Origin of the sequence: Micromonospora sp. KC606 (assembly GCF_004348675.1) — a bacterium.
GTDB lineage: Bacteria > Actinomycetota > Actinomycetes > Mycobacteriales > Micromonosporaceae > Micromonospora.
Window position 1 is genome coordinate 1 of the sequence record NZ_SMKN01000007.1, and the last position, 56323, is coordinate 56323.

A 56323-nucleotide genomic window follows, 5' to 3' on the forward strand; every position below is an offset into this window, starting at 1 on the left:
CTCCATCACCCGCGGCTTCAATGCCTGTGGGTGGTACGTCGACTGCACCTCACGGTCGTTCAGCACCGGTGACCACTCCGCCGTCACCAGCCACTACCTGCGCATCCGCGCGGCCACCCCGGCCATCCAGGGCCGCAACCACAACCACGCCCGCACCGGGGCGAAGTCCGCGGACATGCACGACCAGGCCGGCAGCGCGGTCAATCAGGGCGTCGGGTACGTGACGATGCTGATCGGCGCCAACGACGCCTGCACCGGCTCCGAGTCCGCGATGACCCCGGTGAGCACGTTCCGGGCCAACATCGACCGGGCCCTCGACCGACTCCGGGCCGGCCTGCCCGGCGCGCGGGTGGCGGTGATCAGCATTCCGGACATCCACCGACTCTGGCAGGTGGGCAAGGGCAGCAGCAGCGCCCGCAACGCCTGGTCGCTGTTCGGCATCTGCCAGTCCATGCTGGCCAACCCGACTTCCACGCTCCAGGCCGACGTCGACCGGCGCAACCGGGTCCGGCAGCGGGTGGTCGACTACAACACCCAACTCGCCCAGGCCTGCGCCGCGTACGGCCCGAACTGCGACTTCGACGACAATGCGGTGTTCCGCTACCCGTTCGCCCTGAGCCAGGTCTCCACCTGGGACTACTTCCATCCGAACACCAGCGGACAGGCGGTGCTGGCCAGCGTCTCGTACGCCAACGGCTTCGGCTGGTGACCGACCGGTCCGGCGCGCGGGCGGTCACCGTCCGCGCGCCGGCGCGCGCTATCGGTCGGCCCGGCGGCGCGCCCCGGGGCCGGGTCGCGGCACCACGTCCCGGGGGCGGCCCACCTCGTGCCCCTCGGCGCAGCGCAGTTCGACGTGGACCTCAGCCCCGCAGGCCCGGTGCCCCACGGAGAGCGGCGAGCCCTCCGGGTCGGCCAGGTAGCGGTCACCCCAGCCGAGCACCGCCACCAGCACCGGCCACAGGTCGAGTCCCTTCTCGGTCAGCCGGTACTCGTGCCGCACCCGGCTGCCCGGTTCCCGGTACGGCTCGCGGCGCAGCAGACCCTGCTCGACCAGGGTGGCCAGCCGGTTGGTCAGCACCTGCCTTGGGACGCCGGTGCGCACCCGCATGTCGTCGAAGCGGCGGACACCGTTGAAGACCTCGCGGAGCACCACCAGGGTCCACCGCTCGCCCAGAATCGCCATCGCTCGGGCGATGGTGCAGTTCTCCACCGACCAGTCCAGCGCCGCGGGTCTCATACCGACCAGGCTAGGTCTGATTGACAGACTCAGCAATGCGCTGCCAGGCTGAGTCCATGACTCAGACGCAGGGCCCGGCGCGCAGCCGTACCTTCTCCTGGTCCGACCCGACGGCCGGTGCGGCACACGTCGGCCGGCGCGGCGGTCTGGAGCTGCTGCGCGCGATGATCGCCGGCGAGCTGGCCGCACCACCGATCATGCACCTGATCGACATGGCACGGATGGAGGCCGACGAGGGCCGGGTCGCCGTCGAGCTGGTCCCCCAGGAGTTCCACTACAACCCGCTCGGCACCGTCCACGGCGGGGTGATCTCCACCCTGCTGGACACCGCCGCCGCCTGCGCGGTGCACAGCACCCTGCCGGCCGGGGTCGGCTACACCTCGCTCGACCTGAACGTGAAGTTCCTCCGCCCGGTCACCGTCGCCAGCGGCATGCTGCGCTGCGAGGGGACAGTGCTGCAGCGCGGCCGCCGCACCGCCCTCGCGGAGGCCCGCCTCACCGACGCCCCGGGCCGCCTGATCGCGCACGCCACGTCGAGCTGTCTGCTCTTCCCCCTCGACCAGCCCACCTGATCCCACCCCCAGCGGGCCCAGCCGCCCAGGGGCCCGGTGGGCCCGGTGGGCCCGGTGTACCAAGTGGGCTTGGTGGACCCTGGACCCGGTGGACCCGGGGTGGCCGGGTCAGGCGCGGGCGGCGAGGCGGGAGGCGCGGGCGTCCCGCCTCTCCTCGAAGCGGGACGCCGCCCGCTCCAGGTCGTCCAGGTGCCGGGCGATCTGGTCGCGGGCGGCCTCGCCGTCGGCGTCCAGGCCGGTGACGTTGAAGACGTCCCACTGCCGCAGCACCGGCAGAACCACCTCGTCGCGGTGCTGCCGCAGGTCGTAGATGCCGGCCAGGGCGATCGCCACCGACTTGCGGGCGAAGCCCTCGATGCCGACGCCGGGCATCTGGAAGTCGGCCAGCACGTCGGAGACGGCCCGCATCGCCTGGCCCGGCGCCAACTCGAAGGCGGCGCCCAGCAGGTTGCGGTAGAAGACCATGTGCAGGTTCTCGTCGGCGGCCACCCTGGCCAGCAGCGCCTCGCAGGCCGGATCGGCCGTGGCCCGGCCGGTGTTGCGGTGCGAGATCCGGGTGGCCAACTCCTGGAACGACACGTACGCCAGCGAGTGCAGCACCTCGTCCCCGTGCACGTTGTGGTAGCCGGCCGACATGTGCGTCATCCGGGCCCGCTCCAACGCCACCGGGTCGACCGCCCGGGTCACCGTCAGGTAGTCGCGGATGGCGGTGCCGTGCCGCCCCTCCTCGGCGGTCCACCGGTGCACCCAGGTGCCCCAGGCGCCGTCCCGCCCGAAGAGAGTGGCGATCTCGTGGTGGTACGACGGCAGGTTGTCCTCGGTGAGCAGGTTGACGATCAGCGCGGTCCGGGCCACGTCGGGGATGGTGGAGTCCGTTTTCGCCCAGGCCTCGCCGCCCAGCGGCCCGTCGAACGTACGTCCCTCGCTCCACGGCACGTACTCGTGCGGGAACCACTCCTTGGCCATGGACAGGTGCCGGTCGAGGTTCTTCGCGACCACGGGTTCGAGTTCGAGAAGCAGAGCGGTCTGGCTCAGCGGAGCAGTCATGGCGCGTCTCCCTACGGTGGCGTAACTTACGCCACCGTAGGTCGCCGTCGGCGTACGCGCCAGTAGCAAAGGCCCTGTTCACACCTCTTCCGACACGCGGCCCGAACGACGCCGGCAGCTGGTGCTCGCTGGGGCGCCACACTGGACCGACCGCTCCGAGGATCGTCCGCTGGCCAGGCCCGACCGCCCGAGGTCAGCCGACCAGTGGCTTCAGATCCTCCCGGGGCGGGGTCCACTCCCCCGCCGCCGCGGCAGCCTGCTCGCCGGAGCGGATGTCCTTCACCTCGTCGCCCTCCGCGCCGGGGAACCACACGTACGGGATGCCGCGCCGCTCGGCGTACCGGATCTGCTTGCCGAACTTGGCCGCGCTCGGCGACACCTCGGTGGGAATACCCCGGGAGCGCAGCGCTTCGGCGACCGCGTTGCTCGCCGGTCGCTCCTCCTCGGCGGTCACCGCGACCAGCACGCAGGTCGGCACGCTGCGGGAGACCGACAGCGCGTTCGCCCCGAAGAGCAGGCCCAGCAGGCGGGTCACCCCGATGGAGATGCCCACGCCCGGGAAACGGACGGTGCCGGAGCTGGCCAGGTTGTCGTACCGGCCGCCGGAGCAGATCGAGCCGAACCGCTCGTAGCCGGCCAGCTGCGTCTCGTACACGGTGCCGGTGTAGTAGTCCAGCCCTCGGGCGATGCGCAGGTCGGCGACGCAGAGGCCCGGCGAGTGCGCGGCGGCGGTCTCCACCACGGCGACCAACTCGGCGACGCCCTCGTCCAGCAGCGGGTCGCTCACCCCGAGGGCGCGCACGGCGTCGGCGAAGGAGGCGTCCGGCGCGTTGATCTCGGCCAGCGCCAGACACGCCTTGGCCTGCGCCTCGCTCGCCCCGGCGGTCTCGGCCAGCAGCTCGGCCACCCGCACCGGGCCGATCTTGTCGAGCTTGTCGATCGCGCGCAGCGCCGCCTCCGAGTCGGTCAGCCCGACGCCCCGGTAGAAGCCCTCGCAGATCTTGCGGTTGTTGACCTGGATCCGCACGGCTGGAATCGGCAGCGAGCGCAGCGCGTCGCCGATCACCAACGGCATCTCCGCCTCGTGGTGTGCCGGCAGGGTGTCCCGGTCGACGATGTCGATGTCGGCCTGGAGGAACTCCCGGTAGCGCCCCTCCTGGGGGCGCTCGCCCCGCCACACCTTCTGGATCTGGTAGCGGCGGAACGGGAAGTGCAGCTTGCCGGCGTTCTCCAGCACGTACCGGGCGAACGGCACCGTCAGGTCGAAGTGCAGGCCGAGCGCGTCGTCGCCGGCCGCGCCGTCGGCGTCGGCCTGCAACCGGCGCAGCACGTAGACCTCCTTGGAGGTCTCCCCCTTGCGCAACAGCTGGTCGAGGGGCTCCACCGACCGGGTCTCCAACGGCGCGAAACCGTACAGCTCGAACGTGCGGCGGATGCGGTCGAGGACGAACTGCTCGATCATCCGCTGCCCGGTGGTCCACTCGGGGAAGCCGGAGATCGGCGTGGGCTTGCTCATGGCGTACTCCTTGGCAGCCGCGCGCTGCGCGGCAGAGTCTCCGTGGTTACCGCGCGGACCGCGCGGGGAGATCGTGTGCGCTGCCCGATCACAGGCCGCGGGTGGGTGCGGTCGGGCGCGCGTCGCCGCTGCCCGCCACCTCGACGAGGTACGGGTTGGTCGCGCGCTCGCGGCCGATGGTGGTCGCGGGGCCGTGGCCGGGCAGGACGACGGTGTCGTCCGCCAGCGGGAGGACCTTCTCCCGCAGGCTGGCCAGCATCCGGGGCATGCTGCCGCCCGGCAGGTCGGTGCGACCGATCGAGCCGGCGAAGAGCACGTCGCCGGAGAGGCAGATCTGCTCGGCCTCCCAGGGCGAACCGGCGCCGGGCATCCGGAACAGCACCGACCCGCCGGTATGGCCCGGGGCGTGGTCGACGGTGATCTCCAACCCGGCCAGGGCCAGGGTCGCGCCGTCGGTCAGCTCCGCCACGTCGTCCGGCTCGGCGTACGGCAGCCGGCCGCCGAACAGCGCGGTGAGGTCCATCGACAGCGCCTTGGACGGGTCGGCGAGCAACTCCCGGTCGTCCGGGTGGACGTAGGCGGGGATGCCGCGCGCGCCGCAGACCGGCGCCACGGAGAAGGTGTGGTCGAGGTGGCCGTGGGTGAGCAGCACGGCGGCCGGGTGCAGGCGGTGTTCGGCGAGCACGGCGTCGAGCCGGTCCAGCACCCCGATGCCGGGGTCCACCACCACGCACTGCTCCCCCGGCGCGGTCGCCACCACGTAGCAGTTGGTGCCGAAGGCGTCCGCGGGAAAGCCAGCCACGAGCACGTCCGCTCCCCTTCCGTCCAGTCGTCCCCACCGAGCAGCCTAGTCGCCGGGAACGGCCCGGCCCGCCCGGCACACCCGCCCCGAGGGCCACAGTGACGCACTTTGATAAACCGGGGCGGGGCCTCGTACACCACTTTCCCAGCAGGTACCCGTACACTCTGGCGGGCGTGTGGCGTGGCGCACCTGTTCCACGACGGCCGGACGGCCCGAGGCGCCGGTGACGACCAGGGTAGAGGAAGGGGAGCACGGGTGGCTTCCAGCAGGGACCGGCAGCGCAAACTGGCGCGGGCCAAGCTCGACCGGCAGTTGGCCCGACGGGCCGCCGCCACACGGCGGCGTCGACAGATCCAGGCCGGCGTGGGCGCCGCGGTCGTGCTGACGCTGGTCGTGCTCGGCTCGGCGTGGGGCCTGGGCGCCTTCGACCGGGAGCCGAAGCGGGACACCGCCCAGGAGACCTGCCTCTGGACACCCCAGGACGCCGCCGCCAACACCAATCTCAAGGACGTCGGCACCCCGGCCACCACCGGCCTGCCCACCTCCGGCACCCGGCCGATGACGATCACCACCAACCAGGGCGGCCCGGTCACCGCGGAGCTTGACCTCGCCGGCGCGCCCTGCGCCGCGGCCAGCATCGCCCACCTGGCCGGCCGGTCGTTCTTCGACAACACCACCTGCCATGAGATCACCAGCGAGGGCGCGCTGCGCTGCGGCGACCCGAGCGGCACCGGCCTGGGCGGCCCCACCTACTCCTTCTACAGCGAGAACGTCCCCGCGGAGCCGGAGGCGAGCCCGTCGGCCAGCCCGGCCCCCGGTCAGGCGCCGGCGTACCCGAAGGGCACGGTGGCCATGATCGGCAATCCGCCGGGCGCCAACGGCAGCCAGTTCCTGATTTTCTTCAAGGACTTCAACCCGCCCAAGCCGGCGTACCCGGTCATCGGGCGGATCACCGGCGGGCTCGACGTGATCGAGAAGATCGGCACCCTCCCGACCGTGGAGAATGGAGCCGGCGACAAGGTCAAGCCGAAGACCGACGTCGTGATCCAGAAGCTCACCGTCGGCGAGCCGAACCAGGCCGCCCCGGCGCCGACGGGCCCGGCCTCCGGCGCCCCGGCGGCCAGCTCAAGCGCCGGCTGAACCGGACAGACCACCGCACGCGGCACCGACCGCGCAGATACGTCCAGGAGGAGTGACCGTGACGTCCACGAGAGAGCGGCAGCGCGCGGCGGCGCGGGCCAAGCTCGAGCGGGAGATGGCCGAACGCGCGGCCCGGGCCCGCAAGCGCCGGCAGACGCAGGCGATCGTCGGGGCCGGTGCGGTCCTGCTGCTCGTGGTCGCCGGCACTGTCTGGCTGGTGACCACGCTCGGCGGTGACGACGACAAGACCGACACCGCCGCCGCGCCCGAGGGCTTCTCGCAGTGCGCGTACACCGAGGTGCCCACCGAGGGCAGGCCGAAGCAGATCAAGGACGTCGGGCTGCCCCCCAACCAGCAGGTCAACAAGGGCACCCAGACGATGACGATCGACACCAACCTGGGCCCGATCACCGCGAGGATCGACCGTGCCGCCGTCCCCTGCACCGCCGGGAGCTTCACCCACCTGGCCAGCAAGGGCTTCTTCGACAACACCAAGTGCCACCGTTTGGTGACCGAGGGCATCAAGGTGCTCCAGTGCGGCGACCCGAGCGCCACCGGCAAGGGCTGGCGGGAGTCCGACGGCAGCGGCGGCCCGAGCTACAACCTCGCCGAGGAGAACCTGCCCACCGACAAGCGCCCGCCGTACCCGGAGGGCGTGATCGCGATGGCCAACTCGGGCCAGCCGGGCAGCACGGGCAGCCAGTTCTTCATCGTCTACGGCGACTCGCCGCTCGACCCGAACTACACGGTCCTGGGCACGGTCACCGGCGGCATGGACCTGGTCAAGCAGGTCGCGGCGGCCGGTGACGACAAGGCCTTCGCGGCTCAGGCCGGCGGCGGCCACCCGAAGAAGGAGGTCGTCATCAACAAGCTGACCATGAGCGAGATCCAGAACTGATCTCGCCCGTACGACGAAGCGCCCGCCGGCTGGAGCCGGCGGGCGCTTTCTCGTCGATGCCCGGCAGGGCGACGCCTCAGGCCCCTGAGGTGACCCGGTAGGCGTCGAACACGCCGTCGACCTTCCGGACGGCGGCCAGCAGGTGGCCCAGGTGTTTCGGGTCGGCCATCTCGAAGCTGAACCGGCTCACCGCCACCCGGTCCCGGGTGGTGGTGACCGTGGCGGAGAGGATGTTCACCCGCTCGTCGGAGAGCACCCGGGTCACGTCGGCGAGCAGCTTGTGCCGGTCGAGCGCCTCGACCTGGATGGCCACCAGGAACGTCGAGGCGGAGGTGAGCTTCCAGCTGACCTCGACGACCCGCTCGCTCTGTGCCCGCAGGTCCTCGGCGTTGGCGCAGTCGTCCCGGTGCACGCTGACCCCGCCGGAGCGGGTGACGAAGCCGAAGACCGAGTCCGGCGGCACCGGGGTGCAGCAACGGGCCAGCTTGATCCACACGTCGCTGACGCCCCGCACGACCACACCCGGGTCGGCACTGCTCTGCCGGCTGCGGGGCGGCCGGGTGGCGACGGCGGTCTCGGCGATGTCCTCCGCCGCGCCCTCCTCGCCGCCGTAGGAGGCCATCAGCTTCTGCACCACCGACTGGGCGGAAACCTGACTGTCGCCGACCGCCGCGTACAGCGAGGCCACGTCGGCCAGGTGCAGGTCCCGGGCGATCGCCATCAGGTTGTCGGAGGTGAGCATCCGCTGCAACGGCATGCCCTGCTTGCGCATCGCCTTGACGATCGCGTCCTTGCCGGCCTCGATCGCCTCCTCGCGCCGCTCCTTGTTGAAGTACTGGCGGATCTTGGTGCGGGCGCGAGGGCTCTTGACGAAGCCGAGCCAGTCCTGGGTGGGGCCGGCGGTGTCGGACTTCGAGGTGAAGATCTCGATCACGTCGCCGTTGGACAGCGTCGACTCCAGCGGCACCAGCTTGCCGTTGACCCGCGCCCCGATGCACTTGTGCCCCACCTCGGTGTGCACCGCGTACGCGAAGTCCACCGGCGTCGACCCGGTCGGCAGCGGGATGACGTCACCCTTCGGGGTGAAGACGTACACCTCCTGGCTGGACAGGTCGAACCGCAGCGCGTCCAGGAACTCGCTCGGGTCCGCCGCCTCCCGCTGCCAGTCCAGCAGCTGGCGCAGCCAGGTCATCTCGTCGATGTGCGCCGGCGGGCCGACGATCTGGGTGCCCTTGTGCTCCTTGTACTTCCAGTGCGCGGCGATGCCGAACTCGGCGGTGCGGTGCATGGCGTACGTGCGGATCTGCATCTCCACCGGCTTGCCGGTGGGCCCGATGACCGTCGTGTGCAACGACTGGTACATGTTGAACTTGGGCATCGCGATGTAGTCCTTGAACCGGCCCGGCACCGGCTGCCAGTTGGCGTGGATGACGCCCAACGCCGCGTAGCAGTCCCGCACCGTGTCGACCAGGATTCGCACCCCGACCAGGTCGTAGATGTCGTTGAAGTCGCGGCCCCGCACGATCATCTTCTGGTAGATCGAGTAGAGGTGCTTCGGCCGCCCGGTGGTCTCCGCCTTGATCTTGGCGGCCTTTAGGTCGGCGCCGACCTTCTGCGTCACCTGGCGCAGCAGCGACTCCCGCTGCGGCTGGTGCTCCCCGATCAGCCGGTTGATCTCCTCGAACCGCTTCGGGAACAGGGTGCCGAAGGCCAGGTCCTCCAGCTCCCACTTGATGGTGTTCATACCGAGGCGGTGCGCCAGCGGAGCGAGGATCTCCAGCGTCTCCTTCGCCTTCTGCTCCTGCTTGGGGCGGGGCAGGAAGGTCAGGGTCCGCATGTTGTGCAGCCGGTCGGCCAGCTTGATCACCAGCACCCGCGGGTCCTTGGCCATGGCCACGACCATCTTGCGGATCGTCTCCGCCTTGGCCGCGTCGCCCAACTTGACCTTGTCGAGCTTGGTCACGCCGTCGACCAGGAGGGTCACCTCCGGGCCGAAGTCGGCCCGCATCTGGTCGAGGGTGTACTCGGTGTCCTCGATCGTGTCGTGCAGCAGCGCCGCCACCAAAGTCGTGGTGTCCATCCCCAGGTTGCCCAGGATGGTGGCCACCGCCAGGGGGTGCGTGATGTATGGATCGCCGGACTTGCGGTACTGGCCGGAGTGCCAGCGTGCCGCGGTGTCGAACGCCCGCTGCAACAGCCGGGCGTCCGCCTTGGGGTGGTTCTCGCGGTGGGTGGCGATCAGCGGCTCCAGCACCTCGCTGACCTGCGAGCTCTGCCAGGGTGCGTTGAACCGGGCCAGCCGGGCCCGCACCCGGCGGCCGGTGGGCGCGTTGGACAGCCCGAAACCGGCGCTCGGCAGTGGGTCGCCGTCGGCGCACGGCGTGACCGTCCCCGCGCCGGTAGGACCGGCCTCGGCAGCCGTGCCGTCGCCCGTCACCCGGCCCGGCGGGTTGCTCTTCCGCTCGGTCACCGAGCCATCAGCATCGCCTGTCGGGTGCACCGTGCCCTCCACCGGAGGGACGACATCGTGGGACACCGGCCTCCTCACCGCTCGCCGGGAACGCGCCGGCCGTCCGGCCGACGTCCTCTGCAACCGGCCCGTGGGCCGGTCTTGTTCCGCCCCGGCACCCCCGGCCGGTGCGGTCCTCGCGCCGCCCGGACGGTCGCCCGTCCGCTCAGCAAAGGGCCATGCTACCCGCACGGTGGGTGCGGTGCCCCTCCGCCGGACGGACGGTGCCCGCACCTGGCCCGGGACGCCGCTGTCAAACGGTCAGCAGGGCATGGACCGGGCGACCGGCCAGCCTCTCGCGGCCCTTCAGGAAGCCCAGTTCCAGCAGGACGGTGAAACCGGCGACCGTGCCGCCGGCGCGCTCCACGAGGTCGAGGGTGGCCTCGGCGGTGCCGCCGGTGGCCAGCACGTCGTCGACCACCAACACCCGGTGCCCGGCGGTGAAGGCGTCCTGGTGGACCTCCAGGGTGGCCTCCCCGTACTCCAGCGCGTACGAGGCCGCGTAGGCGGGCCGGGGCAGCTTGCCGGCCTTACGCACCGGAACCACCCCCATCCCGGTCGCGTACGCGATGGCCGCCGCGATCACGAAGCCCCGGGCCTCGATGCCCACCACGATGTCGAACGAGTCGCGCCCGTGGTGCGCGACGATCCCGTCGATCACCGCACGGAACGCGTCGCCGTCTGCGAAGAGCGGCATCAGGTCCTTGAACATCACACCCGGCTTGGGGAAGTCCGGCACGTCCAGGACCCGGCTGGCCACCAGCCGGGCGACCTCCGGACCGCTGTCTCCCCGTACCCCGGTGCTGTGGGTCTGCGTCACGGTGCTCCCTCTCGTACGACGACGGCGTCCTTCCTGCCGCTGGCACAGCATGAAGGACGCCGTCGGGTCGTCACCTACCGGGTCGGCTCGGTCAGCGGCGCCTGCCGCCACCCGGCCGGTTGCCCCCGCCGGCCCGCCCGCCACGGGCGGCGTTCTGCCGCTTGCCGGCCGGCCGGGCACCCACCTTGGGCGCGCTGCCGGCCAGCGCCGCCGCCTCCGGGTCGAGCGCGTCGGCGTCGCCCTCGGCCGGCCGTGGCGCACCCTTCGGGGTGACCTCGCCGCGGGCGAGCGCGCCGCGCCGGGCCAGCACCCGCTTGTTGTGCGCGGCGATCCGCGGCTCCTGGTCCTTCAGCATGACCAGGAGGGGGGTGGCCAGCAGGATCGAGGTCAGGAACGCCACCGCCATACCGACGAAGAGCACCAGACCCAGGTCCTTCAGGGTGCCCGCGCCCAGCAGGCCGGCGCCGATGAAGAGCAGGCCACCGACCGGGAGCAGCGCCACCACCGAGGTGTTCAGCGACCGCATCAGCGACTGGTTCAACGCCAGGTTGGCCGCCTCGCCGTACGTCTGGTGGTTGTTGGCGGTGATGCCCCGGGTGTTCTCCTGAACCTTGTCGAAGACCACCACCACGTCGTAGAGCGCGAAGCCCAGGATGGTGAGGAAACCGATGATCGTCGACGGGGTGACCTCGAAGCCGACCAGCGAGTAGATGCCGGCGGTGAGGATCAGGTTCATGAACAGCGAGACGATCGCGGCGACCGCCATCCGCCACTCGAAGCGGATGATCAGGTAGATCGCCACCACGAGCACGAAGATGACCAGGCCGAGCAGGGCCCGGGAGGTCACCTGCTCACCCCAGGCCTTGCTGACCTGGTTGCCGCTGATCTGGTCGGCGCTGATCCCGAACTCCCGGGCGATCTCGTCCTTGACCTCGATGGCCTGCTCCGGGCTGAGCTGTGAGGTGCGCAGCTCGTAGTACTCGCCGCTGGTGCTGCCGACCTGCTGCGCGGTGACCACCTCGGCGCCGCCGCCCTTGGCCGCCAGCGCCTCCTCGACCTTCGCCTCGGCCTGGTCCAGGGTGCCGACGCTCGCCGGCACCTGGAACGAGTTGCCGCCGGCGAACTCGATGCCGAGGCTGAACTTGAGCGTCGCGAAGCTGAGGATCGCGATCAGGACCAGCACGCCGGCCAGGGCGAACCAGAGCTTGCGGCGACCGACGACCTCGAGCCCGGCCTCACCGCGGTAGAGCCGGCTCGCGAGACCACCTTCACCAGCCATCTCAGGCCTCCTTGACACGCGGGGTGCGGGGGTTGGTCTGCTCGGTGCGGGCCGGCAGGGCCCGGCCGAGACCGCTGACCCGTGGGGAGAGGAACGCCCTGGTCCGGGCGAACATCGTCATGATCGGGTGCCGGAAGAGGAAGACCACGACCAGGTCGAGCACCGTGGCCAGACCGAGGGCGAAGGCGAAGCCCTTCACCGTGCCGACCGAGACGACGTAGAGCACCACCGCCGACATCAGGGTGATCGCGTTCGCCGAGATGATCGTCCGGCGGGCCCGGATCCAGGCGCGGGGCACCGCGCTGCGCGGGCTGCGCCCCTCCCGGATCTCGTCCTTGAGCCGTTCGAAGTAGATGACGAACGAGTCCGCCGCCACGCCGAGCGAGACGATCATGCCGGCGATGCCGGCGAGGGTGAGGGTGAAGCCGATCTGCCGGCCGAGGACCACCAGCGCGCCGAAGACCAGCAGCGCCGAGAGCACCAGGCTCAGGAAGATCACCGAGCCGAGCAGCCGGTAGTAGAAGAACGAGTAGAGGATGACCAGCAGCATGCCGATGCCGGCGGCCAGCAGACCCGCCCGCAGGTGGCTCTCGCCCAGGGTGGCGGTGACGTTCTGCTGCTCCTGTTGCTCGAAGGTCACCGGCAGCGCGCCGTAGCGCAGGTTGCCGGCCAGCGCGTTGGCGTCCTTCTGGTTGAAGTTGCCGGTGATCTGCGAGTCGCCGGTCAGCACGCCCTGGATCTCCGGCGAGGAGACGATCTTGTTGTCCAGCACGACCGCCACCCGGCACTTGCCGTCCTGCCCGAGGGCTGACGCGTCACAGGCGTTACCGGTGTTGTTGAACGCCTCCCGGGTCAGCTCGGTCCACTTGCTCTGGCCGCCACCGGTGAAGTTCAGGCTGACCACCCACTGGCTGGTCTGGTCGAGCGCGGCGTCGGCGTCGGAGACGTCGGTGCCGAGCACCTTCGCGACGTCGAGCAGGTTCTTGACCGCGCCCCCCTCGCAGGCGACCGCCCGCTGCTTCTCGTCCTTGACCGACCCGGCGGGACGGGCGTCCAGCTGGGCGCAGGTGATCGTCGGGACGTTGAACTGCATCTCCGGCGTCAGCACGGCCACCTCCTGCGGGGAGAGCGCGCCGAACGGCTTGAGCCGCTCCGCCAGGGAGGGGTCGGTGGCGAGGTCGGCCGGCGCCTGCAGGCCGCTCGCCGCGGCCCAGGCTGCGGCGCCGACCTTCTTCTCGACCGCCGCGCGCTGCTCCTGGATGCTCTGCGGCACCGGGGCGGCGTCGGCGCTCGGCGAGGCCGATGCGGACGGGCTGGCGCTGGGGGTCGGCGCGGGGGCGCCGCCACCCTGGCCACCGGCGCTCGGGGAGGCGGTCGCCTTCGCCGGGGCGCTGCCGGACGGCTGCGGCGACGGGCTGCCCGAGGGCTGGGGCGACCCGCTGGCCGACGGCGACGGGGCCGGGGTGGCGACCGCGCCGCCACCGTCGGTGATCTTCAGCACCTTACGGAAGCGCAACTCGGCGGCGGTGCCGACGCCGCTCATGTCGCGGTTCTCGCCGGGCAGGGAGATGACGATGTTCCGGTTGCCCTCGGTGACCACCTCGGCCTCGGCCACGCCGTAGGCGTTGACCCGGCTCTCGATGATCTGCCGGGCCTCTTCGAGGTTCTCCGGGGTCGGCGGCCTGCCGTCGAGGGTGTTGGTGGCCTCCAGGGTGAGCCGGGTGCCGCCGACCAGGTCCAGACCGAGCCGAGGCTCCAGCCGGTCCTTCCAGCCGCCGCTCGCCCCGCCCGAGAAGAACACCAGAAGATAGAGGACGACGAAGATGAGCCCGAGTACGGCGAGTTGCCGCCCGGGGCGCATCTGTCCCTGAGGTGGTGCCACGGCTGTCGTGTCTCCCTGTAACGGTCGCGCCGCCGGTGCGGTGGCGGCGATGTCGGACCGGGGGCCCGGCCGACGTGCTCCACGGAGCCGGCGCCGACGGTCGGCACGACCGCCCGCCGCCGACGCGGGAGCGTCGTATAGGCGGGCGCGCCGCTCCGGCGTCGGACGCCGGCTCACCTGTCCAGTTGTCCTGTCACCCCGCCCGGCCGTGGAGGGCGGGCGGGATGACCGTCACTCCTTGACGGCGTCCGCGTCCCCGGCGACCGGCTCGCTCGTCGACTCGGTGCTCTCGGCCCTGGCGACCACCCGGGCGATGGCCGGCCTGGCGTAGCGGGTCTGCACGCCGGGAGCCACCTCGAGCAGCACGGTGTCGTCATCCACGCCGGTGACCGTGCCGTAGAGCCCACCGATGGTGACGACCTCGTCCCCGGCGGCGAGCCCCTTCTGCATGGCCTCGGCCTCGCGGCGGCGCTTCTGCTGCGGCCGGATCATCATGAAGTACATGACCCCGAAGAGCAGGGCGATCATGATGATCGGCGTCAGACCACCGGCGCCTCCGCCGGACTGTGCTGCGTAAAGCACGGTGTGCGACCTTCCCATTGGCCCCCGTCCGGCACCGGAGCGCCGGAGCGGAGGCGGATTCTCACATCCTGTACAGACCGCGGCGAGTCTAATCCCTGCGCCTGAGAACGCCGAATGCGGTGCAGATCACGTTCGGATCACGGCTGGTCGGGCGCGCTGGAGAACAGATCGGGTGCGGCTGGGGCATCGATGCCAAATGTACCATTTGGCGGCGTACGGCCCAGGTGTCGCCAGGCCGCCTCGGTGGCCACCCGCCCCCGGGGCGTCCGGGCCAGCAAGCCGGCCCGCACCAGGAAGGGCTCGCAGACCTCCTCCACGGTGTCGGGCTGCTCCCCCACCGCCACGGCGAGCGTGGAGAGCCCGACCGGGCCACCCCGGAACGAGTCCACCAGCGCGGTCAGCACCGCCCGGTCCAGCCGGTCCAGGCCGAGCGCGTCGACGTCGTACACCGTGAGAGCGGCCCGGGCCGTCTCCAGGGTGACCACCCCGTCGGCCCGGACCTCGGCGAAGTCCCGGACCCGGCGCAGCAGCCGGTTGGCGATCCGGGGCGTGCCGCGCGACCGGCCGGCGATCTCGGTGGCCCCGTCGTGGGTGATCGGCACGCCGAGGATCCGCGCCGAGCGGTGCAGCAGCGTCTCCAGGTCGGCCGGGGAGTAGAAGTCCAGGTGCGCGACGAAGCCGAACCGGTCGCGCATCGGGCCGGTGAGCAGGCCCGACCGGGTGGTGGCGCCGACCAGGGTGAACGGCTCGACGTCCAGCGGGATGGCGGTGGCGCCCGGCCCCTTGCCCACCACCACGTCGACCCGGAAGTCCTCCATCGCGCTGTAGAGCAGCTCCTCCGCCGGCTTGGCGATCCGGTGGATCTCGTCGATGAAGAGCACGTCGCCCTCGGCGAGACTGGTCAGGATCGCCGCCAGGTCGCCGGAGCGTTCGATCGCCGGGCCGCTGGTCACCCGGATGGCCGAGCCCAGTTCCGCGGCGACGATGTTGGCCAGGGTCGTCTTCCCGAGGCCGGGCGGCCCGGACAGCAGGATGTGATCCGGCGGCGAGCCACGGCGCATCGCGCCCTGTAGCAGCAGGTCGAGCTGGTCGCGGACCCGGTGCTGGGCGATGAACTCGTCCAGCCGCTTCGGGCGGACGCTGGCCTCCGCGTCCAGCTCGGCGTCGTCGACGTACGCCGAGACGAGGCCGTCGTCGGTCATCGGGTCCGGCCCAACAGCCGGATGGCCTGCTTCAACAGGACCGGCACGGGCGGCGTCTCCCCGCCGACGGTCTCGGCGACCGCCGCGACCGCCTGGTCGGCCTGCGCGGCCGTCCAGCCGAGCCCGACGAGGGCCTGGCGGACCTGCTCGGGCCAGGCCCCGGCGGTGACGCCGGCCGCGCCGTCGACGCCCACCGGCACCGGGCCGATCCGGTCCCGCAGCTCCAGCACCAGGCGCTCGGCGCCCTTCTTGCCGATGCCGGGGACCCGGGTCAACGCCGCGGTGTCGGCGTTGGCGATGGCCTTACGGACCGCGTCCGGGGTGTGCACGGCGAGCACCGCCTGGGCCAGCCGGGGGCCGACCCCGCTGGCGGTCTGGAGCAACTCGAAGAGCTGCTTGGCGTCGTCGTCGGCGAAGCCGTAGAGGGTGAGCGAGTCCTCCCGGACGACCAGGCTGGTGGCGAGCCGGGCCGGCTGGCCGACCCGCAGCTCGGCGAGGGTGCCGGGGGCGCACTGCACCGCCAGGCCCACCCCGCCGACCTCCACCACCGCGTGGTCCGGACCGGTCGCGGTCACCGTGCCGCGCACGCTGGCGATCATCGTGCTCCTCCTCGTCGTACCCGGTCGGCGGCGGCGGCCAGCTTCGAGCGGGTGCCGCCGCGCCACACGTGGCAGATGGCCAGGGCCAGGGCGTCGGCCGCGTCGGCCGGCTTCGGCGGCTCGGGCAGCCGCAGCAGCCGGGTCACCATCGCGGTCATCTGCTTCTTGTCGGCCTGACCGGAACCGGTCACCGCCGCCTTGACCTCGCTGGGCGTGTACGTCTGCACCGGCAGTCCGGCGCGTGCGCCGGCGAGCACGGCCACCCCGCTGGCCTGGGCGGTGCCCATCACGGTGCGAACGTTGTGCTGGCTGAAGACCCGCTCCACGGCGACCGCGTCCGGCCGGTGCTCGGCGACCAGGTCGGTGAGCGAGCGGTCCAGGTGCAGCAGGCGCAGGGCCAGGTCGTCGTGGGGATCGGTGTAGATGACGTAGTAGGCGATCAACGTGCAGGGGCGGCCCGGCACGCCCTCGACCACGCCGACTCCGCACCGGGTCAGCCCCGGGTCGACGCCCAGCACGCGCACGCCGCCTCCTCCCCAGCCGCCAGCAGTACGTGTGTTCGACACCCTACTGGTGCCCGCCGACGACCGCCGGGCCGGACACGCCGCCCGGGCGGGGAGCCGGGCCGTCCGGAGGAACTCGTCGACGCCGGCACGCGCGACCGGCCGGGCGGTCAGCGGGGGCCGATTCCCTCCAGCACCCCGTCGACGACCCGCTCGGGAAGGATCCGCTCGTCGAGCTCCGGATGCCAGCGCAGCATCCGCTGCATCAGCATCGGACCGGTGAGCAGCGCCATCGCCACCTCGACGTCGAGGTCGGCCCGGAGCTCGCCGGTGCGGATCCCGCGCCGTAGCACCTCGCGCATCAGCTGCCGGCGCGGCTCGATGATGTTCTGGTAGAGCTGGTAGTGGTCCGGGCTGCGGTTTACCTCCGGCACCAGGCAGGGCATGATCCGCGCGGCGCGGGGGTCTATGTGCCGCCCGACGGCGCCGACGAGCAGCACCAGGTCGTCCCGGACGGAGTAGCCGGCCGGCTGTGGCACGACGCCCCTGAGTCGGCGCAGCGCGTCCAGCAGAAGCGCGTCCTTGCCCGGCCAGCGCCGGTAGATGGTGGCCTTGCCGACCCCGGCGCGGGCCGCGATCGCCTCGATGGAGAGCGTCTCGACGGTGCTGCCCTCGGCGAGCAGGTCGAGGGTGGCCTCGATGATGGCCTCGTCCGCGGTGGAAGTCATGTCGGACATTGTCCCGAACCTAGGCGGTTCCGGCCAATTCCCGTTCGCCCACCGGCGTGCCGGCCGGCCCGGTCGCCCGGCCGGGCATCCACCGCAGCACGACGAGGATGCCCAGGGCGGCCACCGCCGAGGCGACCCCCGCCGCCCAGTGCATGGCCGACACGTACGACGCGTTGGCCGCCGCGATCAGCGTCGGCGCGGCCGGCCCGAGCTGGGCCGCCGCCGCGTACGCGCCGGAGACGGACTCGGTGGCGGCGTCGCGGGCCGACGCGGGCAGCCGGTCGACGGCGCCGGCGATGTCCGCGCGGTAGACCGCGGAGAGCAGCGAGCCGAGCACGGCCACGCCCAGCGCGCCGGCGACCTGCCGGACGGTGTTGCTGACCGCGGAGCCCACGCCGGCCTTCTCCCGGGGCAGCGCCGACATGATGGACTCGGTGGCCGGCGGCATGATGTTGGCCATCCCGGTGCCCTGGAGGAAGAAGAGGACCAGCACCACCCAGATCGGCGTGGTCTCCCCGACGAAGGCGAGGCCGCCGAGCGCGACCGCGGTCAACGCCAGCCCCACGACTGCGACCGCCCGGCCGCCGTACCGGCGAACCATGGCCGCGCTGCGCGGGGCGAAGAGCAGCTGGGCGCCGGCGAAGGGCAGGAAGAGCAGGCCGGTCTCCAGCGGGCTGTAGCCACGGACCAGTTGCAGGTAGAACGAGCTGAAGAAGAAGAAGCCCATCGCGGCGAAGAAGACCAGCCCGATGATCACCACCGGTGCGGCGAAACGCGGCACCCGGAACAGCCGGACGTCCAGTGACGGATGGTCGCTGCGCCGTTCGTGCGCGATGAACAGGGCCAGCAGCGTCAGCCCGCCGACGACCGAGAGCCACACCAGCGGGCGGCCGAAGCCGTGCTCGCCGCCGTCGATGATGCCGTAGGTCAGGGCGACCAGACCCACCACCGAGAGCAGCACGCCGAGCAGGTCCACCCGGCCGGGGTGCGGGTCGCGCGACTCGGGCACCAGCAGCGCCACCAGGACCACGCCGACCGCCACCACCGGCACGTTGATCAGGAAGACCGAGCCCCACCAGTAGCGTTCCAGCAACGCGCCGCCGAGGATCGGACCGATCGCCACGGCGAGTCCCACGGCGCCGGCCCAGACGCCGATCGCCCGGCCCCGTTCCCGAGGGTCGAAGACGTTGGAGATGATCGACAGGGTCACCGGCATGATCGCCGCGCCGCCCACGCCCATCAGCGCACGCGCCGCGATCAGCTGGCCGGGGGTCTGCGCGTACGCCGACAGCAGCGACGCCAACCCGAAGAGCACCAGCCCGATCATCAGGAAGCGACGCCGCCCGGAACGGTCGCCGAGCACGCCGCAGGTGAAGAGCAGCCCGGCGAAGACCAGCGTGTAGGAGTTGATCGCCCACTCCAGCTCGCCCTGGCTGGCGCCGAGGCCGTGCACCGGGTCGGCCAGGGTGCGCAGCGCGACGTTGAGGATGGTGTTGTCGAGCACGACGACGAGCAGGCTGACCACCAGCACACCGAGGATCGCCCAGCGCCTGGGATGTCCGGTGTTCTCGTGCGGTTCCATGTGCGGTTCTCCCCCCGGACGCCCGGCCGCAAAATACGATACGGGCGCGACTCGTAATACGCCCCGAGCGTATGGTGCCGCCTTCCGATACGGAACGGTTTCGTATCGCTTGTGATGGGTGTCACCGACAGGCCGGCCGGTCGTCCCGCGCCGGCTTCGCGCCGGGCGGCCCGGGCACCCGGCGCCCTTCCGCTCAAGAACTTGAGTACGTAGCAGTTGGAACCACGGCGACGGCTGCGAGGGTTGACCTCAAGCCGACTCAAGGTTGCACGATTGCGGTCATGCCAATGGGCCTCAGGGTGGAGATCTTCTCGGCGGACCCGGATCGGTCCTCACGCTTCTACGAACGGGTCCTGGGATTCGCCATCGAGGACCGCCAGGTGACCGACGGACGCCGGTACGTGGCGATACGCCGCGACGACGTGCGGATCGGCATCGGCGAAGGCGGCGTGGATGTGCCCCGGGAGGTCCGAGCCGTTCCGGCAGGCACCGAAATCGTGCTGGAAGTGGACGACGTGCGCCGGGAGTTGGCGTCCGTGGCTACGGCTGGCTGGCCGCTGGAGTCTCAGCTGCGCCGGCAGCCCTGGGGGCTGGAAGACTTCCGGCTCTTCGACCCGGACGGCTACTTCCTGCGCATCACCGCCCGACACCCCTCTCCCAACGAGAGCTGAGCAGCCACGAAAACAGGCACAGAACGGCACCGGCGGCTCTGGGCGACACCGCCAAGCGTCCGGTTCGTCCCTGCGCGCGCGGGCCGTCCGGGTTGACCGGGTGGCCGCGGGCGGGGAATGGGGGCCCTCCGCCGGTCGTTACACCCCCTGGACGACCGCAGGAGCAGCCCCCGCTGCCTGGCCCGATGCGTTTGCCGCTGGCGGAATGATGTCGGGTCACCGGTCGTTACACATGGTCCCGGCGCCGCGAGCCGGGCGCGCTTCGCCCCTCGCGGGTGTGTACGACGCGACCCCGCGCTGCCTGTTGGCTCGTGAAGCCTGCCGGTTCCTCTTGATCTTTCTTAGCGCCTGTTCGAGGTGCCACGTGTGGCCCCACCCCATGGAGCCGCACGTGTCGACCCCCTTGTGAAGGAGCTTCCCCCATGAACACGATCATGCGTAAGACCGTTCTCGGCATCGCCGGTCTGGCGTTCGCCGGCGGCCTCGCCGCCGGCCCGATGAACCACGGCACCGCCGTCGAGACCGTCGACAGCAACCCCGTCGCCTTCGTGCAGGCCGACAAGCCCGACACCGCCAAGCTGATCCCGCACGGTGTGCAGGGCGCGCAGTCGCGGATCGACCTGTCGGACGAGCAGGTCGGCAACGTGAAGGCGATCATCGCGGCGACGAAGAAGGCCGGGATGGACGAGCGGGCCGCGGTGGTGTCGATCGCGACCGCGTTGCAGGAGTCGAAGCTGGAGAACCTGGGTCACCTGGGTGACCGCAACGACCACGACTCGCAGGGCCTGTTCCAGCAGCGTCCGTCCTCGGGTTGGGGCACGGTGGAGCAGATCACCGACCCCGAGTACTCGACCACGGCGTTCCTGAAGGGTCTCAAGCAGGTCGACGGCTGGCAGGACATGCCGCTGACCCGGGCCGCGCAGACCGTGCAGGTCTCGGCCTACCCGGACCACTACGCCCAGTGGGAGCAGCAGGCCGCCGACCTCGTCGCCGAGCACTGGAACAGCTGACCCACGCAGCACGCTGGCCGGCACCCCACCACGGGGTGCCGGCCAGCGGCGTCCAGGCACCTCGCTCAGCTCGTCAACGCGTCCAGCGCCAGATCAACGTCCGCCTCGGCGGTGTAGAGGTGGAACGAGGCGCGGACCCGGCCGGCACGCACCGCCGCGCGGAGCCCGGCGCGCGCCAGCTTCTCCTGCGCCCCCGGCACCTCCACCGTGACGATGGCACTGTCTCCCGGCGGCCGGCCCAGCCCGGCGAGGAAGCGGTTGGCCAGCGCCACGTCGTGGGCCCGGATCGCCGGCGGGCCGATCTCGGCGACCAGTTCCAGGGCGGGCGCGGTGCCGACCCAGCTGAACCAGGCCGGGGAGATGTCGAACCGGCGCGCGTCGTCGGCCAGCCGCAACGGCGGGCCGTAGTAGGAGGAGTGCGGGTCCGCGCCCGCGTACCAGCCGGCGGCGTCCGGGCGCATCCGCTCCCGCAGCGCCGGGGCCAGGTAGGCCAGCGCCGAGCCGCGCGGCGCCATCAGCCACTTGTACGCCCCGACCGCGACCGCGTCCACCAGGCTGCCGTCGAAGGGCAGCCAGCCGCAGGCCTGGGTGGCGTCGACCACCACCAGCGCGTCGTGCGCACGGGCGGCGGCGACGATCTTGTCGTACTCGGCGACCGTGCCGTCGGCGGACTGCACCAGGCTGAACGCGACCAGGTCGGTGCCGGCGTCGATCGCGTCGACCAGCCCCGCCAGCGGCACGGTACGCACCCGCACCCCGCGCGCCTCCTGCGCCAGCCACGGGAACAGGTTCGAGGTGAACTCGACCTCCGGCACCACCACGGTCGCCCCGGCCGGCAGGGCCGCGGCGACCGGCGCGAGCAGCTGCGACACGGTGCTGCCGACCGTGACGTCCGCCGCCGGCACACCGACCAGGCCGGCGAAGGCCGCCCGGGACCGTTCGGTCGCCTCCCCCCACACCTCCCAGGAGGTGCGCCCCACCCGCCAGTCGGCGAGGGCGTCCTGCACCGCCGTCCAGACCGGCTCGGGCGGCAGCCCGTAGCTGGCGGTGTTGAGCCAGCCGGGCTCCGGCTGCCAGAGCTTCCGTGCGTCGTCCAGTTCCATGTCGGCGACGCTATCCGGGGCGCGGGCCACCTCGAACGGCCAATCCGGGCCCCGTGGCCCACCGCTCCGCCCGGCGGCCGGGACGGGTCAGCTGACGTTGGCCGGGCCGAGGACGCTCTTGAGGTCACCCATCAGCGCGGTGGTCGGCGCCACCCGGAACGGGCCGAGCCGCAGGGTGGTGGTCTTGCCGCCGTTGAGCAGCTTGACGTGCACCTCGGTGTCGCCCGGGTGCAGCACCAGGGTTTCCTTGAGTTTCTCCACCAGCGGTGGTGTGCAGCGGTGCACGGGGATGGTGAGGGTCACCGGCTTGTTCGCCGGGTTGCTGCTGACGTCCGGCAGGGACATGTCCATCGCCATGATCCGGGGGGTGTCGTCGCGGCGGTCCACCCGCCCCTTCACCACCACGATGGCGTCCTCGGCGATGTACTGCCCGATCACCTCGTAGGTGTTCGGGAAGAACAGCGTCTCCACCCCACCGGCCAGATCCTCCAGCGTGGCCGAGGCCCAGGCGCGGCCCTGCTTGGTGACCCGGCGCTGCACGCCGGAGAGAATGCCGGCCAGGGTGACCACCGCGCCGTCCGGGACCGTGCCCTCTTCGGACAGGGCGGCGATGGTGCAGTCCGCCGCCGCGCCGAGCACGTGCTCCAGGCCGAAGAGCGGATGGTCGGAGACGTACAGGCCGAGCATCTCGCGCTCGAAGGCGAGCTTGTCCCGCTTGTCCCACTCGCTCTCGCCGATGGTGGGCATGACGGTGGTGCTGCCCCCGGTGTCGGCGTCACCGAAGCCGGCGCCGAAGAGGTCGTACTGGCCGACGGCCTCCTTGCGCTTGACGTCGGCGAAGGCGTCGATGGCGTCGGCGTGCACGGCGAGCAGGCCCTTGCGGGTGTGACCCAGGGAGTCGAACGCGCCCGCCTTGATCAGGGATTCGATGGTCTTCTTGTTGCAGACCACCGCGTCGACCTTGGACAGGAAGTCGTAGAAGTCGGCGTACTCGCCCTTCTCCTCCCGGCACCGCATGATCGCCGCCACCACGTTCGCGCCGACGTTGCGCACCGCCGCCAGACCGAACCGGATGTCCCGACCGACCGGGGTGAACGGGCCGGCCGAGGTGTTGACGTCCGGCGGCAGGACCTGGATGCGCATCCGCCGGCACTCCGACAGGTAGAGCGCCATCTTGTCCTTGTCGTCACCGACCGAGGTGAGCAGCCCCGCCATGTACTCGGCCGGGTAGTGCGCCTTCAGGTAGGCCGTCCAGTACGACACCAGGCCGTACGCGGCGGAGTGCGCCTTGTTGAAGGCGTACCCGGCGAACGGGACCAGGACGTCCCACACCGCCTGGATGGCCTCGTCGGAGTAGCCGCGCTCGCGGCAGCCGTCCCGGAACGGGATGAACTCCTTGTCGAGGATCTCCTTCTTCTTCTTGCCCATCGCCCGGCGCAGCAGGTCGGCCTGGCCGAGGCTGTAGCCGGCGAGGATCTGGGCGGCCCGCTGCACCTGCTCCTGGTAGACGATCAGGCCGTGGGTGGGGGCGAGGATCTCCCGCAGCGGCTCCTCCAGCTCCGGGTGGATCGGGGTGATCTCCTGGAGGCCGTTCTTGCGTAGCGCGTAGTTGGTGTGTGAGTCCACGCCCATCGGGCCGGGCCGGTACAGCGCCAGGACGGCGGAGATGTCCTCGAAGTTGTCCGGTTTCATCAGCCGCAGCAGCGAGCGCATGGGCCCGCCGTCGAGCTGGAACACGCCGAGGGTGTCGCCCCGGCCCAGCAGTTCGTACGCGGCCCTGTCGTCCAGTTGCAGGGCCAGCAGGTCCAGTTCCTTGCCGTGGTTCAGCTGGATGTTCTTGACCGCGTCGTCGATGATCGTCAGGTTGCGCAGGCCGAGGAAGTCCATCTTCAACAGCCCGAGCGACTCGCACGTCGGGTAGTCGAACTGGGTGATGATGACTCCGTCGGAGTCGCGGCGCATCAACGGGATGTGCTCGATGATCGGCTCGGCGGACATGATGACGCCGGCGGCGTGCACACCGGTCTGCCGGATCAGGCCCTCGATGCCCTTCGCGGTGTCGATCACCTTCTTGACGTCCGGGTCGGACTCGTACAGGCCACGGATCTCGCCGGCCTCGGCGTAGCGCGGGTGCTTCGGGTCGAAGATGCCCGACAACGGGATGTCCTTGCCCATCACCGCCGGCGGCATCGCCTTGGTGATCCGGTCGCCCACCGCGTACGGGAAACCGAGCACCCGGGCCGAGTCCTTGATCGCGGCCTTCGCCTTGATCGTGCCGAAGGTCGCGATCTGGGCGACCTTGTCCTCACCCCACTTGTCGGTGACATACTTGATCACCTCACCGCGCCGGCGCTCGTCGAAGTCGATGTCGACGTCGGGCATCGAGACCCGCTCGGGGTTGAGGAACCGCTCGAAGATCAGCCCGTGCGGGATCGGGTCCAGGTCGGTGATGCCCAGCGCGTACGCGACCAGCGAGCCGGCTGCCGAACCACGTCCCGGTCCGACCGCGATGCCCTGGCTCTTCGCCCACTGGATGAAGTCGGCGACCACGAGGAAGTAAGACGGAAAGCCCATCTGGGCGATGACGCCCAGCTCGTACTCGGCCTGGGCGACGTGCCCCTCCGGAATTCCGTTCGGGAAGCGGCGTTCCAGCCCTTTGAAGGTCTCCTTGCGGAACCAGGACTCCTCGGTCTCCCCGTCGGGGACGGGGAACCGGGGCATCAGGTTGTGGAACTCGAACATCCCGGCCGGGTCGACCTTCTCGGCCACCAGCAGGGTGTTGCGGCAGCCCTGCTGCCACAGCTCCGAGGAGTCGACCGCGCGCATCTGCTCGGCGCTCTTGACGAAGTAGCCGCCGCCCTCGAAACGGAACCGGTTCGGGTCGGCGATGTTGCTGCCGGTCTGCACGCAGAGCAGCACGTCGTGCGCCTCGGCCTGCGCCTCGTGCGTGTAGTGCGAGTCGTTGGTGACCACCGGCGGGATGTCGAGCTTGCGGGCGATCTCGGTGAGCCCGTCGCGGACCCGGCGCTCGATCTCCAGGCCGTGGTCCATGATCTCCAGGAAGTAGTTCTCCCTGCCGAAGATGTCCTGGTACGCGGCGGCGGCCTTGAGCGCCTCGTCGAACTGACCCAGCCGCAGCCGGGTCTGCACCGCGCCGGAGGGGCAGCCGGTGGTGGCCATGATGCCCTCGGCGTACTCGGCGATCAGCTCCATGTCCATCCGGGGCCACTTGACGTAGTGGCCCTCCATCGAGGCGCGCGAGTTGAGGGTGAACAGGTTGTGCAGACCGGTCTTGTTCGCCGCCCACATGGTCATGTGGGTGATGGCACCGTTGCCGGAGACGTCGTCGCTCTTCTGTTCCGGCCGGCCCCACTTCACCCGCTGCTTGTGGAACCGCGACTCCGGCGCCACGTACGCCTCGACGCCGAGGATGGGCTTGACTCCGGCGGACATCGCCTGCTTGTAGAAGTCGTTCGCGCCGTGCATGTTGCCGTGGTCGGTGATCGCCACCGCCGGCATGCCGAGCCGGTTGGCCTCGGCGAAGAGGTCCTTGAGCCGGGCCGCCCCGTCGAGCATCGAATACTCCGTGTGCACGTGCAGATGCGCGAACGAATCGCCCATGCGGAGCGCCCCCCGGGGTCGGATCGTGGGTGGTCGAGGTCGGTCGGCCTACCCTATCCCCGGCCCGACGGGCGTCTCCAGCAGCCGCGCGGGGCGACCCGCGGCCAGTGGTGTGGATCTCCCCCGCCATTGTGGATCCCCTCGGGTCGGCACCCCCGGGCGCCCCCGCGAGTCGGCTGCCGGACTCGATCCGCTCGCCCGGCCGGTGTCGTCGTAGCCTGGACGCCACCGCTTGCACCAGCGAACACGGGACGGCGCAATGGCCCTCGCGAACAGGATCGACGACCTGGCCGGGGCCGCGGCGCGCGGCGAGCCGGGGAGCCTGGACGCGCTGCTGGTGGCGGTCCGCCCGGAGGTGCTACGGCTGTGCGGCCGGGTGCTGCCCAACCGGGAGGACGCCGAGGAGGCCTGCCAGGACGCGCTGCTCGCGCTGGCCCGGGGCATCAGCCGGTTCGAGGGCCGGTCGTCGTTCCACACCTGGCTGTACCGACTGACGGCCAACCGGGCCCGGTCGACGTACCGGGTGCTGCGCCGGCGCTGGCAGGTGGAGGCCGGTGGGGTGCCGCTGCCGGATCCGGCGGACCCGCGGCGGACCAGCGTGGTCGCCGGCACCCGGCTGGACCTGCTCGACGCGCTCGACGGGGTCCGTCCCGAGCTGGCCGAGGCGGTGGTCCTGCGCGACATCCTCGGGCTGAGCTACCGCGAGATCGCCGACCTGCTCGGTGTGCCCGAGGGCACCGTGAAGTCACGGATCCACGAGGCCCGCCGGCAGGTTCGCCAGCGGTTGACCGGCGCCGGCGGCTGATCCGGGAGGCCGGCCCCGCCGGGGCCGACGACCGGCGGTGAGGAGTGCGCGTCGGCGCTGCGACTGACGGGCCCACGCGAAAACAGGTCGGCAACCCGACGAACCACCACGGCCCGCGCGGGGACCAACAGGACAGGGACACACCCCACTTTCGAAGGAGAGATTCCCGTGCACCGTCTTCCGTACGTCGTCGTCGCGGCCGTACTGGCCCTCGCCGGGTCCGCCCCGGCCGCCGCCCGGGTGGCATCGCCCGGCCACCACCTGCCCGACCACCCGCTCACGGCCACCGCCACGCACCCCGGCGGCACCGCCCCGACCGGCGCCGACCGCGCCGACCGCGCCGGCACCGCCGGCACCGTGGGTCACCCGCGGCCGGCCGCCGGCCAAGGAACCGACGAGGTCGACCTGATGAGCGTCTGGGGCGCCGGCCCGTTCCGGATGGGCGCGCGCCTGGACCGTCTGTCGGCCGCCGGCCTGATCGACTGGACGGCGCCCGCCTGCGCCGGCGTGGTCCGGGCCGGGGTCACCGGAACCTGGGCGGGGGTGGTCCTGCTGGCCTTCCGCAACGGACGGCTGGTGGAGATCGGCACGGCCACCGCCCCGCCCCGCTCGCCCGACGGCGCCGCCGTCGGGATGAGCTTCGCTCAGCTGGAGGAGATCTACGGTCCCCGGGGTGCGCTGATCCAGAACGACGCCGGGGACGCCAGCGCGTACCTGGTGCGGGTGGGTTCCCGGGTGGAACTGTTCACCGGCCACCCGATCCGCCCCGGAGTCGGCTACTTCCAGGTGGGTCCGGCGTCCTTCGTCGAGCGCGACTTCCGGCAGGGTCACGCCTGCTGAGACGCGGCACGGGCGTCCGGATCGATCCGGACGCCCGGTACGCCGCATCCGTCCGGATGCGGAGATGACTAAACACAACGATGTCTAGTGACGCATTAGTGTGTGGCACACACTATGGTGTGACGCATGGTCAGCGATGATGTGCTGCGGACACACCTCCAGGAGCTACGACGGGGCACCGTGGTGGTGGCGAGCCTGCTCGCCCTGCGCCGCCCCGACTACGGCTACGCGCTGCTGCAACGTCTGGCGGCGCACGGCTTCCCGGTCGACGCCAACACGCTCTACCCGCTGCTGCGCCGGCTGGAGGAGCAGGGGTTGCTGACCAGCGAGTGGAACACCGAGGAGAGCCGGCCCCGCAAGTTCTACCGCACCAGCGCCGACGGTGAAACGGTGCTGGGCCGCCTCCTCGACGACCTCGCCGCCGTGCAGACCTCCGTCACCCGACTGATCCAAGGAGTGGAGCAATGATCTCCCTGACCGACCGCTACCTCGCCGCGACCCTGCGGACGGTGCCCGCGCCGCGCCGCGCCGAGATCGCCGACGAGCTGCGCGCCTCCATCGCGGACATGATCGAGGGTCGGACCGCCGCCGGGCAGGACACCACCGCCGCCGAGAGGGAGGTGCTCACCGAACTGGGCCACCCGGACCGGCTCGCCGCCCGGTACGCCGACCGACCGCTCCAGCTCATCGGCCCGACCTACTACCTGGTCTGGTGGAGCCTGCTGCGCCGGCTGCTCACCATCATCCCGGCCCTGGTGGGGGTGGCGGTCGGCGTGCTGAAGGCCACCGTGGAAGCCCAGCCGCACGAGGCGATCGGCGCGGGCATCGCCACGGCCTTCGAGGTCGGCGTGCAGATCGTCTTCTGGGTGACGGTCAGTTTCGCGGTGCTGGAACGCACCCGGACGCCGCTGGATCTGCCGGAATGGAGCGTCGACCAACTCCCGGACGCCCCGGTCGAACGGGACGTGACGCTGACCGACACCTGCGCGTCCATCGCCTTCCTGCTGCTCACACTCGCCTTCCTGCCCTGGCAGCACTATCGGTCCTGGGTCTCCGACGCCGACGGTGACAACCTGCCGATCCTCGACCCGGCGTTGTGGACGTCCTGGCTGCCCGTGCTCGCCGCCGTGCTGGTCGCCAGCATCGGTCTCGAGATCGTGAAGCACCGCACCGGCCGGTGGACGTGGCCGCTGGTGGGCGTCAACGTCGTGCTCAACCTGGCCTTTGCGCTCCCGGTCGGCTACCTGCTGCTCACCGACCGGCTGCTCAACCCGGCCCTGGTGGAACGGTTCGCCTGGCTGCGCGAGGACGGGAACATGGACATGTCGACCAACGTCGCGGTCGTCGTCGTCGCCACCATCAGCATCTGGGACATCACCGAGAGCGTGGTCAAGGCCCGCCGGCACAACCGGTGACCGCCGTCCACGGGCCGGCCTGCAGGGTGGCATCCTCGACCCCGATGAGCACCACGACCGGCGACGAGTGGCGCCGCCCCGGCCCCACCCCCGAACAGCAGCGGCTGGACGTCTACAGCGGCCTGATCCTGACGGTGCTGGCCCTGTTCAGCCTCACCCTCGCCCGCAGCACCGGAGCGTTCCTGCTCGGCCCACCGCCGTCCGGGCCGGAGCAGGTCTTCTGGACCGTCGCGGTCACCCTGCCGCTGCTCTGGCGGCGCCGGTTCCCCACCGCGGTCATGCTCGTCGTCGCGGCCACCTTCATCGGCTCCCAGGCCCGGTCCGCTCCCGAGGTGCAGCTCTCCGGATGGGCGTTGTTCGCGGCCCTCTACACCCTCGGGGCCTGGGGCCAGAACCGGCGGACGGCGCGGCGGCTTCGGGTCGCGGTGATCGCCGTGATGTTCGTCTGGCTCGGCATCTACTACGCGGTCAGCTACAACAGCATCCCCGAGGACGCCTTCTCCGACGCGGTCGGGCCGGTGCCCCCGCTGCTGGCCCTGATCGTCACCTCGGTCCTGGCCAACGTGCTCTACTTCGGCTTCGCCTACTTCTTCGGCGAGACCTCCTGGTTGGCCGCCCGCCGCCAGCACGAACTCCAGGAGCAGGCCGAACAGCTGCGCCGCTCGCAGGCCGAGGCCCGGGAGCGGGCGGTGGTCGGCGAGCGGGTCCGCATCGCCCGGGAGCTGCACGACGTGGTCGCCCACCACGTGTCGGTGATGGGGGTGCAGGCGTCCGCCTGCCGGCGGGTGTTCGACAAGGACCCGGCCAAGGCGCTCACGGCGCTGACCTCGATCGAGGAGACCGCCCGCACCGCGGTCGACGAGCTGCGCCGCATGCTGGGCGTGCTACGCGCCTCCGACAGCGCCCCGGTCGGGCCGGAACAGGACCGGCCGGCCGCGCTGGAACAGATCGCCGGCGTGGTCGACCGGGCGCGTGAGGCCGGGTTGCGGGCCACGTTCGGGGTGTACGGGGAGCGTCCGCCGCTGCCTGAGTCCGTCTCGCAGGCCGCGTACCGGATCGTGCAGGAGGCGGTCACCAACACGGTCAAGCACGCCACCGGCGCCACGATGATCGATGTCCGCATCCGCTACTTGACGCAGGAACTGGAGGTCGACGTGACCGACGACGGACGGGCCACCCGGCCCGCCAACGCCGACGGGCTCGGCCTGATCGGCATGCGGGAACGGGTCGGCACCCACGGCGGTGTACTGGAGACCGGCCCGCGCGCCGGTGGCGGCTGGCGGGTACGAGCCCGGTTCCCGATCGCCGCGACGACGGAGCGTCCCGCGTGAGCACGCCGCACGCGGCGCCTCCGGCCGATCGGTCCGTACGGGTGCTGCTCGCCGACGACCAGCACCTCGTCCGCACCGGCTTCCGGGTCATCCTGGAGGTGGAGGACGACATCGAGGTGGTCGGTGAGGCCGCCGACGGCGAGCGGGCCGTCGCCATGACCCGGGCGCTACGTCCCGACGTGGTGCTGATGGACGTTCAGATGCCCAGCGTCGACGGCCTGGAGGCGACCCGGCGGATCACCACGGAGTTCCCCGCCGGCCCCGCGGTGCTGATCCTGACCACCTTCGACCGCGACGACTACCTCTTCGCCGCGCTGCGGGCCGGCGCGAGCGGGTTCCTGCTCAAGAACGGCACCCCGGAGGACCTGGTGGAGGCGATCCGGGTGCTGGCCCGCGGCGACGGCCTGCTCGCCCCGGAGCTGACCCGGCGGGTGATCGCCACCTTCGCCCGGCCCGGCGCCGCCGGTCCGACCGGGGCCGACGCCCAAAGGGCGCTGGCCGGCCTCACCCCCCGGGAACGGGAGGTGCTGGTGCTCGTCGCTGGCGGGGCCAGCAACGCCGAGATCGCCGCCGCGCTGCACCTGGGCGAGGCCACGGTGAAGACCCACGTCAGCCGGGTCCTGACCAAGCTGGGGCTGCGCGACCGGGTCCAGGCGGTGGTCTTCGCGTACGAACACGGGGTGGTCCGACCCGGCGGTTGAGTGGATCCGCCACGCGGCGGACGACGCAGATCCACCGCCGGACGGAGGGCGACCGGCGTCGGCCGATCTAGCGTGAACGCCGTGACCAACGTGCTCCGTCTCGACGGCGTCGACCGCAGCTTCGGCGACCGTCGGGTACTCAGGAACGTGTCGTTCGACGTGGCGGCGGGCCGGATGACCGGCTTCGTCGGCGGCAACGGCGCCGGCAAGACCACCTCCATGCGGATCATCCTCGGGTTGCTCTCCCCCGACGCCGGCCAGGTCAGCTGGCGGAACGCGCCGCTGACCCGGCAGGCCCGCCGGCGCTTCGGATACCTGCCCGAGGAGCGTGGCCTCTATCCGAAGATGAGCGCCCGGGAGCAGGTGATCTACCTGGGCCGGCTGCACGGGATGGACGCATCGGCGGCCCGGCGCGCCACCGACGCCCTGCTGGACCGGCTCGGCCTGGCCGAACGCGGCGACGACCTGCTGGAGACCCTGTCCCTGGGCAACCAGCAGCGCGCCCAGGTCGCCGCGGCGCTGGTGCACGACCCGGAGGTGCTCATCCTCGACGAGCCGTTCTCCGGGCTCGACCCGCTGGCCGTGGACACGGTCGTCGCGGTGCTGCGGGAGCGGGCCGCCGCCGGCGTGCCGGTGCTCTTCTCCAGTCACCAGCTCGACGTCGTCGAGCGGCTCTGCGACGACCTGGTGATCATCGCCGACGGCACGATCCGCGCGGCCGGCTCCCGGGAACAACTGCGGGCGACGTACACCGTGCCCCGGTACGAGCTGGTGGTGGCGACCGACGCCGGTTGGCTGCGGGACCAACCGGAGGTGACCCTGGTCGACCTCGACGGGGCGCGGGCCGTGTTCGACCTCGCCCCCGGCGCCGACGAACAGCCGGTGCTGCACGCGGCGCTGGCCCGCGGCCCGGTCCGCGCCTTCCGCCCGGTCACCCCCTCCCTCACCGAGATCTTCCGAGAGGTCACCCAGTGAGCACCACGCAGGCCACCGCCCTGGTCGCCGCCCGGGAGATCCGGGTCAAGCTGCGCGACCGCACCTTCCTGATCAGTACGCTCTTCTTCCTGCTCATCGCCGCCGCGGTGACGGTGCTGCCGCCGCTGCTCTCCGGCGGCCCGGCCAGCGTGGCGGCCACCGAGGCGAGCGCCGGGAAACTGCGGGCGGCCGGGCTCGACGTCCGGGTGGTGGCCGACGACCGGGCAGCCGAGCAGGCGGTCCGCGACGGCGACGTGGACGCCGCGGTCGTTGCCGGCCCCGTCGTGCTGGCCATGGACGAGGCCCCCGACGACGTGGTGTCGGCGTTGAGTACGGCACCGCCGGTGCGGCTGCTCGACCCCGACGCGCTGGACCCGTTGGTGGCCTTCCTGGTGCCGTTCGCCTTCGCCTTTCTCTTCTTCGTGACCTCGCAGACCTTCGGCGTGCAGATCGCGCAGAGCGTGATCGAGGAGAAGCAGACCCGGGTGGTGGAGATCCTGGTGGCGGCGGTGCCGGTCCGAGCGCTGCTGGCCGGCAAGCTGATCGCCGGCACCCTGCTGGCGTTGGGCCAGATCATCCTGGTCGCCCTCGCCGCGGTGGCGGGGATGCGGTTCACCGACACCGGCGGGCTGCTGGAACTGCTCGCCCCGGCGATCGGCTGGTTCCTGCCGTTCTTCCTGTTCGGGTTCGTGCTCGTCGCCGCCATGTGGGTGGCGGCCGGCGCCCTGGTCGCCCGGCTGGAGGACATCGGCGGCGTGTCGACCCCGGTGCAGTTGGCGGTGATGCTGCCGTTCTTCGCGGTGATCTTCTTCAACGACAACCCGGCGGCCATGACCGCGCTGTCGTACCTGCCGTTCTCCGCCCCGACGGCGATGCCGCTGCGCCTGTTCACCGGCGACGCGGCCGGCTGGGAACCGCTGGTGTCACTGGCCGTGCTGCTGGTGACGGCCGGGGCGGTGCTGGCCGCCGGGGCACGGGTCTACGAGGGTTCGCTGCTGCGGACCAACGGCCGCACCTCATTGCGGACCGCCTGGCGTTCCCGGGAGACCGTCGCCTGAGCCGAGCCGGCCGGGCCGCCAAAATCCACTCCATGTCACCGACCTGGCGGTGTCCCGATCACGCGGACACCGCCATGTCGGCGATCCGGAGGCGATCCACCCTGGCGGGATGTCAGGCGGGGACGGTGTCCCAGCCGGCGGGGAGCCTCGGCACCGGCCAGGCCGGGTCGGGCTTCCAGAAGGCCCAGTTCTCGTCCCACCAGCGCTCCCCCGCGTCCAGCAGGGCGGCGATCCGGTCGCCCTCCGCCCGGATGGCGTCGGCCATCCCCGGATAACGCCCCTCCGCCAGGCGCTGGGCGAACATCTCGACGTCCTTCCAGACATACCGGTCCGCGCCCGCGGGCCACCACAGGTCCAGCTCGTGGTCGAGGGTGTCCACCCCGATCGGGGTACGCCGCCACGGGTCCTGGAGGTTGAAGTACCAGCCGGCGAAGGCGCGGTCGGGACCGGTCCAGAACACGTCCACCGAGTGCGCCTCGCCGGGGCGCTGGAGCATCAGCTTGCCGTGACCGGACCACGCGGTGTGCCCGGCGACCTGCCAGGGATGCCGGCCGCAGGGAAAAGAGCCGTGCTCCGGGAAGCCGAACTCGGCCCCCGGCGGCAGGTAGAGGGCGAGCAGGTCGGCGGAGTCCTCGACGCAGATCGTCGGGCAGCCGAACCAGACCTCGCCGCGCAGCACCTCACGCCGGACGACCACGTCGCCGGGCGCGAACCGGTGCCCGGCGACCGCCTGACCAGCGCCGTTTCCCGCGCCACCGCTCAACTGCATCAGCCCAGCCTAATTAGGAGAGGCCCAGGGACCTAGCCGTATGCGGTGCCGGGCGGGAGCGCGTGGGCGCACGGTGGGTAAATCTGTGGTGAGTGCCGGCCGGAAGCAGCCACAGAAGGCTCGCGAGCACCCAGAGGACGAGTCCGGCGATCAACGCCCATGCCCCGTCCGGAAGCCAGATCCGCAAGGCGCGGAGGTCGTAGCCGAAGAAGCCGGGCAACAGCCAGAGCACGGCGCCGACAAGAAGGCACGCTGCGGTGGCCGCGAACCGACGCCTGCGTCCTGCCGGTCGCCACAGCGACAGCACAGCGAGCGCGAGGCCGCATGCCGCGACTGCGGTGAGGATCCACGACAGTGCGCTCAGCACGGCATCGCTGGCCGCTGGTTCTCGGTCTTCGCCTTCGAGGATGCGCCAGATGTCCCCAGCACCCGCGACGAGGGACGGTCCTCGCGCTTCGCTGTAGGCGTTGGTGAGGATGACGATGGCCCTGCCCTGGTCGGGGACGAGGTACACGTGGCTGAAGTAGCCCGGGTTCGCGCCGGTGTGGTGGACGATCGGCTTGCCGTGCAGCTCGGTCACCGACCAGCCGAGGCCGTAGTGGTGTTTGCTCGACTTGACCCATGATTGCTGGGTCTGCTCGCGAATGTCGGCTGGGATGGCGTCGCCGCGCAGTTGCGCGGTCGCGTACGTCCCGAGGTCGGTGAGGGTAGAGGTCACGCTTGCGTACGGCGTACCCGATTCGTCGAAGTCGGGGTCGTGGCGAACCGGCTGGCCCCACCAGAACCGATGTCCCGGGGGTAGGTCCTCGGCGGCTTGCTCGTCCGCCGCCGAGTCGTGCATGCCGAGCGGCTCCAGCAGGTCCGACTTGAGTACGTCGCCGTACGGTCGTCCGGTGATCGACTCGACGATCGCGCCGAGTACAAGGTAATCGGCGGAGGTGTAGGCGTACTCGTCCACGGTTCCGGAATGCTCGAGCGACTCCACGGCTCGCCGGATGGCTCCCGGCTCGTTGTCGTAGCGGTCGGCGGCGGCGATGCCGTCGGCGATGGTGAACCCAGCGGTGTGGGTGAGCAGCTGTCTGATCGTCGGGTCTCCGTCGGGCAGGAAGTCGATGTGGTCGCTGACGTGCTCGTCGAGTGCCAGCTTCCCCTGGCGTTCGAGCTGCATCACGATCGTCGCGGTCATCGACTTGGCGATCGATCCGATCAGGAACGAGGTGTCTTCCGTGATCGGATCGCCGTTTCCATCCACTCCCCGCAGGTGCTTGTGCTCGACACCGTCGGGTCCGATCACGGCTGCGGCGAGACCGGGTAGGTCGTTCTGCTCGGCGTACGCGTTCAGATACTCGTCGACCTGCGTGAACCGACCGGGCTCCGGTCCCGCAACCGCCGGGGCCGGTGCGCCCACCAGGCCGATCGACGCAGCCGTCACGCCGGCCACTAGCTTCAGCTTCACTCACGTCCCCTAAAACCATATGACCATACTGTTATCGAAAACAGTATGATCATACTTTTACTGGCGAGGCAAACGGATAGGCTCAAGGTCATGGCCAGGACTGCCGACCACGACGCTCGACGCGCTCAGATCGTCGCGGGCGTCAAGGCGCTCGCCCTCGAGGTAGGGCTCGGGCATGTGACGATCGCCGGAGTCGCTCGGTCGGCCGGCATCTCGGTCGGTCTCGTACAGCACTACTACTCCTCGAAGGAGGAACTGCTGCTCGACGCGTTCCGCTCCGTGCGTCAGGACATACTCGACCGGATCGACGCCTCGATCGTCCGCGCCGAACGGCGACACGAGCGCATCGAGCTGATGCTGCGTGACGCGCTCGAGCAGTTCCTTCCCCTGAGCCGGCAACGTACGGACGAGACGAACCTCATGCACGCGTTCGCCGGCCTCGCGTTGGAGAACCGTTCCCTGCACCCCGGACTCCGAGACGCGCACTCAGCGCACCAGACCCGGGTCGAGACCGCACTGGAGAACGGCAAGGTATGCGGCGAGGTCGAGGCGGTGACCGACTCCCGCGCAGAGGCCTACGCGTTGCTCGCCCTCACCGACGGCCTCGCCGTCCGACTCCTCACGGCCCCCGGCCGAGCGCAACGCACCTGGGCACGCCAAGCCCTCAGCCGCGAAATATCCCGCCTGTTCCCGGGTGAGTGCCGACACCACGTCGACAAAGCATGACCTCATCAGCTCGGTATGTTCATGTCGCTCGCAGCCAGGCCCGGTGTCGGGGGTGCGGAAAGCCCCGATGGGCACTGTGATTGGCCGGTTCCTGCCGTACGGCCCGCACGACCTGCCAGGCGTCGTCCGGCACGGGCACCCAGGGATACAGGTCGCGCAGCCCTTGCTCGACCCGGTCGTACGCCTTGACATCCGCGATGGCCAGGGTCTCGACGAGCACCGGGTCACAGATGGCGATCAGACCACGGGCGGCCAGGTCAGACCAGTGCGGGTCGACCTGACGACGAACCATGCGGACCAGGGCACTGGTGTCGATCAGGTACTGCACCGGTCAAGTTCGTCGAGCTGCTCGAAGTGGAACACGAACCGGCGTTCCAGCAACATCGTCCCGGCTGGCACGCCGAACATCTGAGCCAGTGCCTTGGTCGCGGGTGCCTCGCGGAACTCCTTGTCCAGGTGTTGTAGGCAGACCATGCCACCTGCTGATCGGCGGTGAACGAGGTGGTCAGCTCACCGGTGCGCACCTGCTCAAGCTCGGCACGGTAACGATCAGACCCGAGGCGACGCACAGGCATCACGGGGCGGGCATACGTGCCCCTGCCCTTCTCGGTGATCACCAGACCCTCCGCGCGCAGCAGAGCAAGCGCTTCCCGGGCGCACGCGCGACCGAGAACTCAGCCATGAGGGTCGACTCGCTGGGCAGTAGAGAGCCAGCAGGTATCGCGCCGGCCATGATGCGGCGGCGCAGTTCGTCGGCCACAATTCGGTACCGGCATGGCTCTCCGTGCGGGGTAGGCACGTCCGTCACCGTACTCCCGATCCGCACCCGCAACAGATCCCGCGCTGCCTGCAACCCCGCCGTCAACGCCCTACGCCCGACCGGATGGCCACGCCATCACCGAAGCCATCCGCCGGGCCAGCCGCACCATGACCCAGACCCTTCACCATCCTCGGACGTGGCACGAGAAAGGGAGAGCCCTCCAAGGGCTCTCCCTTTCGCTATCCGCAACGGCCCTCGATATAGGCTCCGTCGCTGGACAGTTCAGGTTCTCAGCTCAGGGCATCCGCCCGTACGCTCTCGATGAAGGTCTGCCAGGTCTGCGGAGCGAACACCAGGGCCGGCCCCTTAACGTCCTTGCTGTCACGGATGCCGACCACGCCAGGCAGATTGTCCGCCACCTCGACACAATTGCCCTGGCCTCCACTGCGGGTGCTCTTGCGCCAACGGGCGTTAGTCAGGTCATGCATAAGTTTTCTCCTTGATCTCCATTAGCAGTTCCCGAGACTCGTCCTCGGTAAGCGCGTTGCCGGCCAGAGCCGTCCACGCTTCTGCGTAGTTGCGCACCTCTTCGGTACGATCCAGATAGAGGGCTCCGGTCAGCCCTTCTTTGTAAACAGTGGTCGGCTCTGCCGACCTTGCTCCCTTGTTTGGGAATTCCAGAATGACGAAACTGCCGGCCACGGCAAAGTGAGCATGCGTCTTGCTGGACGGCACGACACGGATGCTTACGTTCGGTTCCTGAGTAGCCGCAATGAGCCGTTCCACCTGTCCCGGCATCTCCGGCATTCTCTTGTGAAGCAATCCCTCTTCAATGATGGCCTCCAAGCTTGGTGCCGCCGGAAGGTAGCGACTCAGTATGCGTTGGCGCTCCATCCGTAGGGCAACCTGTTTGCTTATTTCCGCGCTGGCGGTACCGGGCCGACTACGCGCAAGCGTGGCCGCATACTCCGGCGTTTGGAGCAGCCCAGGCACCAATGCGTGCTCGTAGGTGCGGATTCGGCTGGCTGCCGCCTCCAAACCCACGTACAACTCGAACCACCGGGGGATCACCTCACCATAAGCGTGATACCAGCCTTTGCTTTTGGACTCCCTGGCGAGACTGACAAGGACTTCCGTCATGTCAGGTGGAGCGCCATACAGCCGGCACATCTGCTCCACGTCCAGAGCACGGACGGGAGTCTGACCCGACTCGATGCGGTACATCTTGGCGCGCGACCACTCAAGATCAGACGCCGCCGCCTCCAACCCGATGCCGGCCTGCTCCCTGGCCTGCCTCAGCAGCCGGCCAAGTTCACGCCTCGGCACCGTCGATCCCGCCTCGCTCATCGGCACCATCCTCCCTGTCTCATCCTGATGCGGCATCCCGCTTGCCGTGAGACAGCTCTTGCATCATCACACGGAAAGCGCATCTCTCCGCGAACGTCTCGTGTGGAGTGTTGCACGGGGCACCGACTCTGCCGAATCGTGACAGGTAGAGAAGCTGACCGATGATCACGAAAGGGGTCTTATGTATCGGTGGAAGTGGTTTCAGCGTCGCAACGAGCCGGTCGACGTCGTGAGGCGTCCCCGATAGGGGCACCAGGGCAGGGCGTACGGACCGCACCCGGACCGGGCGGCGGGCCGGAACCAACCGACTGTGCTGACGCCGGTCGTGACCCCTGGCGACCTGCGAAGGAACTGCCGTGGGTGACTGCGGCACGGTTCCGGCTCCCCGGTGGCCCCTGATAGGAGTGGGGGACGTCCTGACGGTCCAGCCGTGGGACTACGTGTATGGCGACGTCGTGCTACGGCTCAAGGTCACTCACGTCCCGAGCAACGCGGACCTGCTCTCCCTGGAATGGGTACGCCTGTTCGGCATCGAGCTACGCCCGGACGGAAGCCCGTGGCGGGAGCGGGATGCCCTGATCCGGGTCGGGGCGATACGCGCCAACCCTCCGGCTCGAGACGGCGTGGAGAACGTGGGGCGTCTGCGGTGAAGTTCCACGCCGGGGAACTGTTCTACGTGACGCGTCAGGCGTCACCGCAGTTCGTGAAGCCGCTCTACTTCCGGCTCATCCGCGTTCTCGATCTGGTGGTGGATCTGGCTCGACGGCTACGAGCTGAACGCGGCGGGGGACGCCACCGAGCGACGGGAGATATACGTCCAGCGGGAAGGGCTCAGGAGGCTTCGCGTCATCCCTCGGCAGAACAGGCACCAGAAGGAATCATCGACATGAACGCGACAAAGGCCCTACCTCTGCCCGAGGTAGGGCCTTTTGCACAGGCAACGTCAGCCGACCGCGGCCATGACCTCGTCGGACACGTCGAAGTTCGCGTAGACGTTCTGCACGTCGTCGCTGTCCTCCAGGACGTCGATCAGCTTGAAGATCTTGCGCGCGCCCTCCTCGTCCAGCGGCACGGTGACGCTGGGGATGAGGGAGGACTCGGCGGACTCGTACTCGATGCCGGCGTCCTGCAACGCGGTACGGACGGCGATCAGGTCGCCCGGCTCGGAGACCACCTCGTACGCCTCGCCGAGATCGTTGACCTCCTCGGCGCCGGCGTCCAGGACCGCCATCATCACGTCGTCCTCGGTGGTGCCGGCCTTGGGGACGATCACCACGCCCTTGCGGGAGAACATGTACGACACCGAGCCGGCGTCGGCGAACGATCCGCCGTTGCGGGTCAGCGCGGTGCGCACCTCGGTCGCGGCGCGGTTGCGGTTGTCGGTCAGACACTCGATGAGCAGCGCGACGCCGTTCGGGCCGTACCCCTCGTACATGATGGTCTGGTAGTCGGCGCCGCCGGCCTCCAGGCCGGAGCCCCGCTTGACCGCGCGGTCGATGTTGTCGTTCGGGACCGAGTTCTTCTTGGCCTTCTGGATGGCGTCGAAGAGGGTCGGGTTACCGGCCGGGTCGCCGCCACCGGTCCGCGCCGCCACCTCGACGTTCTTGATCAGCTTGGCGAACATCTTGCCGCGCTTGGCGTCGATGACGGCCTTCTTGTGCTTGGTGGTCGCCCACTTTGAGTGGCCGGACATCTGTTACCTCCGTCGTTACCCGTCGTCCGCGTCGACCGCACCGCACGCGCCCCACTCCCGCCGGCGCACGCGGTGGGCCGGTCAGCTCTGGCGGAAGCCGTGGCGGGCAGAAGGCCTGCCGAATCTCGGCAATCCTACCGATGTCCCGCCGACGGCTGTCACGCACCGCACGTGGCCGCCGGGCCCCGGCTGACCGTACCGGGCAGACGGGACGAATGCCCGGCCGGCAGCCGTACGCCAGAGAGCCGCACGGCGGCGACGGCTTTTGCCGCGGCGCGGACCAGATGCTCAGGCCGCGGCGCGGACCAGGTCCACGAACCAGCGGTGCAGCCGCAGGTCGCCGGTGAGTTCCGGGTGGAACGAGGTGGCCACCAGGTTGCCCTGCCGGACCGCGACGATCCGGCCGGCGGCCGGGCCGTCGTCGACCCGGCCGAGCACCTCGACGCCGTCGCCGACCCGCTCCACCCACGGCGCCCGGATGAACACCGCGTGGAACGGCTCCCCCTCGACCCCCGCGACGCGCACCGGGGCCTCGAACGAGTCGACCTGCCGGCCGAATGCGTTGCGCCGCACCGTCATCTCGATGCCGGCGAAGCCGCGCTGGTCGGGCCGGCCGTCCAGAACCTGGGCAGCCAGCATGATCATGCCGGCGCAGGACCCGTAGACCGGCATGCCGCCGGCGATCCGCTTGTCGATCGGCTCGCGCATCTCGAAGATGTCGGCGAGCTTGCTGATGGTGGTGGACTCCCCGCCGGGAATCACCAGCCCGTCGACCGCGTCCAGCTCCGCCGGCCGACGCACCGGGCGGGCGTCCGCCCCGGCGCCGGCCAGGGCCGCGACGTGCTCGCGGACGTCACCCTGGAGGGCGAGCACCCCGATGACGGGCGTGTCGCTCATCGCGTCGTGACTCCTTCGTCGTGTCGTCGTCCCGCCACCTGAACCCGGCGGCGGGCGCGGGGCACGCCGGTGACGCGCCCCGCCGGACTCACCAGCCGCGCTCGGCCAGCCGGTGCGGCTGCGCGATCTCGTCGACGTTGATGCCGACCATCGCCTCACCCAGGCCCCGGGAGACCTTGGCCAGCACGTCCGGGTCGTCGTGGAAGGTGGTGGCCTTGACGATCGCGGCGGCGCGCTGGGCCGGGTTGCCGGACTTGAAGATGCCGGAGCCGACGAAGACGCCCTCGGCGCCGAGCTGCATCATCATCGCCGCGTCAGCCGGGGTGGCGATGCCGCCGGCGGTGAACAGCACCACCGGCAGCTTGCCGGTCTCGGCCACCTCCTTGACCAGCTCGTACGGCGCCTGAAGCTCCTTGGCCGCGACGAACAGCTCGTCGGTCGGCAGCGACTGCAGCCGGCGGATCTCCTGCCGGATGCTGCGCATGTGGGTGGTGGCGTTGGAGACGTCACCGGTGCCGGCCTCGCCCTTGGAACGGATCATGGCGGCCCCCTCGGTGATCCGGCGCAGCGCCTCGCCGAGGTTGGTCGCGCCGCAGACGAAGGGGACCGTGTACGCCCACTTGTCGATGTGGTTGGCGTAGTCGGCGGGGGTCAGCACCTCGGACTCGTCGATGTAGTCGACGCCGAGTGACTGGAGGATCTGCGCCTCGACGAAGTGGCCGATGCGCACCTTGGCCATGACCGGGATGGAGACGGCCTCGATGATGCCGTCGATCATGTCCGGGTCGCTCATCCGGGACACGCCGCCCTGCGCGCGGATGTCGGCGGGCACGCGCTCCAGCGCCATGACGGCGACCGCGCCGGCGTCCTCAGCGATCTTGGCCTGCTCGGGGGTGACCACGTCCATGATCACGCCGCCCTTGAGCATCTCGGCCATGCCGCGCTTGACGCGGGCGGTGCCGACGACCGGAGTGGCGCTGTTGTTCGGGGAGGTGGTTTCGGGCACGGGTCATCGCTCCTCGGACGTGCTCGGGGGTGGCTACGACTGATGCTACGTCGGGGTCAACGCCGGCCCGACAGCCAATCAGGCCCACGGTGGCCTGCACTGTGGCCGTCATCACCCGCGCCGCGCAGACCGACCGCGGCGGAACGGTCATCCGGGACGACCAGGCACACCGTGCCCCTCACCCCGTGGGCGCCTCGCCGGGAACGGTGAGGGTGGGGTCGTCGACGTCGAAGTAGCGCGGCCACTCGTGCCCCCGGCCCATCCGCAACAACCGCACCAGCGGCCTGCTGCGGGCAGCCCGGGCGTCCCGGACCAGATCGGTGTGCACCTGCCGGGCCAGCGCCAGCCGCCGGCTCGCGGCGATCACCGCCTCGCAGGCCGGGTCGGCGGGATCCAGCTCCACCGCGCGCAACTGCCGGGTGAGGTCGTTCTCGGCGGCCTCGCGCTCCTCCGGGGCGGCATCCAGGGCGATCCGCGCCGCCGCGTACAGCTCGACGCCGTAGCGCTGCTCCGCCAGCACCGCGGCGGCTGCCGCGCGGCGCAGCAGGTGGGCGTCGAGCGCCCGGGCCGCCGACTCGGCCCGCGCGTGCAGCCGCTGCACCCGGCCGGCCGTCCAGGCCAGGTACGCGGCGACCAGCGCGACCAGGACCGCGGCGCCCAGCACCCACCACGCCGTCGAGTTCACACCGCGCCGCCCAGTCCGGCCCACTCCTGGTCGATGACCCGGCCGTCGGTTGCCTCGATGGCGGCGGCGTACACCTCCACGACCCGCCGCGCGACCATCGGCCAGTCGTAGTGGGCGACCACCTGGTCGCCGCAGGCGGTCAACGCCGCCCGCTGGTCGGCGTCGTCGAGCAGCTCAACCAGGGCGTCCCGCAGCGCCGCCGGATCGCCCGTCGCGAAGAGCCGGCCGGCCCGCCCCCCGTCCAGCACGCGGCGGAACGCGTCGAGGTCACTGGCGACCACGGTGGTGCCCGCCGCCAGAGCCTCGGTGAGGATCATCCCGAAGGACTCCCCGCCCGTGTTCGGCGCGACGTACAGGTGCAGGCTGCGCAGCATCCGGGTCTTGTCGGCCTCGGAGACCATGCCGAGGAAGGTGACCCGATCGCGCAGCTCGGCCGGGAACCGGCCGAAAAGGTCGTCGGGCTCGCCCGGGCCCGCCACCAGCAGCCGCAGCCCCGGCCGGTACGGCGCCAGCGCCACGAACGCGTCCCGCAGGATCGGGAAACCCTTGCGGGGCTCGGTGAACCGGCCGAGAAAACCGATCGTGCCGCCGCTGCCCGGCACGCACTCCCCCGGCCAGCCCGGCAGCGGCGGCACCCCGGCGAACTTGGCCACGGCCACCCCGTTGGGGATCTCCACCGCACCGCCGTCCATGTGCTCGACCTGCACCTTGCGGGCCAGCGCGCTGACCGCGATGCGGGCGGTGATGCGCTCCAGCACGATCTGCAGGACGCCCTGCGCTGCGGCCAGCACCCGGGACCGGGTCATCGCGGTGTGGAAGGTCGCCACCACCGGGCCCCGGGCGGAGAGCACGGCGAGCATCGACAGGCTCAACGTCAGCGGCTCGTGCACGTGCAGCACGTCGAAGTCGCCCCGAGTGATCCACCGGCGTACCCGGGCGGTGGAGACCGGGCCGAAGGCGATCCGGGCAACCGAGCCGTTGTACGGCAGCGGCACCGCCCGTCCCGCCGACACCACGTACGGCGGCAGCGGGGAGTCCTCGTCGGCCGGCGCGAGCACACTCACCTCGTGGCCGAGCCCGATCAGCGCCTCGGCGAGATCCATGACATGGTTCTGCACCCCGCCGGGGACGTCGAAGGAGTACGGGCACACGATGCCGATCCGCACGCGTCAACGCCTCTCGTTCACGACTGCGGGGCTCCGCTGCGCTGCGCTCCTCGCGCTCACTGGGCCTTCCCGTCAGGTCTGTCCGGTGGCCGGGCGGGCGGCGACGTCTCGCCGCCCGTGCCCCGCTGGTCCAGCCACATCCGCTGCAACATGTGCCAGTCTTCCGGATGCCGGGCGATACCCGCCGCCAGACTGTCGGCAATTCGCTGGGTCAGCACGCGGACCCGCTCGTCCAGCGGCGCGGAACCCGGGTCGGGCAGCGGCAGCGGGCCCTCGATCGAGGCGCACGCGGTGTCCGGCTCGAACCACAGCGAGGCGACGTAGAGCGGAGCGCCGGTGCGGATGGCCAGCAGCGCCGGGCCCCCCGGCATCCTGGTCCGCCCACCGAAGAAGTCGACCTCGACGCCCCGGGCCGAGAGGTCCCGGTCGGCCAGCAACGGCACCACCGCGCCGGCGCGCAGCCGGTCCACCAGCACGTCGAAGGCGGGACGCGGGCCGCCGCTGGTCGGCAGGATCTCCATGCCCAGCCCCTGCCGGAAGGCGAGGAACCGCTCGTAGAGGCCCTCGGGCCGCAGCCGCTCGGCGACGGTGGTGATCGGCCAGCCGGTGGCGGCCACCCAGGCGCCGGCCGCGTCCCAGTTGCCCGCGTGCGGCAGCGCCACCACCGCGCCCCGACCGGCGGCCACGTCGTCGGCGAGCCGGTCGGTGCCCTCCGGGTCCAGCCGGAACCCGGCGAGGATCTCGTCGCGGGTCAGCGCGGGCAGCCGGAACGCTTCCATCCAGTACCGGGCGTACGAGCGCAGGCCACGCCGGACCAGGTCGTCCAGCTCGGCCTCGGGCAGCTCCGGGCCGACCACCCGGCGCAGGTTGGCGCGCAGTCGGGCCGTACCCCCGCCGCCGGCGCGGTAGGCGCGGTCGGCGCCCGCCCGGAACACCGCGGCCACGACGGACCGGGGCAACGCGCGGACCAGGCGCCAGCCGGCGACGTAGCCGAGCTCGGTGAGATTCACTCCTGGCCGACCCGCTGGGCCAGCCGGTACACGTGGACCATCCGCTGGCCGACCGTGAAGATCGAGACCGCGGCGAGCAGCCAGAGCGCGACCTCCAGGGCCCGGTCGACGCCGAGGCCGGTGAGCAAACCGCCCACCCCGACGATGAGCAGCCGTTCGGTGCGCTCGGCGATACCCACGTCGCACGTCATGCCGAGGCCCTCGGCGCGGGCCTTGACGTAGGAGACCAGGCCACCGGCTGCCAGGCAGAGCAGCGCGGCGGCCACCCCCGAGTGGTTGCCCTCGGTGGCCAGCCAGTACGCGACCGCGCCGAACACGGCGCTGTCGGCGATGCGGTCCATCGACGAGTCGAGGAACGCGCCGAACCGGGTGGAGCCACCGCTCATCCGGGCCATCGTCCCGTCGAGCAGGTCGGTGAGCGCGAAGACCGTGACGATCAGGGCACCGGCGACCAGCTCACCCCGGGCGCCGAAGCCGAGCGCGCCGACGAGCACACCGACGGTGCCGGTCACGGTGACCACGTTGGGGGACACGCCCACGCGGAGCAGGCCGCGCGCGACCGGCTCCACGACTCGGGTCATCCCCGCGCGGGCCGTCACTTGGAAGATCTTCGCCATGGCGATCCCACGATAACGGCCGGCAGCAGGCCGCGATACGGCCGGTCGTCCGACCCGCGTGGCACAGGCTTGTGTCGGGTCGGCAACGGGTGTGAGATCGGGTGTGGGGGTGAGCCACCTCACCGACCGCACCGGCTGAAGATTCGTCGTCGGGCAGAGCACCGGAGGATATCGCCGCGGCGCCCGCCACGGGCCCGTTTCCCGTCGTGCGCGGCGGTCGCCACCAACCACCGTGAGGGAGGTGCGCCGCGATGGCGCAGAAGAACCAGGAGAAGGGTGTCACCGGCGGCGCGCCGGTGGTGACCGAGCCCGGCAGGGTTCGCAACGTGGTGCTCGTGGGGCACTCCGGGGCGGGTAAGACGACCCTGGTCGAGGCGCTGCTGGCGGCCAGCGGCACGATCGGCCGCGCCGGCACGATCACCGACGGCACGACGGTCTGCGACCACGATCCGGCGGCGGTCCGCCAGCAGCGCTCGGTGAGCCTGGCCTGCGCCCCGCTGGTCCACTCCGGCGTGAAGGTCAACCTCCTGGACACCCCGGGATACGGCGACTTCGTCGGCGAGCTGCGCGCCGGCCTGCGCGCCGCCGACGCCGCGCTCTTCGTGGTCTCCGCCGTCGACGGCATGGACCTGTCCACCGCCGCCCTGTGGGAGGAGTGTGCGGCGGTCGACATGCCGCGCGCCGTGGCGGTCTCCCGGTTGGACCACCCGCGCGCGGACTTCGACGAGGCGGTGGCGCTGTGCCAGCGGGTCTTCGGCGACAACGTGCTGCCGCTCCACCTACCGATGCTGGGCGACGACGGCGAGTCGGTGGCCGGCCTGATGGGGCTGGTCACCCGGCGGGTCTTCGACTACTCCGGGGGCCTGCCCGCCACGGTGCGCGAACCGGACCCGGAGCACCTGCCGGCCATTGTGGAGGCCCGCAACGAGCTGATCGAGGGGATCATCGCCGAGAGCGAGGACGAGACCCTCATGGACCGCTACCTCGACGGCGAGGAGATCGACACCGAGGTGCTGATCACCGACCTGGAGAAGGCCGTCGCCCGGGGTCACTTCTACCCGGTGGTGCCGGTCTGCGCCCAGACCGGCGTCGGCCTCGACGTGCTGCTCGACGGCCTGGTCGCCGCCTTCCCGTCACCGCTGGAGCACCAGCTGCCGCCGGTCACCGGCGTCGACGGCTCCCCGCGCCCGCCACTGGCCTGCGACCCGGACGGCCCGCTGGTCGCCGAGGTCGTCAAGACCACCGTCGACCGGCACGTCGGCCGGGTCTCCCTGGTCCGGGTCTTCTCCGGCACGCTCCGCCCCGATCAGGTGGTGCACGTCTCGGGGCACGGCATGGCCGAACGGGGGCACCCCGACCACGACGCCGACGAGCGGGTCGGGCACGTCTACAGCCCGCTCGGGGCGACGCTGCGGGAGGTGCCGGCGGCCGTCGCGGGCGACATCTGCGCGATCACCAAGTCGGGCAGCGCGGAGACCGGCGACACCTTCTCCGCCAAGGACGATCCGCTGCTGGTCGCCCCGTGGGAGATGCCCGAACCGCTGCTGCCGGTGGCGGTCGTGGCCCGCAGCCGGGCCGACGAGGACGCCCTGGCCCGCAACCTGGGCCGGCTGGTGGCCGGCGACCCGACCCTGCGCCTGGAACGCAACCCGGAGACCCGCCAGCTGGTGCTCTGGTGCATGGGCGAGGCGCACGCCGACGTCGTGCTGGACCGGCTGCGTACCGGCGGGGTGGAGCTGGACACCGAGCCGGTACGGGTGGCGCTGCGCGAGACCCTCACGGTCGCCGCCACCGGGCACGGCCGGCACGTCAAGCAGTCCGGCGGCCACGGCCAGTACGCCGTCTGCGACATCGAGGTGACGCCGCTGTCGCGCGGCGCCGGCTTCGAGTTCGTCGACCGGGTGGTCGGCGGGGCCGTCCCGCACCAGTACATCCCGTCGGTGGAGAAGGGCGTGCGGGCGCAGATGGAACGCGGCCTGGTCGCCGGTTACCCGCTGGTAGACCTGCGGGTGACCCTCGTCGACGGCAAGGCGCACAGTGTCGACTCCTCCGACGCGGCCTTCCAGACCGCGGGCGCGCTGGCCCTGCGCGACGCCGCCGAGCGGGGGCAGCCGACGCTGCTGGAGCCGGTGGACGAGGTGGTCGTCCGGGTGCCCGACGGCTCGGTCGGCGCGGTGCTGGGCGACCTGTCCGGCCGGCGCGGCCGGGTGCTCGGCACCGAACCGGACCCGGACACCGAGGGGCGCACCCTGATCCGCGCCGAGGTGCCCGCCACCGAACTGCTCCGCTACGCCATCGAACTGCGCTCGATCACCTCCGGGACCGGCACCTTCCGCCGCGCCTTCGTCCGGTACGACCCGATGCCCACCCACCTGGCCGAGCAGATCCGCAAGGAGCACACCACCCGCGCCTGACCCGCCGCGGCCGGTCGACGCCGGGCGTGGGCGACACGACTCACGGGCGGACGGCGGGAACCGGCGGCATCGGCCAGTACGGACGGTCGGCGTCGCGCAGGGCCGCCGCGCGCAACCCCGCGAGTTGCCGCTCCACCTCGACGAAGTGGTCCGGGGCGAGCGGGCCGAGCCGCAACGCGGCGGCGTTCTCCTCGACCTGCGCGACGGTCCGGCAGCCGGGGATCGGGACAGTCCGGCCGCTGCGCGCCCAGAGCCAGCCCAGCGCCCCCTGGGCCAGGGTCCGACCGTCGGCGGTGAGCGCGCCGCGCACCGCCCTGACCCGGCGCAGCCACTCCGGCGCCGGCCGGCCGCCCCGGAACCACTCCAGCCAGGTCGGGGCAAGGCCGCGCACGTCGTCGCGGGGCAACGTCGACTCGGTGGTGTACTTGCCGGTGAGCAGCCCCATGCCGAGCGGCCCTCGGTTGACGCTCGCCAGGTCGTGCTTGTCGCAGACCGCCAGCATGGTCGGAGTGTCCCGGAGCACCGACAGGTCGTGCTGCACGGCGGTGGCGCGCGGCGCCGCCTCGGCGAACGCCCCGGCCCAGTCTGCCCGGTCGGTGCTCCAGCCGTACGACCGGATCAGCCCCTCGGTCACCAGGTCCTCACACGTGCCGACCAACGCCTCCACCCGAACCAGCGGCAGATCACCCAGGTGCAGCTGGTACAGGTCGATCCGGTCGGTGTCCAGCCGGCGCAGCGAGTCGACCACCGCCCGGCGCAGGTACGCCGGTGAGGCGTCCTCACCGGTGGCCTGCCGGCTCCGCTCGTCGAAGGTGTACCCCCACTTCGTGGCGATCACCGCCTCGTCGCGCCGGCCCGCCAACGCCCAGCCGAGAACTCGCTCGCCGTGCCCGGCCCCGTACGCGTCGGCGGTGTCGAAAAGCGTCACCCCGAGGTCGAGGGCGCGGCGGACCGCCCGCACCGACTCCTCGTCGTCGACCCGACCCCAGCCCAACGGGCGGGTGCCCTCCGCCCAGGGGCCGCCGATCGCCCAGCACCCCATGCCGAGCGCGCTGACCTCGATGCCGCTGCGGCCCAACGTCCGCGTCGCAACTGCCACCGTCGAATCCTGCCATCCTCCGGACCCACAGGGGCAAGAACGTCACCGAGCGTGCAAACGGCCATATGCCACGGTGAGCGGAGAACCCGGGTGATCCAGGCCGCACCCTGACCGGAGGGCCGGGCGGCGGGGCGACGCCGCCCCACCGCACCCCGGCACCCCCGCCGGGCCGACATGCGCGTCCGTCAGGACCGCGCCGACGGTTCGGCCGCCGGCGACACAGCTCAGCGAGGAACGGCGTACGCCAGTGGCACCGGTGTCGGCTGCCCCGGCCAGGTCCCGGCCAGGGTGGCGGCGCCTGGCCGCACGGCGCCAGCACCGAGCCGGCGAACGACGGCCAGCTCGACGGTATCGGTGACGATCAGCGTCGGGTCGCTGTCCGTCACCCGCAGCGGCCCGGCCACGGTGGGCGGGTCTGTCCGGTCGGCGGCGCTGCTGGTGATCTCCATGTTCGGTGCGCGGTACTCTCGCACGCCGTCGACCTCGAAGAACTCCTGTGCCTGCGCGGCGCCGCCGAGGATCGCGGCGGTCAGGACCACCGGGTAGACCGGGTCGCCGCAGGCGTCGTACACCCAGCGCGGGCCGAGCACGGAGTGGTGGACGGTGCCGACCAGTCGGTCGTCGGCGCCATCCAGCGGCGCACCGCGGTAGGTGAGCGGGACCTGGTGCACCGAGCCGTCGCCGACCCGGACCAGCAGCGTCTCGACGCCGACCGCGCCAGCCGGGTCGTCGAACCGGTACGCCGCCACTCGGGTCACCTCGGCCGGTGGTCCGCTGTCGAACCAGCCCTGCCCGGGTAACCAGGCCGCCAGGAGTTCGAGTTTGCTGGGACGCAGTTCCGCGCGATGCAACAGGGCCATGCCCAAGATCGTAGAGGTGTCCTTGCGGCGCAGACCCGGAGGTCGGGCCAGGCCCAGCCGCTTCGGCCCACGCGACCGACCGTCCCGCCACGAAGTGGCCACCCCGGCGCAGGCCGGCGGCGGCGGTGGTCTCGCTGGCCTGTGCCGGGGCGACCACCAGGCAGCCGTGGTCCGTCACCGCCCCGGTCAGGCTGGCCAGGACCCGGCGAGGAGGTGGCGGGTGTCGGTGAGCAGTTGCGGCAGGACCTTCGTCCGGCCGATCACCGGCATGAAGTTGGCGTCGCCGCCCCACCGCGGCACCACGTGCTGGTGCAGGTGCGCGGCGATGCCGGCGCCGGCCACGCCGCCCTGGTTCATGCCCAGGTTGAACCCGTGCGCGTTGCTCACCTTCCGGATCACCCGCATCGCCGTCTGGGTGAACACCGCCAGTTCGCCGGTCTCCTCGGCGTCCAGGTCGGTGTAGTCGGCGACGTGTCGGTACGGACAGACCAACAGATGACCCGGGTTGTACGGGTAGAGATTGAGCACCGCGAAGACGTGCGCGCCCCGCGCGACGACCAGGCTGCGCTCGACGGGCAGGCCGGGGGCGAGGCAGAACGGGCAGCCGGCAGCCTTCTCGTAGCCACCTGCGGGGCGGTCCTCGCCCGAGACGTAGGTCATCCGGTGCGGCGTCCAGAGTCGCTCCAACCCGTCCGCCAGGCCGACGTCTCCGGTGGTGCTCCCGCCGTCGTCAGAGTGCCGCGCCGCCCCAGTCACACGCCGATCCTACGGTCACCGCACCGGGTTCCAGCCAGCCGCACCGGCCAGGCGCCGGAGGTGAGCCGGGCGGCATCCCGCGCGGTCAGCTGCGGGCGGTCCGAGGCCGGTTCCCGGGTCGAGACTCCGCCCCTGAGGCGACATGTGGTGCCGCAGGTCGAAACGAACCAGGTAGCGGACCGCCGGCGGGGCCGGCGGTCCGGGGTGGGTCAGTTCGCCACGGCGGACGGACCGGAGTTGGTCCGCGAGCGGACCACGTCCAGCACGTGCGTGACCGCCTCGGCGATCGGCACACCGTTGCGTTGCGAACCGTCGCGGTAGCGGAAGGAGACGGTGCCGGCGGCCACGTCGTCGTCACCGGCGATCACCATGAAGGGGATCTTCTGCTGCTGCGCGCTGCGGATCTTCTTCTGCATCCGGTCGTCTCCGGCGTCCACCTGGGCCCGGATGCCCTCGGCGCGCAGCGCCGCGACGAAGCCGTGCAGGTATTCGGTGTGGTCCTCACGGATCGGGATGCCGATCACCTGCACCGGGGCCAGCCACGCCGGGAACGCCCCCGCGTAGTGCTCGGTGAGCACACCGACGAAACGCTCGATCGACCCGAACTTGGCACAGTGGATCATGACCGGCTGCTGCCGGGTGCCGTCGGCCGCCTGGTACTCCAGCCCGAAGCCCTTGGGCTGGTTGAAGTCGTACTGGATGGTGGACATCTGCCAGGTGCGGCCGATCGCGTCCTTGGCCTGCACCGAGATCTTCGGCCCGTAGAAGGCCGCGCCGCCCGGGTCGGGCACCAGGTCCAGCCCGGTCTCGCGCGCACACTGCTCCAGCACCGCCGTCGCCGTCGCCCAGTCCTCCTCGGTGCCGACGAACTTCTCCGGCTTGGACTCGTCGCGGGTCGACAACTCCAGGTAGAAGTCGTCGATGCCGAAGTCCTTCAGCAGGCCGAGCACGAAGTTCAGCAGGTGCTTGACCTCGGCCGGTGCCTGCTCCCTGGTGCAGTACGAGTGCGAGTCATCCTGCGTGAAGCCACGCACCCGGGTGAGTCCGTGGATGACGCCGGACTTCTCGTACCGGTACACCGAGCCGAACTCGAACAGCCGCATCGGCAGCTCACGGTAGGACCGCCCGCGCGAGCGGTAGATCAGGTTGTGCATCGGGCAGTTCATCGCCTTGAGGTAATAGTCCGCGCCCTCGAACTCGATGGGCGGGAACATCCCGTCGGCGTAGTACGGCAGGTGGCCCGAGGTGTGGAAGAGCCATTCCTTCGAGATGTGCGGAGTCCCGACGTACTGGAAGCCCTCTTCGATGTGGCGGGCGCGGACGTAGTCCTCCATCTCACGCTTGATCACGCCACCCTTGGGGTGGAAGACCGGCAGGCCCGAGCCGATCTCGTCGGGGAAGCTGAACAGGTCCAGGTCCGCGCCCAGCTTGCGGTGGTCGCGCCGGGCGGCCTCCTCCAGCAGTTTCAGGTACGCCTTGAGTTCGTCGCGGGTCGGCCAGGCGGTGCCGTACACCCGCTGCAACTGGGGGTTACGCTCCGAGCCGCGCCAGTAGGCGGCGGCCGATCGCATCAGCTTGAACGCGCCGATCAGCCGGGTGTTCGGCAGATGCGGGCCCCGGCAGAGATCCGACCAGCAGACCTTGTCCTCGTTCGCGGCGAGGTTGTCGTAGATGGTCAGCTCGCCGCCGCCCACCTCCATCACCTCGGAGGAGTCCAGCCCTTCGCCCTTGATGTCGATCAGTTCCAGCTTGAACGGCTCGGCGGCCAGTTCGGCCTTCGCCTCGTCGAGGCTGCCGAAGCGTCGGCGGCGGAACCGCTGGCCGGCCTTGACGATCTCCTGCATCCGCTTCTCGAGCCTGGCCAGGTCGTCGGGCTGGAACGGCTTGTCGACGGCGAAGTCGTAGTAGAAGCCGTTCTCGATCGGCGGGCCGATGCCGAGCCTGGCCTCCGGGAAGACGTCCTGCACGGCCTGGGCGAGCACGTGCGCGGTCGAGTGGCGCAACACGTCGAGGCCGTCCGGCGTGTCGATGGCGACCGGCTCGACCTCGGTTTCCGCTGCCGGCGACCAGTCCAGGTCACGCAGCTGGCCCTGCGCGTCGCGGACCACCACGATCGCCTTCGGCCCGGTGGTGGGCAGCCCGGCCGCGGCCACCGCGTCGGCCGCCGTCGTCCCGGCGGCGACGACGACGGGGTCGGCCACTGCGGGGGTACGAGGTGCGGACACGGTGACTCCTCAACTGCAGACGGTAAGGGTGCGCCGGTTGCCGGCTCCTGCGATGCTATCGGTCGCCCCGCTCCGCCCGGTCGCCGGGAAAGGACGACGTCGTCGGGCCCGCGTTGAACCTTTTCGGTCTCCCGTCCGAACTACCGGGTGTGGCCGGAGCCGGTACCGGCCTCGTGGACACGGAATGGGGGCACCGATGACGACGACCCGCGGCGGAAGCCGTCGGCACCGGACCGGGCTCGTGCTGGCCGTGGCGGTGGCCGGCGTGCTGGCCTGGCCGGCAGCGGCACTGGCGGCGGAGGTGACGACCACGCCAACCCAGGCGACGCAGGGCGACGCGGTGACATTGCACCTGGTGGTTCCGGAGGAGCGGCCGGGCGCGCGCACCGAGAAGATCGAGTTCAGGCTGCCGGAGGCCACCCCGATCGGCGAGGTGTACCCGCTGTCGGTGGACGGCTGGGCCCCGCTGATCAACTTCCGGAACCTGGACCAGCCGGTGGCCGGCATCCATGCCCCCGGCGTCACCCAGGTGACCGCGGCGGTGACGTGGACCCGGGCCGCCGGGAAGCCCGTGCCGGGCCCGGCCCGACTCTCGCTGGCCATGGGCCCGCTGCCGCAGGTCGACCGGATGAGCTTCGAGCTGGTCCAGACGTACTCGGACGGCACGGTGGTGCGCTGGGCCGACCCGGCCGGCGGCGCTCACCCCGCCCCGACGCTGGCACTGGTGCCGCCGGCCCCCGGCGCGGCGGTCGGCCACGACCACGGCGGTGCCGCGCCCGTGGTCGCGGACACCGGCCAGGGTGGGGTGGCCGCCCTCCCGCCGGCTGCCGACGACGGTGGGCCGAGCGCCGACGTGCTGCTCGGCGGCGGCCTGCTGATCGGTCTCGGCGGCGGCGCGCTGATCGGCTGGATGGTGAGCCGCGCCCGGCACCGCGCCGAGCCGGACGACGACGAGCCCCAGGACGAGCCGTCGACCGGGCAGCCCGCCGGTGGACAGCCGGCCGTGGACGTCCGGCCGATGGCCGAGCCGGTGGGTTCCCGCTGAGGTCAGCGCACCCACCCCGGCAGCGGCTCCCGGGCCGCCAGCCAGCCGCCGGGCACCCCGCCCGGGGTGCCCACCCCGGCGTACGCGGCGACCACCGCTCCGGCGATCGCGGCGGTGGTGTCGACGTCCCCGCCGGCCTCGACGCAGGCCCGGACCGCGGCCGGATAATCCGACAGGTGGGTGGCGGCAACCCAGAGGGTGAAGGCCACGGTGTCCTGGGCGGTGACCCGGGAGCCGTTGCCGAGTGCCGCCACCGCCTCCGGCACCGGCCGGCCGAGCAGGGTGGCGGCCCGCCGTACCCCGGCGGCGACCGCGCCGGCGGGGTCGAGCGCGCCGGTGACGGCGGCCAGCAACCGGGCCGGGTCGGGTCGGTCGCCGTCGAGCCGCGCGCGGGCGGCGAGCGAGGCGGCGACGGCCACCGCGATCGCCCCGGCGACCCCCTCCGGGTGGGCGTGGGTTACCTCGGCGCTGACCCGGGCCTGAGCGGCGGCCCGGGCGGTGGAGTCGGCGAACCAGGCGCCGAGCGGCCCGACCCGCATCGCCGCCCCGTTGCCGCAGGAGCCCTGTCCGTCGAAGGCCGAGGCGGCGGCCACCGGCCAGGGCGTGCCGGTGCGGATCAGGCGCAGGATCGCCACCGCACCGGGCCCGTAGCCGCGGTACGGCTCGCACCGCTCGGCGAAGGCGAGCGCCAGCCGGTCCTGGTCGACGCCGCCGTGGGCGGCGAGTTCGGCCAGCACGGAGCAGGCCATCTCGGTGTCGTCGGTCCACTGCCAGGGTGGCGGGGGGAGCCGGTCGGCGGCCAGGTCCGCCGCGTGCCGGCCGGGCACGAAGAACTGCGAACCGAGGGCGTCGCCCACGGAGAGGCCGGCCAGGCTGTCCCGGGCCAGGGCCAGCCGGGCGTCAGGGAACAGGGTGAACGCCATCGTCGTGCCAGCTTGCCTGGTTCGGAGGAACGTCGCAACGTGATCAACTTGCCACCGGCAGTACGGTGCTGACGTGGCAACCGTGCTCCTGGTCGAAGACGACCACGTCGTCCGCGGCGCGATGTTGCGCTCCCTGACCGAGCGGGGGCACGCGGTGCACGCCGTCGGCACGGCGTTGGACGCGTTGCGCCGGGTCGCCGCCGAGGCCCCCGATCTCGTCGTGCTCGACCTGGGCCTGCCCGACCTGGACGGCTCGGACGCACTGCGGATGCTGCGCGGCATCACCGACGTGCCGGTCATCATCGCCACCGCCCGCGACGACGAGCAGTCGGTGGTCCGACTGTTGCGCGCTGGCGCGGACGACTACATGGTCAAGCCCTTCACCGGCGCCCACCTGGACGCCCGGATCACCACGGTGCTGCGCCGGGCCGGTCGGGCCAGCCGGGCGGTCCCGCCGGCGGCGCACACCGTCGGTGGCCTGCGGGTGGACGTGGGCGAGCGCAGCGCGGTACTCGACGGGGAGCCGCTGGCGCTGACCCGCAAGGAGTTCGACCTGCTGGCGTATCTCGCCGCACGACCCGGCCGGGTAGTGTCCCGACGGGAGCTCTTGGAGGAGGTATGGCGGCAGCCGTCGGTCGGCGAGGACCAGACCATCGACGTTCACCTGTACTGGCTGCGCCGAAAGATGGGCGAGTCCGCGGCGAAGCCCCGCTACCTGCGCACCGTGCGGGGGGTGGGCTTCCGGCTGGTGGCCCCGGACTGAGGCTGGCGCTGGCGTACCTCACCGCCGGCATGTGCGCGCTGGTCGCGCTCGCCTTCCTGGTGCCCCTCGGGCTGACCCTGCGCGACGGGGTCCGCGACGCGGCGCTGGCCGACGCGGCGCGGCGCGGCGCGCTGGTCACCGGGGCGCTCGCGGTGAGCACCGAGCCGGCGGAGGTGCGCCGGGCCGTGGAGGCCACCGGCGACGACCCGGCCACCCGGCCGGTGGTGTACGGGCTGGGCGGCGTGCAGCCGGCCGGCCGCGCCGCCGAGGACGACCTGGACCGGGCCCGGACCCAGCGGCGGTCGGTGGTCACCGACGTCGACGGCGGCGTGCTCCGGCTCGATCCGGTGGTGCTCGACGACCGGATCGCCGTGGTGGAGACCTTCGTCCCCGAGGCCGAGTTGAGCGAGGGTGTCGGCGGCACGTGGCTGCTGCTGGCCGCGGTCGCCGTGGCGCTGGTCGGCGCGGCGGTGATCGTGGTGGACCGGGTCGCGGCGCGGGCGGTCGACGCCACGAAGGGGCTGGTCCTGGCGGCCATGGCGGTCGGCGACGGCGACCTGGGTGTCCGGCTGGAGCCCAGCGGCCCCCGGGAACTGGCCGAGGCGGGGTACGCCTTCAACCGGATGGCGGACCGGCTGGACGCCGCCCGCACCGACGAGCGGGAGCTTGTGGCGGACCTGTCGCACCGGCTGCGCACCCCGCTGACCGTGCTGCGGCTGGACGCCGAGGGGCTGGACTCGGACGACACCGGCGTCGGCGCGTTCAGCCCGGCGGAGCTGGACCGGCGGCGGACGATCCGGCGGATCCGGCAGGCGATCGTCACCCTGGAGGGTGAGATCGACGTCCTGATCAAGACCACCCGCAAGGCGGTCACCCACGACGCCGGGCCGGCGGAGTGCGATGTCAGCGAGGTGGTCCGGAACCGGATGGTCTTCTGGGCGGCGCTGGCGGGCGACCAGAACCGCCCGTACCAGGTGATCGGTGCCCAGTTACGCATCCCCGCGCCGGTCCCCCGGGCCGAGTTGGCCGCCGCGCTGGACGCGGTGATCGGCAACGTCTTCCGCTACACCCCGCAAGGGACCGCGTTCGAGGTGGCGGTCTCCCGCCGGGACGGCTACGTGGCGATCCGCGTCGACGACGCCGGACCGGGCATCCCCGACCCGGACCGGGCGCTGCGTCGCGGCGCCAGCGACCAGGGTTCCACCGGGCTGGGGCTGGACATCGCCAAACGGGTGGCGTTGCAGGCCAACGGCTCGGTGAGCATCGACCGGGCCCGGCTCGGCGGGGCGAGCGTGGTGATGCTGCTGGCGGATCCGGCGGCGACGCCCCGACAGGTCAGCCGGTTCGGGCTGGTCGGCCGGATGGCGCGCGAGGTCCGCGAGCAGAAGACCAACGGCCGCCGCTGGCCCCGCCGGCGTCCCTGACGCCCCGCCGGCGTCCCTGACGCCCCGCCGGCGTGCCTGGTGCCACCGGGTGCCCGGCCGCGTCGCGCGTCCATCTCCTCCCGGCCTGGGGCGCCGCCTGCTCAGCTCGGCGGTCCGGCCGCCGCATACGCGTCGATCTCGGCGCTGATCCGGGCCTTCTCCCCCGGTGCGAGGAACGAGGCGGTCACCGCGTCCTTCGCCAGCGCGGCCAGTCGGTTCGCATCGGCGTCGAGCAGCCGGGCGGCCACGGCGTA

The 56323-nt window shown here is 71.7% G+C and carries 55 protein-coding genes and 1 pseudogene (1 of these 56 cut by a window edge); 21 read left to right on the plus strand and 35 right to left on the minus strand.

What is annotated here, in order from left to right; genetic code table 11:
• Positions 1–709 (plus strand): GDSL-type esterase/lipase family protein (locus E1193_RS02965; protein WP_132179974.1); only part of this gene is annotated, 709 nt, incomplete at its 5' end.
• Between the two features lie 48 nt (positions 710–757).
• Here E1193_RS02965 and E1193_RS02970 read toward each other — a convergent pair.
• Positions 758–1237 carry a helix-turn-helix domain-containing protein gene (locus tag E1193_RS02970; RefSeq protein ID WP_132179976.1) on the minus strand — a complete coding sequence of 160 codons (480 nt, stop codon included), beginning with the start codon at positions 1235–1237 and terminating at the stop codon, positions 758–760.
• Positions 1238–1293: 56 nt separating this feature from the next.
• Here E1193_RS02970 and E1193_RS02975 point away from each other — a divergent pair, with 56 nt between their 5' ends.
• On the plus strand, positions 1294–1809 hold the full coding sequence (locus E1193_RS02975) for a PaaI family thioesterase (RefSeq protein WP_132179978.1): 516 nt from the start codon (positions 1294–1296) through the stop codon (positions 1807–1809).
• A gap of 108 nt (positions 1810–1917) precedes the next feature.
• On the opposite strand, the gene E1193_RS02980 is transcribed toward E1193_RS02975, so the two are convergent.
• The 3 genes from E1193_RS02980 to E1193_RS02990 all read right to left on the minus strand — a co-directional run bounded on the left by E1193_RS02980 (position 1918) and on the right by E1193_RS02990 (position 5180).
• Positions 1918–2856 carry an acyl-ACP desaturase gene (locus tag E1193_RS02980; RefSeq protein ID WP_132179980.1) on the minus strand — a complete coding sequence of 313 codons (939 nt, stop codon included), beginning with the start codon at positions 2854–2856 and terminating at the stop codon, positions 1918–1920.
• Positions 2857–3049: 193 nt separating this feature from the next.
• Positions 3050–4372: a histidine--tRNA ligase gene (hisS, locus tag E1193_RS02985; protein ID WP_132179982.1), complete on the minus strand. Its 1323-nt coding sequence runs from the start codon at positions 4370–4372 to the stop codon at positions 3050–3052.
• Between the two features lie 88 nt (positions 4373–4460).
• Positions 4461–5180 (minus strand): MBL fold metallo-hydrolase, encoded by a 720-nt coding sequence (locus E1193_RS02990; protein WP_132179984.1) that lies wholly within the window; start codon positions 5178–5180, stop codon positions 4461–4463.
• A 249-nt stretch (positions 5181–5429) separates the two neighbouring features.
• On the opposite strand from E1193_RS02990, the gene E1193_RS02995 reads away from it, so the two are divergent.
• Together E1193_RS02995 and E1193_RS03000 are read left to right on the plus strand one after the other, a co-directional pair.
• Entirely contained in the window at positions 5430–6314 is an 885-nt protein-coding gene (locus E1193_RS02995) for a peptidylprolyl isomerase (RefSeq protein WP_132179986.1), read from the plus strand.
• A gap of 58 nt (positions 6315–6372) precedes the next feature.
• Positions 6373–7212, plus strand: coding sequence for a peptidylprolyl isomerase (locus E1193_RS03000; RefSeq protein ID WP_132179988.1), 840 nt, complete (start codon positions 6373–6375; stop codon positions 7210–7212).
• Between the two features lie 76 nt (positions 7213–7288).
• Here E1193_RS03000 and E1193_RS03005 read toward each other — a convergent pair whose 3' ends face one another.
• From E1193_RS03005 to E1193_RS03050, 10 genes are all read right to left on the minus strand, one after another.
• Positions 7289–9724 carry a bifunctional (p)ppGpp synthetase/guanosine-3',5'-bis(diphosphate) 3'-pyrophosphohydrolase gene (locus tag E1193_RS03005; protein ID WP_207922535.1) on the minus strand — a complete coding sequence of 812 codons (2436 nt, stop codon included), beginning with the start codon at positions 9722–9724 and terminating at the stop codon, positions 7289–7291.
• Between the two features lie 250 nt (positions 9725–9974).
• Positions 9975–10541: an adenine phosphoribosyltransferase gene (locus tag E1193_RS03010; RefSeq protein WP_132179992.1), complete on the minus strand. Its 567-nt coding sequence runs from the start codon at positions 10539–10541 to the stop codon at positions 9975–9977.
• 91 nt (positions 10542–10632) lie between these two features.
• Entirely contained in the window at positions 10633–11820 is a 1188-nt protein-coding gene (gene secF / locus E1193_RS03015; protein ID WP_132179994.1) for a protein translocase subunit SecF, read from the minus strand.
• A 1-nt stretch (position 11821) separates the two neighbouring features.
• Positions 11822–13702, minus strand: a complete 1881-nt coding sequence (secD, locus tag E1193_RS03020) for a protein translocase subunit SecD (RefSeq protein WP_207922533.1) — start codon at positions 13700–13702, stop codon at positions 11822–11824.
• A 231-nt stretch (positions 13703–13933) separates the two neighbouring features.
• Positions 13934–14284 (minus strand): preprotein translocase subunit YajC, encoded by a 351-nt coding sequence (gene yajC, locus E1193_RS03025; protein WP_207922534.1) that lies wholly within the window; start codon positions 14282–14284, stop codon positions 13934–13936.
• Between the two features lie 137 nt (positions 14285–14421).
• A complete protein-coding gene (gene ruvB / locus E1193_RS03030) occupies positions 14422–15486 on the minus strand; it encodes a Holliday junction branch migration DNA helicase RuvB (protein WP_132179998.1) in 1065 nt (354 codons plus the stop codon).
• Positions 15483–16085 carry a Holliday junction branch migration protein RuvA gene (ruvA, locus tag E1193_RS03035; RefSeq protein WP_132180000.1) on the minus strand — a complete coding sequence of 201 codons (603 nt, stop codon included), beginning with the start codon at positions 16083–16085 and terminating at the stop codon, positions 15483–15485. Before ruvA ends, ruvB begins: the two co-directional genes overlap by 4 nt.
• Positions 16082–16609: a crossover junction endodeoxyribonuclease RuvC gene (gene ruvC, locus E1193_RS03040; protein ID WP_132180002.1), complete on the minus strand. Its 528-nt coding sequence runs from the start codon at positions 16607–16609 to the stop codon at positions 16082–16084. Before ruvC ends, ruvA begins: the two co-directional genes overlap by 4 nt.
• A gap of 149 nt (positions 16610–16758) precedes the next feature.
• The gene (locus E1193_RS03045; RefSeq protein WP_243707253.1) at positions 16759–17316 is read right to left on the minus strand and encodes a TetR/AcrR family transcriptional regulator; all 558 of its coding nucleotides are present in this window, start codon (positions 17314–17316) and stop codon (positions 16759–16761) included.
• 19 nt (positions 17317–17335) lie between these two features.
• Positions 17336–18898, minus strand: coding sequence for an MFS transporter (locus E1193_RS03050; RefSeq protein ID WP_132180006.1), 1563 nt, complete (start codon positions 18896–18898; stop codon positions 17336–17338).
• Between the two features lie 281 nt (positions 18899–19179).
• On the opposite strand from E1193_RS03050, the gene E1193_RS03055 reads away from it, so the two are divergent.
• Complete coding sequence (locus E1193_RS03055; RefSeq protein ID WP_165945615.1) at positions 19180–19569, plus strand: VOC family protein; 390 nt, start codon at positions 19180–19182, stop codon at positions 19567–19569.
• Positions 19570–19991: 422 nt separating this feature from the next.
• A complete protein-coding gene (locus tag E1193_RS03060; RefSeq protein ID WP_132180010.1) occupies positions 19992–20579 on the plus strand; it encodes a hypothetical protein in 588 nt (195 codons plus the stop codon).
• 65 nt (positions 20580–20644) lie between these two features.
• Here E1193_RS03060 and E1193_RS03065 read toward each other — a convergent pair whose 3' ends face one another.
• Both E1193_RS03065 and dnaE read right to left on the minus strand, forming a co-directional pair.
• Positions 20645–21682, minus strand: a complete 1038-nt coding sequence (locus tag E1193_RS03065) for an aminotransferase class V-fold PLP-dependent enzyme (RefSeq protein ID WP_132180012.1) — start codon at positions 21680–21682, stop codon at positions 20645–20647.
• 87 nt (positions 21683–21769) lie between these two features.
• Positions 21770–25303 (minus strand): DNA polymerase III subunit alpha, encoded by a 3534-nt coding sequence (dnaE, locus tag E1193_RS03070; protein ID WP_132180014.1) that lies wholly within the window; start codon positions 25301–25303, stop codon positions 21770–21772.
• 259 nt (positions 25304–25562) lie between these two features.
• Between dnaE and E1193_RS03075 the strand changes: the two genes are divergently transcribed.
• The 8 genes from E1193_RS03075 to E1193_RS03110 all read left to right on the plus strand — a co-directional run bounded on the left by E1193_RS03075 (position 25563) and on the right by E1193_RS03110 (position 32428).
• Positions 25563–26108, plus strand: coding sequence for an RNA polymerase sigma factor (locus E1193_RS03075; RefSeq protein ID WP_132180016.1), 546 nt, complete (start codon positions 25563–25565; stop codon positions 26106–26108).
• Between the two features lie 168 nt (positions 26109–26276).
• A complete protein-coding gene (locus tag E1193_RS03080; RefSeq protein ID WP_132180019.1) occupies positions 26277–26948 on the plus strand; it encodes a hypothetical protein in 672 nt (223 codons plus the stop codon).
• Positions 26949–27074: 126 nt separating this feature from the next.
• Positions 27075–27416 carry a PadR family transcriptional regulator gene (locus E1193_RS03085; protein WP_132180021.1) on the plus strand — a complete coding sequence of 114 codons (342 nt, stop codon included), beginning with the start codon at positions 27075–27077 and terminating at the stop codon, positions 27414–27416.
• Entirely contained in the window at positions 27413–28363 is a 951-nt protein-coding gene (locus E1193_RS03090; protein WP_132180023.1) for a permease prefix domain 1-containing protein, read from the plus strand. Before E1193_RS03085 ends, E1193_RS03090 begins: the two co-directional genes overlap by 4 nt.
• Before the next feature lie 44 nt (positions 28364–28407).
• Positions 28408–29694 carry a sensor histidine kinase gene (locus E1193_RS03095; RefSeq protein ID WP_132180025.1) on the plus strand — a complete coding sequence of 429 codons (1287 nt, stop codon included), beginning with the start codon at positions 28408–28410 and terminating at the stop codon, positions 29692–29694.
• Positions 29691–30395, plus strand: coding sequence for a response regulator transcription factor (locus tag E1193_RS03100; RefSeq protein WP_132180027.1), 705 nt, complete (start codon positions 29691–29693; stop codon positions 30393–30395). Before E1193_RS03095 ends, E1193_RS03100 begins: the two co-directional genes overlap by 4 nt.
• 81 nt (positions 30396–30476) lie before the next feature.
• On the plus strand, positions 30477–31370 hold the full coding sequence (locus tag E1193_RS03105; protein ID WP_132180029.1) for an ATP-binding cassette domain-containing protein: 894 nt from the start codon (positions 30477–30479) through the stop codon (positions 31368–31370).
• Positions 31367–32428, plus strand: a complete 1062-nt coding sequence (locus E1193_RS03110; protein WP_132180031.1) for an ABC transporter permease — start codon at positions 31367–31369, stop codon at positions 32426–32428. Before E1193_RS03105 ends, E1193_RS03110 begins: the two co-directional genes overlap by 4 nt.
• Positions 32429–32540: 112 nt before the next feature.
• On the opposite strand, the gene E1193_RS03115 is transcribed toward E1193_RS03110, so the two are convergent.
• Positions 32541–33197 carry a DUF402 domain-containing protein gene (locus E1193_RS03115; RefSeq protein WP_132180033.1) on the minus strand — a complete coding sequence of 219 codons (657 nt, stop codon included), beginning with the start codon at positions 33195–33197 and terminating at the stop codon, positions 32541–32543.
• Positions 33198–33210: 13 nt separating this feature from the next.
• On the minus strand, positions 33211–34653 hold the full coding sequence (locus E1193_RS03120) for a serine hydrolase domain-containing protein (RefSeq protein ID WP_132180035.1): 1443 nt from the start codon (positions 34651–34653) through the stop codon (positions 33211–33213).
• 90 nt (positions 34654–34743) lie between these two features.
• Between E1193_RS03120 and E1193_RS03125 the strand changes: the two genes are divergently transcribed.
• On the plus strand, positions 34744–35379 hold the full coding sequence (locus E1193_RS03125) for a TetR/AcrR family transcriptional regulator (protein ID WP_165945616.1): 636 nt from the start codon (positions 34744–34746) through the stop codon (positions 35377–35379).
• A 19-nt stretch (positions 35380–35398) separates the two neighbouring features.
• Here the strand turns inward: E1193_RS03125 and E1193_RS03130 are convergent, their stop codons facing one another.
• The 4 genes from E1193_RS03130 to E1193_RS03145 form a co-directional block, all read right to left on the minus strand.
• Positions 35399–35707, minus strand: a complete 309-nt coding sequence (locus E1193_RS03130) for a hypothetical protein (protein ID WP_132180039.1) — start codon at positions 35705–35707, stop codon at positions 35399–35401.
• Positions 35695–35853 (minus strand): hypothetical protein, encoded by a 159-nt coding sequence (locus E1193_RS31695; protein ID WP_165945617.1) that lies wholly within the window; start codon positions 35851–35853, stop codon positions 35695–35697. The genes E1193_RS03130 and E1193_RS31695 overlap by 13 nt, the downstream gene beginning before the upstream one ends.
• Before the next feature lie 576 nt (positions 35854–36429).
• Positions 36430–36627, minus strand: a complete 198-nt coding sequence (locus tag E1193_RS03140) for a DUF397 domain-containing protein (protein WP_132180043.1) — start codon at positions 36625–36627, stop codon at positions 36430–36432.
• A complete protein-coding gene (locus E1193_RS03145; RefSeq protein WP_132180045.1) occupies positions 36620–37486 on the minus strand; it encodes a helix-turn-helix transcriptional regulator in 867 nt (288 codons plus the stop codon). The genes E1193_RS03140 and E1193_RS03145 overlap by 8 nt, the downstream gene beginning before the upstream one ends.
• Before the next feature lie 404 nt (positions 37487–37890).
• Between E1193_RS03145 and E1193_RS03150 the strand changes: the two genes are divergently transcribed.
• Both E1193_RS03150 and E1193_RS32830 read left to right on the plus strand, forming a co-directional pair.
• Positions 37891–38136: a hypothetical protein gene (locus E1193_RS03150; protein ID WP_132180047.1), complete on the plus strand. Its 246-nt coding sequence runs from the start codon at positions 37891–37893 to the stop codon at positions 38134–38136.
• Positions 38133–38376 (plus strand): annotated as a pseudogene (locus E1193_RS32830) (hypothetical protein). Before E1193_RS03150 ends, E1193_RS32830 begins: the two are co-directional and overlap by 4 nt.
• A gap of 53 nt (positions 38377–38429) precedes the next feature.
• Here E1193_RS32830 and E1193_RS03160 read toward each other — a convergent pair.
• The 7 genes from E1193_RS03160 to pgsA form a co-directional block, all read right to left on the minus strand.
• Positions 38430–39179 (minus strand): YebC/PmpR family DNA-binding transcriptional regulator, encoded by a 750-nt coding sequence (locus E1193_RS03160; RefSeq protein WP_132180049.1) that lies wholly within the window; start codon positions 39177–39179, stop codon positions 38430–38432.
• A gap of 288 nt (positions 39180–39467) precedes the next feature.
• Entirely contained in the window at positions 39468–40076 is a 609-nt protein-coding gene (pdxT, locus tag E1193_RS03165; protein WP_132180051.1) for a pyridoxal 5'-phosphate synthase glutaminase subunit PdxT, read from the minus strand.
• A gap of 88 nt (positions 40077–40164) precedes the next feature.
• Positions 40165–41082 carry a pyridoxal 5'-phosphate synthase lyase subunit PdxS gene (gene pdxS / locus E1193_RS03170; protein ID WP_132180053.1) on the minus strand — a complete coding sequence of 306 codons (918 nt, stop codon included), beginning with the start codon at positions 41080–41082 and terminating at the stop codon, positions 40165–40167.
• Between the two features lie 178 nt (positions 41083–41260).
• Positions 41261–41767, minus strand: a complete 507-nt coding sequence (locus E1193_RS03175) for a hypothetical protein (RefSeq protein ID WP_132180055.1) — start codon at positions 41765–41767, stop codon at positions 41261–41263.
• Complete coding sequence (locus E1193_RS03180) at positions 41764–42933, minus strand: glycosyltransferase family 4 protein (protein WP_132180057.1); 1170 nt, start codon at positions 42931–42933, stop codon at positions 41764–41766. The genes E1193_RS03175 and E1193_RS03180 overlap by 4 nt, the downstream gene beginning before the upstream one ends.
• Positions 42934–42989: 56 nt before the next feature.
• Complete coding sequence (locus E1193_RS03185; protein ID WP_132180059.1) at positions 42990–43943, minus strand: phosphatidylinositol mannoside acyltransferase; 954 nt, start codon at positions 43941–43943, stop codon at positions 42990–42992.
• A complete protein-coding gene (pgsA, locus tag E1193_RS03190) occupies positions 43940–44560 on the minus strand; it encodes a phosphatidylinositol phosphate synthase (RefSeq protein ID WP_132180061.1) in 621 nt (206 codons plus the stop codon). Before pgsA ends, E1193_RS03185 begins: the two co-directional genes overlap by 4 nt.
• A 251-nt stretch (positions 44561–44811) precedes the next feature.
• Here pgsA and E1193_RS03195 point away from each other — a divergent pair, with 251 nt between their 5' ends.
• On the plus strand, positions 44812–46974 hold the full coding sequence (locus tag E1193_RS03195; RefSeq protein ID WP_132180063.1) for an elongation factor G-like protein EF-G2: 2163 nt from the start codon (positions 44812–44814) through the stop codon (positions 46972–46974).
• Between the two features lie 40 nt (positions 46975–47014).
• On the opposite strand, the gene E1193_RS03200 is transcribed toward E1193_RS03195, so the two are convergent.
• The 4 genes from E1193_RS03200 to thrS all read right to left on the minus strand — a co-directional run bounded on the left by E1193_RS03200 (position 47015) and on the right by thrS (position 51914).
• Entirely contained in the window at positions 47015–48073 is a 1059-nt protein-coding gene (locus E1193_RS03200; protein ID WP_132180064.1) for an aldo/keto reductase, read from the minus strand.
• A 224-nt stretch (positions 48074–48297) separates the two neighbouring features.
• Positions 48298–48933 (minus strand): hypothetical protein, encoded by a 636-nt coding sequence (locus E1193_RS03205; protein WP_132180066.1) that lies wholly within the window; start codon positions 48931–48933, stop codon positions 48298–48300.
• A 186-nt stretch (positions 48934–49119) separates the two neighbouring features.
• On the minus strand, positions 49120–49632 hold the full coding sequence (locus E1193_RS03210) for an HIT domain-containing protein (protein WP_132180131.1): 513 nt from the start codon (positions 49630–49632) through the stop codon (positions 49120–49122).
• Positions 49633–49898: 266 nt separating this feature from the next.
• Positions 49899–51914, minus strand: coding sequence for a threonine--tRNA ligase (gene thrS, locus E1193_RS03215; protein ID WP_132180068.1), 2016 nt, complete (start codon positions 51912–51914; stop codon positions 49899–49901).
• A 196-nt stretch (positions 51915–52110) separates the two neighbouring features.
• On the opposite strand from thrS, the gene E1193_RS03220 reads away from it, so the two are divergent.
• Positions 52111–52959 carry a DUF1775 domain-containing protein gene (locus E1193_RS03220; RefSeq protein ID WP_132180070.1) on the plus strand — a complete coding sequence of 283 codons (849 nt, stop codon included), beginning with the start codon at positions 52111–52113 and terminating at the stop codon, positions 52957–52959.
• A 2-nt stretch (positions 52960–52961) separates the two neighbouring features.
• Here E1193_RS03220 and E1193_RS03225 read toward each other — a convergent pair whose 3' ends face one another.
• A complete protein-coding gene (locus E1193_RS03225) occupies positions 52962–53882 on the minus strand; it encodes an ADP-ribosylglycohydrolase family protein (RefSeq protein ID WP_132180072.1) in 921 nt (306 codons plus the stop codon).
• Positions 53883–53955: 73 nt separating this feature from the next.
• On the opposite strand from E1193_RS03225, the gene E1193_RS03230 reads away from it, so the two are divergent.
• Both E1193_RS03230 and E1193_RS03235 read left to right on the plus strand, forming a co-directional pair.
• A complete protein-coding gene (locus tag E1193_RS03230; protein ID WP_132180074.1) occupies positions 53956–54645 on the plus strand; it encodes a response regulator transcription factor in 690 nt (229 codons plus the stop codon).
• Between the two features lie 29 nt (positions 54646–54674).
• Positions 54675–56069, plus strand: coding sequence for a HAMP domain-containing sensor histidine kinase (locus tag E1193_RS03235; RefSeq protein ID WP_132180076.1), 1395 nt, complete (start codon positions 54675–54677; stop codon positions 56067–56069).
• 101 nt (positions 56070–56170) lie between these two features.
• On the opposite strand, the gene E1193_RS03240 is transcribed toward E1193_RS03235, so the two are convergent.
• On the minus strand, positions 56171–56323 hold the 3' end of the coding sequence (locus E1193_RS03240) for an adenosine deaminase (RefSeq protein WP_132180078.1). Its footprint extends 876 nt past the window's final position; 153 of the gene's 1029 nt are visible here — the last part of the coding sequence; the start codon falls outside the window, past its right edge — the gene reads right to left on this strand; the stop codon is at positions 56171–56173.

Excerpts from the sequence above, each read along its gene's own strand:
- E1193_RS03060 (WP_132180010.1), top strand. The coding sequence starts at position 19,992 with ATGAACACGATCATGCGTAAGACCGTTCTCGGCATCGCCGGTCTGGCG.
- E1193_RS03115 (WP_132180033.1), bottom strand. The coding sequence starts at position 33,197 with ATGCAGTTGAGCGGTGGCGCGGGAAACGGCGCTGGTCAGGCGGTCGCC.
- E1193_RS03205 (WP_132180066.1), bottom strand. The coding sequence starts at position 48,933 with ATGGCCCTGTTGCATCGCGCGGAACTGCGTCCCAGCAAACTCGAACTC.
- E1193_RS03075 (WP_132180016.1), top strand. The coding sequence starts at position 25,563 with ATGGCCCTCGCGAACAGGATCGACGACCTGGCCGGGGCCGCGGCGCGC.
- E1193_RS03220 (WP_132180070.1), top strand. The coding sequence starts at position 52,111 with ATGACGACGACCCGCGGCGGAAGCCGTCGGCACCGGACCGGGCTCGTG.
- secF (WP_132179994.1), bottom strand. The coding sequence starts at position 11,820 with ATGGCTGGTGAAGGTGGTCTCGCGAGCCGGCTCTACCGCGGTGAGGCC.
- dnaE (WP_132180014.1), bottom strand. The coding sequence starts at position 25,303 with ATGGGCGATTCGTTCGCGCATCTGCACGTGCACACGGAGTATTCGATG.
- E1193_RS03050 (WP_132180006.1), bottom strand. The coding sequence starts at position 18,898 with ATGGAACCGCACGAGAACACCGGACATCCCAGGCGCTGGGCGATCCTC.
- E1193_RS03065 (WP_132180012.1), bottom strand. The coding sequence starts at position 21,682 with ATGGAACTGGACGACGCACGGAAGCTCTGGCAGCCGGAGCCCGGCTGG.
- E1193_RS03235 (WP_132180076.1), top strand. The coding sequence starts at position 54,675 with ATGTGCGCGCTGGTCGCGCTCGCCTTCCTGGTGCCCCTCGGGCTGACC.
- E1193_RS02970 (WP_132179976.1), bottom strand. The coding sequence starts at position 1,237 with ATGAGACCCGCGGCGCTGGACTGGTCGGTGGAGAACTGCACCATCGCC.
- pgsA (WP_132180061.1), bottom strand. The coding sequence starts at position 44,560 with ATGGCGAAGATCTTCCAAGTGACGGCCCGCGCGGGGATGACCCGAGTC.
- E1193_RS03195 (WP_132180063.1), top strand. The coding sequence starts at position 44,812 with ATGGCGCAGAAGAACCAGGAGAAGGGTGTCACCGGCGGCGCGCCGGTG.
- hisS (WP_132179982.1), bottom strand. The coding sequence starts at position 4,372 with ATGAGCAAGCCCACGCCGATCTCCGGCTTCCCCGAGTGGACCACCGGG.
- ruvB (WP_132179998.1), bottom strand. The coding sequence starts at position 15,486 with ATGACCGACGACGGCCTCGTCTCGGCGTACGTCGACGACGCCGAGCTG.
- E1193_RS03125 (WP_165945616.1), top strand. The coding sequence starts at position 34,744 with ATGGCCAGGACTGCCGACCACGACGCTCGACGCGCTCAGATCGTCGCG.
- E1193_RS03045 (WP_243707253.1), bottom strand. The coding sequence starts at position 17,316 with ATGACTTCCACCGCGGACGAGGCCATCATCGAGGCCACCCTCGACCTG.
- E1193_RS03160 (WP_132180049.1), bottom strand. The coding sequence starts at position 39,179 with ATGTCCGGCCACTCAAAGTGGGCGACCACCAAGCACAAGAAGGCCGTC.
- E1193_RS03225 (WP_132180072.1), bottom strand. The coding sequence starts at position 53,882 with ATGGCGTTCACCCTGTTCCCTGACGCCCGGCTGGCCCTGGCCCGGGAC.
- E1193_RS03090 (WP_132180023.1), top strand. The coding sequence starts at position 27,413 with ATGATCTCCCTGACCGACCGCTACCTCGCCGCGACCCTGCGGACGGTG.
- E1193_RS03140 (WP_132180043.1), bottom strand. The coding sequence starts at position 36,627 with ATGCATGACCTGACTAACGCCCGTTGGCGCAAGAGCACCCGCAGTGGA.
- E1193_RS31695 (WP_165945617.1), bottom strand. The coding sequence starts at position 35,853 with ATGGTCTGCCTACAACACCTGGACAAGGAGTTCCGCGAGGCACCCGCG.
- ruvA (WP_132180000.1), bottom strand. The coding sequence starts at position 16,085 with ATGATCGCCAGCGTGCGCGGCACGGTGACCGCGACCGGTCCGGACCAC.
- E1193_RS03055 (WP_165945615.1), top strand. The coding sequence starts at position 19,180 with ATGCCAATGGGCCTCAGGGTGGAGATCTTCTCGGCGGACCCGGATCGG.
- E1193_RS02980 (WP_132179980.1), bottom strand. The coding sequence starts at position 2,856 with ATGACTGCTCCGCTGAGCCAGACCGCTCTGCTTCTCGAACTCGAACCC.
- E1193_RS02975 (WP_132179978.1), top strand. The coding sequence starts at position 1,294 with ATGACTCAGACGCAGGGCCCGGCGCGCAGCCGTACCTTCTCCTGGTCC.
- pdxT (WP_132180051.1), bottom strand. The coding sequence starts at position 40,076 with ATGAGCGACACGCCCGTCATCGGGGTGCTCGCCCTCCAGGGTGACGTC.
- E1193_RS03085 (WP_132180021.1), top strand. The coding sequence starts at position 27,075 with ATGGTCAGCGATGATGTGCTGCGGACACACCTCCAGGAGCTACGACGG.
- E1193_RS03145 (WP_132180045.1), bottom strand. The coding sequence starts at position 37,486 with ATGAGCGAGGCGGGATCGACGGTGCCGAGGCGTGAACTTGGCCGGCTG.
- E1193_RS03095 (WP_132180025.1), top strand. The coding sequence starts at position 28,408 with ATGAGCACCACGACCGGCGACGAGTGGCGCCGCCCCGGCCCCACCCCC.